The organism is Zhaonella formicivorans (assembly GCF_004353525.1).
Lineage (GTDB): Bacteria > Bacillota > DUOV01 > DUOV01 > Zhaonellaceae > Zhaonella > Zhaonella formicivorans.
The window spans coordinates 3,107,308-3,164,978 of sequence record NZ_CP085524.1 but is presented as its reverse complement, the minus strand read 5'-3'; the positions used below and the strand labels follow the sequence as shown (position 1 = coordinate 3,164,978).

The following is a 57,671-nucleotide window of genomic DNA, read 5'->3' as shown; positions in this document are numbered from 1 at the left end:
AAGCAAATGTCAATAAACAAGCTTGTGAGACAGAGCATTAATCTAATGGAAGGATTTGCCACCATGCCTTTTCAAATCGCCCAGCAGCTTTGGGGGGACGAATCTTCCAATACAGGCAGAATCATTAAACAAACCGCCTACATGTCAGAACAGGTCGCTGCCATGCCTTTTAGGTTTGCCCGCGAAATTTTTTCGGAACAACCTTCCGATGCCAACAGTTATAAATTTACCGCCCAGAAAAAAATACAGGAACAGGAGGGAGCAGAAAGTTGACTGCTCCCTATGAATTTCGTCGCGAAGTAGCCGATGGGAAAACCCACGGGCCTGGAATCGTTTCGGAAGCCCCTACCAGCAGCCGCTATGGGCCTAATTATGACGCACACCGGAAAAGTTAGCCGGTGTCTTTTTACGCTTTACCATTTGTAAGATAGCCAGGGAAAAGTTGATTCCCAGCATATACAGAGTCGCCGTGTCCAGATGTAAAGAAGCTGAACGGTCAAAAAGAATGTTATAATTGGCGGCTTTTTGCTCTCCGGACCAACAGACGGCAACTAAAGGAATTTTAGGAAGAGCCGGCACCTTGTAAGAGGCATTGCCCAAATCCATTTTAGCTCCCCCTAAAGCCAAACAGGCATCCTCCAGCAAAGCCATGTCGTTACCTATAACATTTGCTAACGGCTGCAGCGCCTCCCGGATAAAAGGAGCATTGTGCAGCATTCCGCCAGGCAGTTCCTTGAAGGTCAGCCAGCCCCTCAGGTAAGAGGGGCCGCAAGCGCCGCTTAAATACTGCAGAATTATAATCCGATCGCTTAAAGCCGGAGCCTTGTCACCTGCTAAAGCTTGGAAACATCCTTCAGGAAAAGAAACCCGGTATGGCTTATTAAAATAGGTTATAGTAAAATTATTACTGCTACGGTCAAAATCCGCCAAACTCAGCTCTGCCATTTTAACGGGGTTGGCAGCAGCAAATTTTGCTAAGGTTTCTTCCCACGCAGGCAAATAATTCCCCGGCACCTCCATCTTCAACCCATCCTTTCTGCTATCTTGAAAATCAGCATCCTGAGCAAGTGCTACAGTTTCCACCGCTGCAGCCGCCGGCAGAACCTCCCCCCGGCTTTGAATATAGGAAGCCGGTAAAAAGTTGGTTGACGTTTGAACTGCTGCATTTAGTACACCTGGCTCGATCTTTTTCACTGAGGCGCAAAAACAAGGAAAATCTGTGCCCACAATCTTTACATACGTAATCATAGGTTGGCATGTTTTTTCCCCTCCTCTTCGGCAACTCAACTTGCGTTTTTTAATTTAATAAACTCCTCTTCTGAAAGGACTTCGCTGACCAAAACCCGTGTGCTTTCAGCCAGCTTAATTTCGTAAGGATCTTTTAATAATATGCCATCTTTAAACAACACCCTAACCACCGGACGGGTGGTTAACCCCTTAGGGGTGTCCACCACGACGCCGATTTCCCCGGTATTTAACCTGACCAGTGTTCCCACCGGATAAGCGGCTATATGGCTCAAAAAGACTTTGACCAGGTCATAATCAAACATGCTTCCCCCTGCACCGGCCAGCAGCTCATAAGCCTCGTGAGGAAGATAACCTTTGCGGTAGACCCGATCGGCTGTCAAAGCGTCATAGACATCGGCAATTCCAACTATTCTTGAATAAAGATGGATATCGTCTCCCCGTAAACCCTGGGGATAGCCGCTGCCATCAAACTTCTCATGATGTTCCAAGGCAACTTTAGCCGAAAAAGAACTTATTTCCGGCTGTTTACTTAAAATATTATAACCAAATTCCGAATGGCGCTGGATTACCCGGTACTCCTCAGAATTGAGGGGACCCGGTTTATTTAAAATAGCATCAGGGACCAAAACCTTGCCTACATCATGCATAATGGCCCCCATGCCCAGATGAACCAGTTGCGCCTCGCTCAAATTCAAGGCCATCCCTGTGATCACCGCTAATACACACACATTTACTGAATGACCGAAAGTATAAGAGTCCATGGTGCGTATATCTACCAGGTTAACCATTAACTTTTTGTTACTGAGCAGGTCCTTGATAATATTCTGCACGGTAGCCACCAACTTTGGGCCCCTAATGAGCAAACTCCTCCCGGAATTAACCTCACGTTTGATGCTGCACAGCATATCTTTTACTGTTTTTATCGCCTCAACCCTGGTTTTCTCGGAAATGACATCTTCTACTTCGACATCAGGCAGCAGCCCGTCCTCAACATAAACGGACGCGATATCAAAAAGCCGCAGCTGCTCAATAAAGCGGTCTTTTAAAACAACTCCCGCGTTAAGTAAAATATAACCGTCGCTAGAATATACAGCGCGGGCCACTTTCATCCCGGGTTTCAGCGATTCAATCCCTATTTTCCGCACTATTCAGGCTCCTCATTAAAAAAATGCTAAAACCGCAGTTGCCTGCGGCATCATTTTATTCGCTCATCAGCGGAGTAGAAAAAAGGCAAAAAAGAACATTTTAATCGTAACAAAAAAACTTATGTTAGTCAATATTTCCCAGTCCGGCGTTACAAAGCTTAAAACCGTTCATCTTGAAGCAAAATAATATTTGAGCATAAATTTATTTACCAAAGGGCTGAAAAGATGAAATTAAAACCGGTCATTCCTTTTGAACCTATACTTTCAGAGGAAATTCCCGACGGCCCCCAGTGGGTAGCACAGGTAAAATGGGACGGTGTCCGGGTACTTGCATATTACGATGGGCTGGAGGTATTGCTGTTCAACCGCAAACTCCATGAGCGAACTATGCAATTTCCTGAGCTCACCCAGCTTAAAAGTTACTGCTCCGCCTCATCAGTTGTGCTTGACGGAGAGGTAATAGCTTTACAGAATGGAAAGCCATCGTTTCATCAAGTAATGAAGCGCGATGGAGTTCGAAATCCAAAAAATGTGGAACGAGCAAAAAAAACAACCCCCGTTATATACATGTTATTTGATATTCTCTATTGCAACGAAAAATGGGTTAATGAACAGCCATTGCGCGAAAGGCAAGAGCTTTTAGCGGAAGTTATTACCCCCGGCGAAAATGTACAGCTGGTAGAAAACTTCAGTGATGCCTGTAGCTTGTTTGCCGCAATTCAAACACAAGGTTTGGAAGGAATTGTGTGCAAAGACCTTAACAGTACTTATGCCTTTGGCAAAAAAGATGGTCGCTGGCAGAAAGTAAAAAATTATAAAGATTTGACGGCTGTGGTAGGAGGAGTGACTCTACGGGGAGCAACTGTCAACGCAGTATTGCTAGGGATATATGACAACAAAGGCCAGCTATGGTACATCGGACATGCTGGTACCGGAAAGCTTACTTCCGCCGATTGGAAAGCTTTGACTGAAAAAATAAAACCGTTAGTAGTTCCAAAACGTCCATTTATTAATAAGCCTGAGCGGGTTGAAAGAGCTATTTGGTTGAAACCGGTAATAACTGCCAAGATACAATTTTTGGAATGGACCGAAGGCCATACCCTTAGACAACCCAGTATCCAAGGGTTTGTTGAGGTGCCCCCGGAGGAATGTATTGTGGAAAGCCCCTTTTTGTAAAAAACGGAGTTTTTAGTCAATAGACGAAACTGCGGTTATCTTCTTCCCCTACCAGCCCGGCTATGGTATATAAACGTTGAATCGGATCCCAACGGAATTCTTTCAGCAGGCGGAAACCCACAATTTCGCCGGTGGACCGGACATGAAGCCGGGGACCGGTACACTGCCAGGTTCTGTCGCCTACCTTGATATGTTCTTCGTCGTGGTAGAAGATGGGCAGATCATGGGCGATCAACTGTTTAACCCTGGATTCCACTGCCTCCAGATCGATCTCGGGTTTTTGCCTGAATTCCAGGACAAAACCATGTTTGACGTCGCTGTGCACCTCAGCTTTGGTTATGCCCATCTCCTGCAAAATCATATCAGTCAGGTCTTCGGCCGTATGGGACATTTTTCTGTATTTAATGGACTCGAACACGATGCTTGTAATCTCTTTAGGTTCCGGACCGAAAACGCCCGGCCTGGTTACAATCACTTCCTCCCCGATTCCGATGAGGATCTCAGCATTCATTTTTAAAAAAGGATAGAGCAGTTCGAAATGCTCAATAACCACCCGCCGGTTTTTCATAATGGCTTTCTTCACAGCTTCCGCCAACTGCCACAGCTGAGTAAAAGCAGACTCAAAACGGACATCCACATGATAGCTGTGGCAGCGAAAATGTCCTGCTTCCGCATCTTGCATCAGTGGCAGCGGGCGGATGTTGATGCCGTTATCATCGTTGGTCAATTCCAGACCGGGAAACATCCCGCGAATCAAAAGGGATTTGCCCGCCCCCGCCTGCCCCACCAGCCCGATCAACTTATCTTCAGGGCTAAGGTAACGCTGGGCGAGATTAGACCCCAAAAGGAGCAAACGCTTTTTCCCGCGGGGGGCAAAGTACTCAGCATGCATCAAATATTCATATACGGGAATGGTCATGGTATCACCTCAGCATCGATAGGTACTGCTAAATCCAGCAGCGGGGCATGCTGCTGAGCCCCGTAGACGTCGGTCTCTCCCACATCCCCGGCAGCCCGCGGTCGTCTGATGGTGCATTTGATGGCGTTAGCAGGGTCGAATTCCACAAATGATATAACATCTGCCAGCGGGACACGGTAAAGCTCCGCAAAAAGCTCGGGAGTAAAAAAACCTGATTTTTTTACCCGCTGGTAGGTGGCACTGTCTTTAAAAATTAAATCAAAAGTCAGCTCGTAAGGCCCGGCGTTTTTACTCCGAATCACCACAGCCAAAGCGCGAATGGAAACTTTTTTCATGGGGCACCTCCCTGATTTAGCCTTCAGTCATTAGTCGTTAGTCCTTAGTTGCATGTATGGCTTTTGCGGAAAAAGCCAGCGGCTAATTGCTGAGAGCTGATAGCTGACGGCTGAAAACTAATGACTGACGACGGCGTTAGCCTGCCGATGACCGGTGACTAAAAGTGCTGGCAATTGATGACCGGTAACTGGCAGCTATTAAAGTTGGCAGCCGGTAATTGATTACTATCTAATATGTTAAATGCACTCCCAAGTTATAGGGAACAATGCGACCGGATCATCGACCTCCAGCAGGTGATGGACGCTGAACTGGTACACCGGACCGGTTTTTAGGTCCGAAGGGGAATAGGGGAAAGCCAGGTTCCCTGCGGTAGAAATCCTCCCCGGATAACCGTAATGCAGCATGGTTGACCTGGCAAAGCTTAGTATGGTGTCGGCCAGTTCCTGAGTTTCAGCCACCACCTCCATGATAATTCCAACTTCATGGGAAGTAATTTGCGGCGTAGGCTCTAGTTCTCCCATCACCCCATCGCGGCCATAAATATGAAAGAGCAGTTGATAACGGGAGGGAGCGACATCTTTAAAGTTATCCGCCAGGCGTTCTTTAACACCGGCAATAATCATATCCAGCTGTTCAATAAAGACCGGGTCCCGCGCACCCGCAATAGACAGAGTACGGTAACCCACCTGTTTCGCCCCTTCTAATTTCAGGGTGTATTTAGGAGCTGGAATAAAACGGCTCCCTTCCACCCGGACCCGGTACTCCGTCTCCTGAAAAAATCGGCAGTCTTTCAGGTCCAGCATTCCGCCAGGACCCGGCAGTAGGTAAGGGTTAGTCTTTTCATACAGGGTATGGGCTGCCACGGAAGAGGTTGTGCACTTCCTGGCAGGGTGTAATGGCTCCACACAAAAGTGAGCCTCCTTCAAAATACCAAGCATACAGTCACTGCCACTGCCCGGGCTGGCAGCAATAGCGGCACACTCCAGGATCTTCCCCATATGCAACGCCAACCCCGGGTCAAACCCCTTTGACACCGGTAAAGCTGCAAAGACGGCCGGGTCATAGGAGCGACCGGCTATAATTACGTCGGCTCCCGCTTCTAATGCCCGGATAAACGGCTCCATTCCCATCTGAGCCACCACATGGACGCTGGCCTCCAGTTCTTCCCTGGTTAAAGGCTTTCCCGGTTCCAGTACCGATATTCTACCGTCAGCCAACGCCTCCTCCAGCATGCTCTTCTCCAGCTCTGCGCTGATGCTGGCCATCCTAAAATGCAGCTTTGCTTCCCGGGCAATTTCCCGCACAATCTCCAGGCACCATTCCAGATGAGGGTCGGCTCCCGCGCCGCCGGCTGAACCTACTATCACCGGAATGCGCTGCTCCAGTCCCGCCTTAAGCATGATCTCCAGGTCCCGTTTCACTGCCTGCCGGTCCGTAAAGGACACTCCTGCCCCCAAGTAATAGGGCCCGGGATCGGTGGACCCTGCGTCTACCGCTATAACATGGGGCTTAAATTCCATACCCCTGGCAAAAGACTCCAGGGGAAAACCGTAGCCTAAAATAGCCGTAGGCGATAAAACCCGAAACTCTTCCATTGGCTCATCTCCCTTGAGCAGCTTTCTTCCTGGCCTGCAGCAGGGCCAAAGTCCGCTGCATCTCGTTGTAAGTGATCATATAGCCCTCATCCACACCCATGCCCGGTTTGGCCAGAATCTGAGTTGGCTGAGTGGCTAAAGCAATATGCACGCACACCTGGGAAGAACGCTCGGTTTCGTTACAAGTCCCGCCCAGGTAAGCCCCTACGCCGTGGGCTTTAGCATAAAGCACTGCTTCAATTATATTATTAATCCCTCCCAGGTCCGGGGTCTTGATCTGCACCATGTGGCAGCTTTTAGCATCTACAAATTCCTTGATATCTTCCAAGGTGTTGCACCATTCATCGGCTACAATCTCTACGGGAATATTTTTAGCCGACATTTCATTCTTTAAGACTTTTAAAGCTTGGATTTGACCTTCTTTGCTTCCGGCATCCATGGGTCCCTCAATCCGCAGCTTAAGCGGCTCAGCAGCCTGAGCCAACTCTCCCAGATATGCGGCCATAGGCCCCGGCTCTTCATTAAACAACATACCGATAGTACCGTAGACATCTATATGGAGGGTAGGAAAATAACCGGGCTGCCCTAACTCAAAAACCCGTTTTCTCAGCCAGCTAACGTATTCCAACAGTTTTTCCCCATTCCTGCCAAGCTTAGTTTCCACATTGTTAATTAACCCATGGGGTAATACCTGGGCCCGTTTCAGGATGCACTTGTCGGCATTCAGGTAGCGCTCATCCCCGGTCTGGGTAAAAATGGGAATAGTTTGTTTCGCCAAGGTAGTGCCGTATTCCTCTGCAATAACTTCCGCCATAGTCTTCCGCTGGGATATAGCCACAGCATCCAGGATAGCTTGGGTAACTCCGTAGCGAATGGCAGTGTGCAGCCGCCGCCCGTCAGACTGGACCAAAGTGTCAAACTCACCTGCTAATTTTTTAAAAGAGGTTATCTCCCTTCCCCGTAATTTAGGAGCTACTTCCCGGTGAATTAGAGGTATATATTCTTCTACCAGAAATAAAGGATCCCTCCCTCCCACACCTGAATACTGCACTGCTGCGCAGTCACCGTAGGCCACCTGTCCGTCTTCCAGAATGAGCATAATGGAGATAGACTCGCCTTTTTGCCTGACAGCAGTAAATCCAGGGGTAACCGGGTCCCCCTTATAGGCAAAGCCATCTCCCTCAGCTCCCAACTTTATGGCCTTCTGGTCGTCAAAGTAAAACCCCGTCACCCCCGCCGAAGCAATCAAATCCACAATCCTCATGCTAAAGACCCCTCTCCCAAGCTTTCACCCTAACTCACTTTTAACTTTTAACTCTTAACATTTAACTTTTAACTCTTAACTGTTTACCGCGGTTTTCCCACAAGCATCCCTTTGCTGATGGCATAGATATCATCAATGACCATCTGGAATGAAGGTTCCCGGCGTTCCGCCCTGCCCCGCTCCGCGATCTTCTCCCGATGGAACTCCTGCACCTCCGCCGGCAATGGTAAGTTGCCAAACTCCAAGAGACGTACGGCCCCATTATTATCCCGTACAGGAAGAATTTTACCGGCATTGTTACGGCTAGGCGCGAAAGGTACATCCAACACGCCGGCCTGGAAAGCACGTACCGCCCCTTGGGCCAGGTCCCCTTCCCCCAGCAACAGTACCCGCTCCAGGATGGAATGTACTTCCTTCCTGATTACCTCTTTTTCATCTGCAAGGCCGGGGGTTTCCTCCAATTTCTGGTCCTTTAACATATTTAAAACCTGTTTTGTGGCCCGGATGCCGGCGGCGTTTGCTTCTTTGGTAGGTATGCCGAAGGCTTCGTGGGGAGTTTTTACAATCACCTTAGTAGCTTTCCCCAAAGCAGCAGTAGCTGCTCCCCAGGCAATGACCCCGAAGGCTTTACTTTCATCTTGAGGAAACCCTCCCATCCACTGATGAAAAACTGTAGTCAAGTTTACATCTCTATAGCCAAAACGTCCCAGATACTCTTCTCCCAATTCAGTTAAGGTTTGCAAGGCTGCAACATCCTGAAGAAGATTCCCGCACTGCCCGTAACCCAAGGTAATGTTTTTTACACCTTGTTCTGCTGCCAGCAGCGCTTCAATAATGCCAATGGAATGGGAGATACAGGGAGGGACCAGGGTGCCGGTCAAAGGACCAAAAGGTTCCCGATTGATTGATACCCCGTTCTCTTCATAGTAGCCGGTTAACCTATCCACATATTGCCACCAGAGAATGCTTTTTTCTATAGGCACATCCTTGGCATAGGGGATGTTGTAGGAGATGCCGCCCCCTTCAAAAGCCGTGAAGCCGCCGGCAAGAGTGATTTCCGCCAGCATTCGGGCGTCAGGGGTCCCATGCCGGACCTGGACCGGGTTCTTCACAGCTTCCACAACTTGCCTGCAAGCAGCCACCCCGTGGTTTACGGCAGGAAATCCGTTCAGCATTGATCTGCCCATGGTGCGGCTTTCTTCAATGCCGGTTTGAGCTTCACTGTAGCGGTTTTGTCTGGTATAGGAGTCAATAGTGGTAGGCAGTAAATCCGCTCCTCCTTCGTCTTCCAGGTAACGGAGCAAATCGATGTGTTCGTTAATCAGCGCCACCCCGGCCCGGGGCTGGGCTAAAGTTATTTTTCTCTCTTTGGCTTCCAGGAGCTTAAGGCTGAATTGTTTGGCAGCAGGCAGTTGCCGGTGGTAAGAGACTGCTTCCTCCAAATCCACCTCTTTTCCTGTAGGCCAGGTCCCCAAAACTTCAGCGCGCCGGGCTAACAACTCTCCTTCCGCCCATTTGCTATTTTTCAGTTCCAAAATTATACCTCCCCAGGTATACCATATATTTTTTCATGATGCGAAGTGCCTTCACGGCATCTATTTCAGCCAACAGTCCCATAGCAGCCATGATGTAACGCTTATCCAGCCAAAGTTCAGGAGAATGTGGTTTCAAGATCTGCGGGGTTGCCGGGTTAAAAAGGGCTTTTTTCAGCACCTCCGCAGGGTGGAAATGGTGCACCAAAACTCCGCCAGTGCCGATCACATGTTTAAACTCCGTTAAATCTTTGCCGTACTGCAGGTAACTGGAGCCAAAAGGAGTATAAACAACCTCCAGGAAACCGGCATGACGTTCCACTGCAACCTCAACTGCCAGTTCGCCTAAGATGGTCTCAAATTGGGCTTCGGTTAAATTTTTTGCCAGGTATCCAGGACAAGAGCTGAGGCTCTCAACATACGCTTCCAAAGCGCTTAACCGGTCTGCTTCCAAGTGTTTAAGACGCTCCCGTCCCATTTCTAAAAGGCCTTTGGCGCTGTAACGCATCCCCAGATCACCTTCAACGGTGCGTTTCGCTTCCGGCTCAGGCAGTCCCTTCCAGGTAATTCCGCTTTTACTTGGGGCGCCTTCCCCAATGGAATGGACGTCGGTAGTGGCGCCGCCCGGATCAATTACAAGCAAATCGCCCCAGCCTGACTCGCCGGCAGCACCTTTGGACAGTAAATGTGCAGCATTTAAAACCGCGGCCGGCGTTGGCATAAGTATGCCGTCAATAAAAGCCTCCGCTTGTTTTAAACCCTTGGCTTCTATAATTTTCTGCAGAAATATTTCCCTGATTTTCCGCCGGGCCGGTTCAATATTGAGCTTATTTAATTCGGGCATGACATTAGCAACTACCGCTGTTTCAAAACCATGCTCGTTTAACACAGCCGCTGCTTGCGCTGCCACCACCTTATTGCCGGCTACCACCACCGGTATTCTTTTAATCAAATGGCAGAGCATTCCGGCATTGTGAAGCAACACCTCTTTGTTACCGCCGTCAGTACCCCCGGCCAGCAAAATGATGTCGGGGTTAAGGAAATTTATCCGCTTAATTTCTTCCATAGTGAGCTGGTGGGCAAAGACATCCAAGACACGGGCTCCTGCTCCAAGGGCTGCCCGTTTGGCGGCCTCAACAGTCAGGTCCTTGACCAGCCCGACAGCCACCATTTTTAACCCGCCGGCAGCACTGCTGCAGGCAACTTTATGCTTAAAAGGAGGGTCACAACCAAGCACTGCCCGGACGTTAGCTAGAGCTTTTTCCAGGCCCAGCATGATGTTGGTGTCAACGGAAGTAGGAGCTAGGCTTGTTGCCTTGATTTCCTCCGCCTCCAGGTCAGCCACCGTAACTTTGGTATACGTGCTGCCAAAATCAACCAGCAAAGCCAACTCCATGGCGTTCACCTCAGCTTAACCCCAAGTCCCGGCGCAGATCAGCAATAGCCTCTTCCGGCAAGGTGCCAGGCGGGTAAACCCTGTCAAATCCCATTGCCAGAAAGGTCTCTTTAACTTTTTCCCAGTCTTGTTTACCCACCACCAGGTTGCCACCAACATAGATAATAATCCGGCCGATGCCTGCTTCCTGGCATTTTTCCCTTAAGCCCCGGCAGTCTATTTCCCCGTGACCATATAGTGAGGACACCCAAATGGCATCAGCAGCAGTTTCAATGGCTGCATTAATGAATTCCTCCTGTTTGGCTAGGACACCGATGTTTACCACTTTAAAACCTGCCTGTGTTAAAGCGTAATCCAGGATGCGGTTGCCGACGGCATGGACGTCAGCACCAATCACCCCTAAAACTACGGTTTTATGCTCTTGCAACGCTCCCCCCTCCTTAGCATCTTCTCTACCCATTTAGGAATCCTATTCGGCCCTATGGACTGATCCAATACTTATTCATATTCGAGGAATAGCTAATAATTCCTTCCAACCCTTGGGTAATTGCTTTATCTGCTTTTGTAATGAATGTTTAAAGACTAACTGGCTACCCATTAGGGCAGCCAGTAAAGGTGTTAATCACTTACTCAGCTATTTTCAATCCCTTCGGCGTAGCTATGGTTTGAACAATGCCCATTAGCAAATCAACCAGCAGCGCCAGGATAGCAGTTGGGACAGCGCCGGCCAACAACAGGTCTTTATCTACCATCATAATTCCCTGCTGAATAAGGTCACCAAGAGTGCCTCCACCGGCAAAAGCGGCCAAGGTGGCTAAAGAAACTGCCTGGACTGCTGCTGTCCTGACCCCAGCCAGCATTACGGGAACAGTTAATGGAATTTGCACTTTCCAAAGAATTTGGTTTTCCGTCATTCCCATGCCCCTCGCCGCCTCAATAACAAAATGATCTACTCCCTTTATGCCAACAAAAGTATTTATAAGGATAGGCAGGACTGCCCGCAGAAACAGAGCTAAGAGAGCAGGGGCAAACCCAATGCCTACCAGTGGAATACCAAGACCTAAGATAACCAAACTAGGTATGGTTTGACCTATATTGCCAATAGTCATAACGGCCCCCTCAAGCAAAACAACCCGCGTTGCCAGGATTGCCAGAGGGATTGCCACTGCCATAGCTAAAACCAATGCCAGTATTGTCAAATCCAAATGCTGCCGTACCATAACCAAAAACTCAGTTTGATGAGTCAAAATATATTTTATCATAGCTTCCCCCCTTTGGCGGCCAGGTTTTCTGAGCTTAAGTTAAAATCGTGTTTCCATTGTTCCATTTTATGCTGCAACTTAATTAGCAGGTAATCTGACAGCAACGCCAGGAGGCAAATAGGTATAGCTCCAGCTACAATCAAATCTGCATCTACGGTAAACATTCCCTGGAAAATTAAATCCCCCAATCCTCCTGCGCCAATATAAGCTGCAATAGTGGCAATGCCAATGGACATGACCGTAATCATCCTTACCCCTGCCATAATTACCGGCAAACCAAGCGGGAGCTGGACTAGGAACAACAGTTCCCGGCGATTCATCCCCATACCTGTAGCCGCTTCAATAATGTTTGGTTCAATTGATTCAATCCCCGAAGCTGTATTACGTATAATCGCTAGTTGAGAATAAAGGATTAGCGCAATTATGGTGGGTTTAAACCCCAGCCCAAAAAAAGGAATTAAAAAAGCAAACAGAGCAAGGCTAGGGATAGTATATAATACACCCGCAACGCCTATAACAAATCCTTTCAAAAACTTTACCCGCGTAAGTATAATCCCTATGGGTACCCCGATTAATACAGAAGCCAATACTGCAACTGCAGAAATTTCAATATGAGCCAGTGTTAGGCTAAGTACATTTCCTGGGTTTTGCAGTATATAGCGCATGACCCGCACCTCCTCAAAACCGCTTCTAAAGGGCTCTATCGACTCTGCCTGGATCCAGATAGGGCTCACCTACGATCTTATATAAACAATTAGAAGTAATTATACCCACCAGATTAGCATGTTCATTGACCACAGCTAAGCATCCGGCATCGTTTCTAAGCATTGTATTTAAGGCTTCCTTCAAAGATTTATCATAAGAAATGGTGCTGATTGGAGCGGTAAGTATCTCTGAAACCTTCTGTCCCGCGGAAACCCGCCCTACTTCTTCTTTATTTACATACCCTTTAACCTTCCCGGCTTCATCTACCACCACGATACTGCGATAGCCCATGGCAAACAATTTTTGTGCATGTTCGATATTATCAGTTGGTTTAAGGGTACTTATTTCCGTAATCATCACATCTTTAATCCTGATAAGGCTTAATTGCTTTAATGTATGATCCGTTCCAACAAAATCCCGCACAAAATCATTGGCCGGATTACGCAAAATTGCCTGAGGGGTATCACATTGCACTATTTTCCCTTTATTCATAATCACGATTCTGTCCGCAAATTTCAAAGCTTCATCCATATCATGAGTGACAAAAACTATTGTTTTATTAACCTCCCTCTATAATCTTTAATTTTCTTTGAAAATCTCGCTTAATCTTAGATTTTCATTTGTACAAAGTCAATCCTCTTGGACAATATGCCTATTTTTGTATATATCTGGATTAACAAGTGTATACCGACAGAATATGCGTCTTTTAAACGTATTTCGGCCATGTAATCCACTTGTTCTCCGGTGGCAAACCTCCCATGTCTCACAGGGTCTGTGCCCCTAAATTCCTTCGTACTGCCTGCCCATGAGGTGGATGTCAGCCTTGCTCCTTTGCTGGGTCAAATGCCCTTATGGATAAATTTCAACCTGACTATTCCGGCTCGCTTTGTCAATGAACGTAATCTTTAATTAAGCAAGGTTTTTTTACATTTCCAGCACCGCTTGATTGCTTGTTACATTGCAGGAGTTTGACTGTCAAGGGGCCGCGATAGCGGCGACGCAGTCTTTACCCTTGACTGGCAAACGGATGAAATGTAACATTGTCAGTTGCGGTGCGCTTTTTAGGCGGCTTCCTGTAATTCTTGCCTTCTTATATCACTCATCATTTTTTGTGGGTCATAAGCTACGCCTTTTCTCAGTAAGGTGTAAAATATCCTTATGAGCTTACAGCATAAGAGTACTAGCGACTGTTTCTTTTTGAGCGGGTTCTGTGGCCTTGTTGTGTAGTACTGGTGTAGTTCTTTAAATTCGTTGTTCTTAGCCACTATGGGCATAATCCCTTGAAATAACAACGATCTTAGCCTTTTTCGCCCTCGTTTGCTAATAGTTGTTTGGCCCTTATGCTTTCCTGAGCTATTTTCTTTCAGGCTTAGTCCCGCCAGCTTCTGTACCTGCTTTGGATGTTCAAACCTTGTAATATCCCCTACTTCAGCTATAAACCCTGCTGCTGCTATGAGGCCTACTCCCTTGATTTTTAGCATTTCTTCAATACCGGGAATCTGCATGGCTAATTCTTCTATTAGAGCCATTGTCCTTTCATATTGCCTCTGCAGCATTTCATATTCTTCTAGTAGTGTGGCAAGTTCATTTTGAGCTGCTCTTAATCCTTCTCGTACTCCTACTGATATCTTTGCTGCCTCAACTAGTTGGCTGGCTCGTCTAACTCCAACAGCTCTGCTGATTTCTTTTCTCCAGCTGGCAACTATGCCTTCGACGCCTTTTTCAAGTACTTTATCCGGTGTTGGAAACTCTTTTAGCGTTACTATTGCTGCTTTGCCTTCCCAATCCCCAAAGACTCTGTTGAACTCCGGGAAATATATGCTTATCCAGCGTTTAACTCTGTTTCGGATGCTGTTAAGCTGCTTCACTAATCTTAAGCGGGTTTCCATTGCATTTCGTAAATCGCTGTAAATTCCTTCGGGAATGTACGGTTCCATGTATCGACCGTCTTTTACCAGCATGGCAATGGTTTTGGGTCCTTTCGGTCATTTTTGGTCGGATTATTATCATCCAATTCTTTGCTTCGCTTTACGTGAAACGGATTCACTAGTACTATTTTCAGCTGGTGATCCTTAAGATGCTGGGCAAAGGTAAACCAATAGTGTCCCGTAGGCTCCATCCCAACCATTACCTGCTGCTTCTGCTGTTGTTTTGCCACACTTTTTACCCACTCAGAAAATGTCTTGAAGCCGTTGTTGTCATTATTGAATTTTAGTAGCTTAGCTAGTTCTACGCCTCTGTAATCGAAAGCTCTGGCGTAATTTGTCTCGCTAGCTACATCTACACCAATGATTAAAGTCTTTTCTGTTATTTGCAAAATTCTTGAGTTCTGGTTATACTTCATATTGAGTACCTCCTCTGTTATTTAAGGGTCGCTAGTTAATCGACACCTCGACACCTCGTATGTTAACAGGAGGTACTTCTTTTTTCAAAGCTCATTTTAATTCATTACAGGAATGCTTCTTTTGTAATTTAAGGAATTCATCCTGCATTTGCTCACGGGTAATAGGGTCCAAAGCACCAAAAGGCTCATCCATAAGCATTATCGGAGGGTCCACTGCCAAAGCTCTTGCAACACCGACTCTTTGCCGCTGCCCGCCGCTGAGCTGTCTGGGATATTTATGCATGGTAACATCAGGATCAAGCCCCACCATGTTCAACAATTCAGCCACCCGATCCATCTGTTTGTTTCTTGTCCATTTCTGCAAGCGCGGTATCAAGGCAATATTATCAGCTACCGTCATGTGCGGCAGCAGGCCGATTTCTTGGATCACATAGCCGATCCGACGGCGCAACTGGATGGGATCCAGCTGGCTTACATCCTTTCCTTCCACCAGGATTCTGCCTTCTGTGGGTTCAATCAGCCTGTTGATCATTTTCATGGTAGTGGTCTTACCACAGCCGGAAGGTCCTATCAAGACAATGAATTCACCCGGCTGAATGTGTAGATTAACATTATCGACAGCTACAGAATTTTGCCCAAATTTCTTAGTGACATTCTCCAATAGGATCATCCCATCACACTCCTGGAATATTAGTTTTCTAACGCTTTGCACGGCACAGGACCCTCAGACCAGTCCACAGCCTTAAATAGTCGTCAGCCGTCAGTCCCCAGCATCGGCTCTCAGCTTTGCCCCGAGTCCTCGGTCGTGGTTTCTGCACACGCCTACGGCTACTTGCCGGTAACCTAATCAGTCACCACTCGCCAGTAACTAGCCGCTGACAGCTTATGGCTGAAAGCAGATGACTGAAGGCTGAACACTAACGACTAATTACTAAAGGCGTGCAGCTTGCTGGGGACATGGCTGGCCCCTGTTTTAATTACTTAATAAACCCTTGTTCCTTTAGGAACTGCTTCGCCACTTCCGCTGGGTCTTTTTTATCGCCGTCAACCTGATAATTAAGTTTGGCCATGGTATTATCATCAAGCTTTCCTGCCAATTTGTTAAGCGTGTCAGCAATTCCAGGGTCCTTCTCCAGCAGGTCACCGCGGACAACCGGCGCTGCAAAATAGGGTGGAAAGTAAGCCAAATCGTCAACCAGGTTTACAAAATCAAAAGCGGGAATCCGTCCATCGGTTGCGAAACCGGAAATGGCATCCACTTTACCTTCTTTTAATGCCTGGTACATAAGGCCCGAGTCCATTCCCTTGGCTTCCTTAAATCTAAAGCCGTATTTTTGCTGCAACCCTTCCAGCCCATCAGCCCTGGGAATAAACTCCTGTGTAGCGCCAATAACCATATTAGTCGCTTTTTCTTTCAGGTCCGAAATCTTTTCAATCCCCAGCTTTTCTGCGTCAGCCCTGCGCATGGTGATGGTGTAGGTGTTATTAAATCCCCATGGTTCAAGCCATTCCAGGTTCCATTTTTCCTTGTAAGCTGCCTTTACTTTGTCGTAAACTGCCTGGGGATCGGTCATCGGAGCCTCTTTTAACAAAGCAGTCAAACCAGTACCTGTGTATTCCACATAAACGTTGATGTCGCCGTTCACTAGTGATTCGTGGACCAACCCGGTACCCCCCAAACGGAGTTTAAGTTCCACAGGATAGCCGGCATCTTGTAACAATAAACCAACCATATTGCCCAGAATAAGCTGCTCCGTAAAGTTCTTGGCCCCAACAATAACTTTTGGTTTCACTGCCGATTTGTCGCCAGCAGTATCACCGGTTTTTGTTCCGGAACTGGCGCAACCGGCTAACAAAGTAATGCTTAATAGTAAAACAATAATTTTTACCCAAAACTTATTCATTGTTTACTCCTCCTTAGTCCTTATATGAACTCATTATCACTATCTTTACTTCAGGGCTAAGATTCCCCCTTTCAAATATCATTTGTAACAGTTTAAGCCCATTAAGCTCCGTTAAATGGTTTATAAAGAAGCCCTGTTAAAGAGCGAACGTCGGAAACTTTGTCCAACTGCCAAACCGTTTCAATGATATGCTCCACCTGGCATGAATTCAGAATATGCCTGGCTAGCCAGCGGAATTTCTTTTCTAAACCCTCAACCCCTAGTGGTGTATCGGGATCACCTAAGGCTGTAACCACTCCCGAACTTACCTTTCGTCCGTCCTTCAGTTTGATGGTAAGCTCGCATTGGCACTTGCCGGGAAATTCGTGGTCATACGCCTTGTCCCAAATTACTTTCACTTTCTCAGCCGTATACAAAATAGATTCATTATTCAGGTTTTCATCCAGCACCTGCCGCGGTCCTACTTCCCCGTCTACCAAGGCGGCGGCTACAGGGTAAGTTATGTTGTACTGAGCTTCTTCGGTGTTATGTGGTATCTGCAACTGTAATCGGGAAGCTTCCCTAAATGTATGTATTACTACTTCCTGAATATCTTGGTAGTGTATGCCGTATTTATCTCGAAGTTGCAATGCCCCGGTTACGGCAGGCTGTGCCCATCGACAGCATGCATAGGGTTTAAAATATAGCCCTAGAATTTCAAACTGGTTGCCAAGACTATCCACCAATCCTTGAAACTCTTTCCTGCTGAAAATGCTGGGAATGCCGGTAAACCCTTCTTTAGTCATTAAAGCTGCCACAGCACCTGACATAGATCCCCAGCCAATACCATCTTTGGTCATGGCCGGATAATCTATACACCGCATCATCTCCACCATAGGTGCATGATATTCGGCCACTCCCAGGGCGTGCATAATTTCCCCTTCCTGCAGCCCCAGGATTTTAGCCACTCCGGCACAGGCTCCTAATGCCCCCCAGGAACCTGTACCATGATATTCGGGGTGATACTCATGCCAAGCCAGCCCTGCCCGGATCGCAACTTCATAAGCTATAACCAGGGCGGCTAAAAATTCTTTACCGGAAACTCCGCTGCTCTCAGCGGCCGCAAGGACTGCCGGTAGCACCACAGCTCCGGGGTGTCCTTTCACTCGCCGGTACCCGTCATCAATATCCAGCGCATTAGCTGTAAATGCATTAGCTAAGATTGCCCCCGGCAGGCTGGATCTGGTTCCAGCCATCAGAACAGTAGCTTCATCTCCGTGCCAGTAGGAACGGCTAATCTTTGCTATGATTTTGGCAACCTTGGTTTGACTGCCGGCAATAATAGCTCCCAATAAATCCAGGGTACAAAGCTTGGCCTGCTGCTGAACTAACGGTGGTAAATCGTCCCACGAAGTCGCCCGGATAAACCGGGCAATGCGCCGGTTATTTCCATCCACAGCTTTTTTCTCCTTCCATAAGTTTGTTCTTGCCTGAGCCGTAATTGTTGCCGGCATTCCGGTCTACACCAAGCTCAGAAAATTTTGTAATACTCTTCTACCGGCCTGGTGTTCCCTTGTAAACTTTTCCGGATGGAACTGAACCCCAAACACGGATTTACCTTTAAGCTGCACTGCCTGAACGCGGCACTTCTTGCTTGAGGATAATATTTCGAATTCCTCCGGCAGTTCTGCTATTTCGCAATAATGATTTTGCCAAACATAAAATTCATTGTCCAAACCATTGAACAGCATGTTGGATTTAGAAAAATATACTTTACAGTAACCCTTTTCCTCATTGCCATAATAGACTCTTCTTACAGAGCCTCCAAAGGCCAAAACCAGGTGCTGCATCCCTCCGCAAATGCCCAAAAAAGGTACGGTAAGGGACTTGAGGAAATCATGCTTACCGCTAAAAATGTCTAAATCAAAAGAATCATAAGAGTCATAATAACCGCCGGAGATGACCGCCTCAATTTCCGGCTTTTCCCTAAGGAGACCGCCATGCAGCTTACTGAAATGCATCACTTCGAAATCTATACCGGCCAAACCCCTGCATACATTGCCAATGACCTCCATCTCCCGTCGGCCTGATTCTATATTGGTAACATAATTATTAATAACAAGTAACAAATTCCCTAATCCCCCTCTGCTATATGTTTCCATATAACTCACAATTTTCCTGTAAGGACTGCCTATAGTTTTATGAAATATCAAACTTCTCTGACTTAGATTCATACAAACCGGGAATCATTGCTTGGACCCTAGAATGTACGTCTGCAGGTATTGGTAGGGGGCGGTGGGATTGTAAAATCTCCGCAGCAATGCGATTGGCCTTCTCCCAGCCGTTAATTGCACCTTCCTGAACCCAGTTGGTAAAGTTTTGCCTGTTGGCAACTTTAGCTAAAAAGGTCTCGCTTCTCATGTGCCGGTAGGTATGCGCATGGGTTAGGTACTCGCCCCCGGGGCCCACCTCAGCAATGACTTCCGTTGCCAAAGTCTGCGGAGTGACTTCGATTCCCCTGGCAGCTCTAAGTACGATGCCTAATATTTCGTTGTCTATAACATACTGGGCATAGCTGGCTGTCATGGCGCTCTCCAAAAGACCTGCCGCATCGTGGATATAATTTGCCCCTGCCAGGGCAACCAGGAGGGCGGTGCCGGCTTTTTCATAGCCCGCCTGCACATCGGGTATTTTAGATTCAGATACGCCTGCGGTAGCATAAATAGGAATTTTATAGTAACGGGCCAGTTGTGCGGCAGCCGCATTCATCATTCCCATTTCGATACTCCCAAAGAGAAATGTTCCAGTACGAATATCCACCGTTGTCGGAACAGCACTGTATAACACAGGCGTGCCCCGGTTAATCAATTGGGTAAGCACGATTCCTGCCAGTGCTTCTACATTTAGCTGCACCAAAGTGCCGGCTAACGTCATAGGTCCGGTGGCTCCTGCCATGGGAGCTGCCGGAGTAGCCAGGGGAACCCCGTAGCCAGCCGCCTCAACCATTAATTTGGTATAATTTTCATCGAATTTAAGCGGGCTCATAACGCAAGTAATCATCGACACCAAAGGTCTCTCTTTCAATCTGTCAGCTCCGCCGGCAATTTCTTCGGCTATCCTGATTACATTGCGCACCCCTTCAACAGTGTAAACCCCGCCCATTACATGTTTTGAGGTATTGCACAGGCTTCGGTAAAAACGGTTAACATCGACCGCTTCCTTGGGCAACTCATTGGGATAAACAGGGCAGACTAAAAAACTGATATTATCCAGGGCATCTACCAGACGGGCAATGTCGGCAATATCTTGCAGAGATGAAGGACGACGCTTTTTGTCCAAATCCAGCACATTAAGGGCAGTTCCACCGGTACCCAAATACACATTCTTATCACTTAAAAGCAGGTCATGTTTTTCTTCCCTTCCACAAAGCATGACTTGTGATGGTGCCGCCGCCAGACATTTTTCCAGCAGCCCCTCAGCAATATATACCCTTTTCTTGTTGTAATCTACCTTTGCACCCCCGTCCTCAAAAATCTCCAACGCCCCGTCATAATGAACCTCAAGGCCCGTATTCTCCATAATTTTGATGGTTGCATTGTGAATTTCTTGAATATCTTTTTCAGAAAGGGGTGCATAACTGCCCCCTGTGACGGCTTTGATTTCCATAGCTTACTTCCTTTCCCTAAGTATTAGTTAATAAAGTTCTTCCCCCTTAATTTCAGGATAAGTGCGGCGTATTTCGGCTTTCAGGGCAGGAGCCACAGGAGTCGGTTTATGTTCCTTTAAAAGTTCCTTAACTATTTTGTGTGCTCTTGCCGCGGTGTCAGGTGAACCGGCATCCTGCCATGCCAGTCGGGTCCTCCTGTCAGAAACTTTGGGGAAGAAAAATTCTTTCCGCACATGCTGTACAGTATGGGGGTCGGCCAGAAAATGCCCACCCGGTCCAATTTCTTTTAAACGGTCATAGGCCAAGGTATCCTCATTGACCTCTACACCGCGCATAACCCGGAATATATTTCCTAAAATTTCATTGTCGATGACCATTTTTTCATAGGAAAATACTTGGCACATCTCCAACAGGCCCACAGCATCATGAATGTAGTTACAGCCGGATAGGGCAACAGTCATGGCAGTTAACGCACTTTCATAGCCTGCTTGAGAGTCATTAATTTTAGAATCTGACATCCCTCCGGTACCGTACATAGGCAGCTCATAGTACTGGGCCATTTGCGCCAATCCGGCATTAATCAGAGCGGATTCAATAGCACCGGCTACATAAAACCCTTGACTCATATCCATAATGCTTGAGGTAGATCCGTACAGAACCGGAGTACCGGGGTTAATAAGCTGGGCCAAAGTGATTCCGGCCAGTGATTCCGCGTTGTTTAAAGCTATGGTGCCCGCAAGGGTGACAGGGGATGTTGCTCCGGCCAACGGTTCGGAAGGAATAGCGAGGGGTAAACCTTTCCGAGCAACCTCCATCATGAAATCGGTGTACAGCCCGTCCATCACCAGGGGACTGACCATAAGAGTAATAAATGACACAAAAGGCCGCTCTTTCAGCTGTTCTGCCCCGCCGGCAATTTCCTCAGCCATGGCAATGGCATCCTTGAGTCCCTTCATTGTATACATGCCACCCATAACATGTTTTGCAGTATTGGTAACAGCCCAGTAAAAACGGTTTATATCAGCAGCTTCATCAGGCACATCGGTCGGATAGGTGTTAATAACGTAAAACGACACGTTTTCCAAGGCATCTACCAACCTGGCAATATCCCTGACATCATGGGTATTAGTTTTTCTTTTTTCCCCTGTTTCCAGGTCAAGGGCATATAAAACGGTGCCGCCCGTCCCCAGATAAGTACAGGTCTTTTCCAGGACCAAATCATATTTTTCTTCCCGGCCGTAGAGAATAACTTGCGAAGGAGCTGTATGGACAGCTTCTTCTACCATACCACGCGGAATTTTGACTATTTCAGCCTCCACAATTGCACCTTTTTCCCTGAAAAGCTGCCTGGCCGATTCACTCTTAACTTTCAATCCCACTTCTTCCAGTATTTCCATGGTTGTTTCATGAATGGACTTGACCTCCGTTTCTTTAAATAAACGGAGCTGTCCGCCGTCAAAGGTTTGATACATAAGAATGACTCCCTTCCTCCATTTACTGTTTATTTGAAATGGTTTTAAATGCTTAACTTTTCCGAAAATTATAACCTAAGCAATTATTTCTACACCGTTATCATTAAAGCAATATTCATGCCATATAAATAAAAAAAGCCTGAACGGTTTTTTTATTGACCGTCCAGGCTTGAAACAGCCTATTTCACAAATCTCAATAAGGATTCATTATTAAATTTGATAAAAATTCGGTCAAGCAATAGGTTATAAAGACGTTATTTGCTTGTAATTACTGGGATTGTCCTGTTATTATTTTTAATAATAAAAATTCAGCAGCAATTATCAATTTTGATATTTAATTCTTTTAGCTTACGATAAAGGCTGGGAACGCTGATGCCCAATTCCAAGGCAATTTTTTCTTTTTCTTTCAGATTCCCACCGTACATGGCGACAGCCTTTGTAATCAGTATCTTTTCAACTTCTCTCAGATTTTTTTTAAGCTGCAGATTTCTGTCATGCAATACTTGTTGAGTATTTACTAAGATCCTGGCCGGCAAGCTTGCCGGCATTATAACCCTGCCTTGCTCGAAATTACAGGCATATTCGATGACATTCTCCAATTCCCGAACATTGCCGGGCCAATTATAGTTTTTTAAGATAGCTAAAGCTTCCGGATGAATGGTTCTGATGGCCTTATGCAGGATCTTATTGAATTTATCAATAAAATAACTTGCCAAGACCGAAATATCTTCTTTTCTCTCCCGTAGAGGAGGTATTTTGAGTGGGATTACATTTAAACGGTAGTAAAGGTCTGCTCTGAATTCTCCATCAGCTACCATTTTCTCCATATCGCGGTTTGTAGCTGCTATTATACGTACATCTACCTTAATTTCTTTATTGCCACCTACCCTTTCAACTGTCCTGTTTTGTAAAACCCGCAACAGCTTAGCCTGCAAATACAGGGGGAGTTCACCCAGCTCATCGAGAAAAACAGTACCACCGTCCGCCAATTCAAATTTTCCTATCTTGCCACCCCTTTTTGCTCCTGTAAAGGCGCCCTCTTCATAGCCGAACAGTTCACTTTCCAACAGCGTATCAGGTATAGCACTGCAATTAATAATCTTAAAAGGCTTATTCCACCTGGGACTTGCCGCATGAATGGCCCTGGCAAAGAGCTCTTTGCCGGTGCCGCTTTCACCTTCAATCAACACGGTCGAATTTCCCTGGGCTATCTGTAACACTTCAGCCTTCAATTTCTTAATGGGCTCGCTCTCACCGACGATCTCCGATAAAGTTGATTGATACTCTGCATCTGCCCATCTTTCCAGCGTTTTCTGAACATCTGCCAAACGGTAAAAGGCTTCAACAGCTCCTGTCAGCACCCCATCAGTTACTACCGGATAACAATAACTGAGCACAGTAGCCTGCTTGGTCCCAATTTGATATGTTACCACCTGCTCTTCGTCTACTTTTTGATTAACTAAAATTTTAGATAAAGGTGACTGGGGCAATAAATAGTTTATATTGGTCCCATTCAGGCTTGCCGAACCTAAACCTAAGATATCAGTAGCGGCGGGATTAATATGGGTTATATGCCCTTGTGCATCAACCCCGATAATTCCCAAATCGATGGAGTTAATGATTGTTTTTAAGAAATCGGAAGTAATTTTAAGTTTTTTGGTACTACGGTTTTCGGCTATTTTACTGGATAGAAGCTCCGCCATTTTAGCAACATATTCCAAGTAAGTACTTTGCTTTTCTACCAGGCGCGCTTTTTGTTCACCGGTAAAGGCCACTAAGTTTATAAGTCCTTCTGAAGCCCCTTCCAGAAGTATGGGCATAAAAAGCCCGGCTTGGATGATGTTACATTGACCGAAAAGGACGCATACCTCACATAGCTGATTTTTTCCGGGATCAATTAATACAAAAGGCTGCCTGCAGGTAATGGCATGCCTGCAAATATGCCCCATGGCCATCTTAGTACCGACTTTAACTTTAGATTCCCCCGTACCGGCTACCCGCAGTAAATCCCGGTCTATTATTTCCACACCCATATCAAGTACGGCACTAATAGCTTCCGCTATATCTTGGACATAGCCTTGAATTTCCTTCAGTTCAGACAATTTTCCCATCCTCTTTTAGCAAAATAACCCAATGATTAATTCATTAATTCGATAAAATCAAGTGCTTTCCTTCCTCCCCTTGTGCTAATACCCGCAACCAGGACGGCAATTGTACGTTAACTTACCTTTTACATTCCATCAGAGCAGACTTAATAAGATTTAAAGACCCCACATCGGGTAAAAACCTGAACTCAATCAGCCGGTTAGCATCTTTAATTAGCCGCAGTGCCTCCTGCAGTCGACCGAAACAGACGACCACAGCTGCTGCACCTTGCAGACGCTCTTGCATTTTTTCGTCAACCTGCCCGGTATAGACAGAAAAGCCCAAATGGCCGATCCCAGCCCGTTGGACAGCCTCCTGAACGCGCCGACCGTACGTTTCTGAATGGCAAAAGATAGCCACTTGACTTTCTGCAGGCAGCTTGGCAATCCGTACCAAGGACTCGACTTGCGGCGCCAAAGCCACCCCCAGTATTTTTCTCGCCTTACTTTGAAAAATCTGATTTATCTCATCGAAATGGGCAAAGGACGTGATGACCAGGTCAAACTGAGCCAAGTTTTGTGGAGATGCTTGTACATTTTTCCGCAAGTCATCAAGCAAAATAGGAACCAGATTGACGCCGCTGCCCAATTTTACTTCCTGCACAAAGTATTCCAGCTGTTCCGGATGGCATTCGACAAAAGCAACCCTGAGTTGAGCAAGCTGTTCTTTTTTCTCCATAGCCCGTACATGGGTTAGAGCTACAAACTCATCGATGCTGAATCCCATGCCCGTTGCCTCTTCAATAGCCAGGTCGATCACCTTGAGCAGCCTCTCTTTAAGGCTTTCCCGTTGTAACACTAAGGCAGAATTGGCTACAAAAGTGCCCCTCCCCTGGCTGGAGGAAAGAATACCTTCATCCTCCAATTCTTTATACGCCATACTTACTGTATTACGGCTTATTTGGAGCACTTGGGCCAGTTCCCGTTCAGGCGGGAGTTTGTCGTTGGCTTTCAGTTTTCCGGTGGCAATCAATTGCTGGATCTGATTTTTTAGCTGGATATAGAGAGGAATTCCGTTTTTGCGGTCTAAGTCAAATTGCATTATTTCACCTTCCGAATACTCTTTTGCGACTTGGACTAATGGATGGGTCCAATATATTGTATTCGGGGCAATTAGAAAAAATCCTTCAGAAGTGCTGGTAAAAATAATACAGCACCATCCCGGCACTACAAAGTATAAATAATGAATAAAATCAAACAATAATTGTAGTAGTTTAATGGATGGTAAGGAGGGACAAAAATGTTATTTACCTTGTTTAAAAATGTTAACCAAAATCAACCGCAATTAAGAGAGTTCGATCCGACAACCCTACAAAGGCTAAAAGAAGGATCTTACCTTGTAAAACTAATTAGCGAAGCCGAAGTGGCGGGGCGAAAGTGCGAATTTTACTCCGGTATTTGCAATGACCAAGAGGTTGCCAAGTTTTTCAAGGAAGAAGCGGAAATGCTACGCAAAGCCAAAAATACATTGCAGGAATATTATGAAAGCATGACAAGGGAGTGAGGCAGATTGCAATTTTCTGATATGGATATGCTGCAAGATTATGAAAAAGACACCAGAATGGCAGCTTTAGCTTATGCTCTGATTCAAACAGAGATCATGGATTCTACATTAAGGACAATTATTGCCAAAGCAGCTAATGAAGCAGCAGCATCACAAAAAAAGGCTGCCGACTTAATAATGGCCCGTGGCGATCGCCCATAGCTTGTAAGTGCAACCAAAAACGTACAAAAGCGGCCTTAGCCGTCTGGTTAAAGCCGCTTTTTCCAGTTTCAAATTATTTCCTACCTATTTTCCGGACCTCTTTCCGGATCAATTATCCTGGAAAAACCCCGCTCGCGGTTTAAATCCTTCAGCTTAACTTCCCTTCTCCTGTCATGGTTGGCATAAAGCTTTTTGTTCTCAGCCATGGCTCACCTATCCTTTCTCACCAAGGCTATGCTTCTTACGAGTCAGGTTGTTGGGAGGTGTTTTGTATGGGTTATCGCTGAGAATATCCTCACTGGCTGTTAGTTGTCTGGAAGCGGGGTCCCTGACCAACTCTCCTTTAAAAGTATCCATCATAGCAGGAGTCTGCAGTTTTTTATCAACATCATTAAATTTATCCAATGTAATAGCCTCCTTTCACCTATGTATAGTATCTCAAGGAAACAGGAAGCTATGCGGATAGCTTGAAATATAAAAAAAGGATGTAGGCGGCTAATGCTTAATTCAATTTAGTTTCGACCATGGCGAGAATCTCATCCCGCAATGCCTGCCCTTTCCGAAGCACATGCTCTTTCTTCTCTCTCATGGTTTGTACAAATTGCTCATCTTTAATTGAACCTAAGTTAATTTGTACATTAAAAATTGCTCCCTGTAAGCCGGCAAAAGCCATCAGGACCGCTACCCCGCCGTCACTTAGAGCGTTGGGGTTGCCTTTGGCAACCGCTGTTTTAGTCAATTGCAATGCTTCAAGGCAGCATTCCGCCACTTCCATGGGCAGGGAAGCTGCCTGCCGCATAGCCTCTTGAATAGCTTGAGTCCGGGCTTTCTTCTCCTCTTCGGTCCCCTTAGGCAACTTGTAAGCTGTCATGACCCGGTTGAAAGCCTCAGTATCCTCATCAACATAAGACATAAGTTTTTCTTTTAATTCCGAAGCCTTGGCCAAAACTGCCTGCAGTTCCTCCTCATCGGCTTTAAACTGTTCCTTGCCTATAGTGAGATTTGCAACCATGCTGACTAATGCTGCGCCTAAAGCCCCGGCCAGGGCCGAAACGCTGCCGCCGCCGGGAGCCGGTGAAGCGGAAGCCAGTTCTTCTATAAATTCATTACATTTTAAGTCTATAAGCATTTCCTAGAACCTCCTTTTAAGGTCAGGGGACACACCCCTATAAATGATTTAGACTTGTTCGGGGAATGTCCCCATGTTCCTCCTTATTCTGTGATCCTTGTCTCCAATACCTGTTCTTTCCGGAATCCTTCCAGCCGGAGATAAAACTCCGCCACTTCGAGCAACGCTTCCATGGGGATGAGACCTACTATTTCACTGCCAATGACATTCACCCCGTACCTGGCTGCTTCGCTTTTAACCAGTTCAAAAACCCGAAAGAGAGGCACTTCTTTGTAGTTGCACATATTGATGGTTACCTGGGCAATATTTCTATCTTCCAACAGCACACCCAGGGCCTTGACGCTTACAAAGCCGCCGCTGGAGCCCCTGATGGCCTTAGCTATTTTTTTGGCTATGTTCACATCATCAGTCCCCAGGTTAATGTTGTAGGCAATTAAAGGTGGCCTGGCGCCTACAGCGGTGGCCCCCGCTTTCCCCATTTCCTGCGGCCCGTAGTCCGGCTGCCTCTCGTGTTGTTTGATCGCTTCTTTCAGTCCTTCATATTGCCCTTTGCGCACATTGGCCAAGTTTTTTCTTTCGGGCCTGGTGGCCGCTTCTTCATACAGGTAGACAGGGATGTTCAACTCCTCTCCCATTCTCTGACCCAATTCCCTGGCTAACCGGATACAATCTTCCATGGTAACGTCCGAGATAGGGATGAAAGGAATGACATCGGTAGCGCCCATTCTGGGGTGTTCTCCCCGGTGTTCTTCCATATTGATTAGCTCAGCGGCTTTTTTAGCTGCCCTGAAGGCCGCCTCTTTAACTCCTTCCGGTTCCCCTATAAAGGTAACTACGGAGCGGTTATGGCTTTCATCCGCTGAATAGTCCAGGAGTTTTACTCCTTCTACGCTTCTTATTTGTGCAATGATCTGCTGAATTACTTCTGTTCTTCTGCCTTCGCTGAAATTGGGCACACATTCTACCAGTGTTGGCATTAATCCTCTCCCCCTATGACAAGCTGTCCGTTTTTAATTATTTTCTCCGCTAAATTTGAACCAAAGCGGTAAGGCAAATACTGATATGTGGGAGCATCAAAAACAACGATGTCAGCTTTTTTCCCTGGCTCAAGGCTGCCTATTTCCTTTGCCCTGCCGATAGCGTGGGCGGCATTGATCGTCATGGCGTTAATGACCTCGGCAGGAGTCATTTTCAAATAAAGGCAAGCGATGGTCATGATAATCTGTAAAGAGTTATTTGGACATGAACCGGGATTAAAGTCGGTGGCTAATGCTACCGGCACTCCTTGTTCTATCATTTTCCTGGCCGGTGCATAATGGTCTTCCCTTAGGTAAAAAGTGGTGCCCGGCAGGAGCACTGCCATCACCTGTTTCTCTGCCATTTGCCTGATGCCTTCATCGGAAATGACCAGGAGGTGGTCCGCTGATACAGCTTCCAGTTCCGCAGCCAGTTCTGCTCCTCCTAGAGGCACAATTTCGTCGGCGTGGATTTTTAATTTAAACCCTTGCTCTTTTGCTGCTTTTAGGATCCTCCGGGACTGTTCCACGGAAAAAACGCCTTGCTCACAAAATACATCGCAAAACTCTGCCAGGTTTTTAGCCGCCACTTCAGGAAGCATTTCTTCGATGACCAGGTCCACAAATTTTTCCGGCTCCCCCTTATATTCCAATGGTACCGCATGGGCCCCCAGGAAGGTGGGGACAAGATCCAGGGGATGCCTTTGATTAATTTCTCTGATGGCTTCCAGGGTTTTAATTTCATCCTCAGTTGTCAAGCCATACCCGCTTTTGGCTTCTGCGGTAGTTGTGCCCTGGGCCAGCATCTGGTCAGCGTATTTCAGTCCTGTTTGTACCAATTCCTCTAAGCTGGCGGCTCTAGTGGCCCGGACGGTGCTAAGGATCCCGCCTCCTTGGGCCAGGATATCCAGGTAAGGCACGCCTTTAAGTTTCAGGTCCCATTCGTTTTCCCTGGAACCGGCAAACACCAGGTGGGTGTGGGGATCAACCAGTCCAGGCAGTACCACTTTCCCTGTAGCATCAATTACTTTTGTTTCCGGAGTTATGTCAAGTTGCTGCAACACTTCTGATGTTGTGCCCACAGCAACAATGGAATCCCCAACCACCGCCAAAACCCCGTCCGTGATTACTTCAATCTGACCTAATTCCTCTTTGATTTTGGGCTTACGCGATGCGCCTTGGGAGGTTACCAGCTGTTTAGCGTTTTTAATGATGAGGTCTGCTTTCATTGGAGCCTGCACCCCTTTTTTTCAGCGCCTTCTCCACCACTTCATCAATCAATTTATCTTGCGGAATATAGGGCAGTGTGATATGGCCTTTGCCTTGATACTTCTTATTGAATTCAATGCTGGTCTCCAGGGAATGCTCATTCCTGGCCCAGGCACGCCTGGCCACGCCGCCCATCACATCCCATAACAATGCTGACTTAATTATTTCATCAACCCGCTTGCTGCCATCCAGCACCAATCCAAAGCCGCCATTGATAGCTTTCCCGATGCCCACTCCACCGCCGTTATGGAGGGCCACCAGGCTCATGCCCCTGGCTGCATTGCCGGCAAAACACTGCACCGCCATATCGGCCATCACATTGCTGCCGTCCTTGATGTTGGCCGTCTCCCTGAATGGAGAATCAGTGCCACTGACGTCATGGTGGTCCCGCCCCAGCATGACGGGGCCGATTTCCCCGTTTCTCACCATTTCATTGAACTTCAGGGCAATCTTCATTCTCCCCTCAGCATCCTGGTAGAGGATCCTGGCCTGGGTACCTACCACCAGTTTGTTTTTCTCCGCATCCCTGATCCAGATATAGTTATCCCTATCCTGACCCCTTCTGGTGGGGTCAATGCATTCCATGGCCGCCCTATCGGTCTTAAGCAGATCCTCATGTTTACCGCTCAAGCAAACCCAGCGGAAAGGTCCGTAGCCGTAATCAAATAACTCGGGGCCCATGATGTCTTCCACATAGGAGGGGAAGATAAAGCCATCTTTTTCATCTACCCCGTTTTTGGAAATTTCTTTCACACCTGCATCAAAAACCGCTTTCATGAAAGAGTTGCCGTAATCAAAGAAATAGGTCCCCTTGGTTACCAGGGTCTTTATCAATTCAAAGTGGCGTCTCAGGCTATTATCCACTAACGCCTTGAATTTCTCACGGTCCGAAGCTAATAGTCTGGTCCTCTCTTCAAAAGTAACACCTTGCGGACAGTATCCGCCTTCATAAGCAGCATGGCAGGACGTCTGGTCGGAAAGCAAATCCACTTTGATGTCATGCTGCACAATGTATTCCAACAGATCCACCACGTTGCCGTAGTAGGCAATGGACATTGGCTCTTTCTTTTCCTGGTATTCCTTTGCTATGCTGCATACTTCCCCGAGATTGGACGATACTTTTTTCACCCACCCCTGGTTGTACCTGGTTATAATTCTCGAGTAGTCAACTTCAGCGATAATACCGACGCCGCCGGCTATCTCGATGGCTTTAGGTTGAGCCCCACTCATGCCGCCCAGGCCTGAGGAGACGAACAGACGGCCTCTCAGGTCTCCGTCCTGGGGTATCCCCAACTTAAGCCTCCCGGCGTTGAGCAGCGTATTGAATGTGCCGTGGACAATGCCCTGAGGTCCAATATACATCCAACCCCCGGCAGTCATCTGCCCGTAGTTGGCCACCCCCATCTCCTCGGCAATTTCCCAGTCATGGGAGTTGTCAAACATGCCGACCATCAGCGCATTGGTTATGATCACCCGGGGAGCATCGGGTTTGGACGGGAACAGGCCCAAGGGGTGACCGGAGGCAACTACCAGGGTCTGGTGCTCAGTCATTACCTCCAGGTACTTTTTAATCAGCCTGTACTGCAGCCAGTTCTGGCAGACACTGCCTGTTTCCCCGTAGGTGACAAGCTCATAAGGGTAAAGGGCAACTTCAAAGTCCAGGTTGTTGTCGATCATCACCTGAAATGCCTTGCCTTCGATACAGTTCCCCCTATATTCATCAATGGGTTTTCCGTAGATCCTGCCTTCCGGGCGGAAGCGGTAAGCATAAATTCTCCCCCGGGTCAACAGTTCCTCTAAAAATTCGGGTGCAAGTTTTTCATGCAACTCTTCCGGCACATAGCGCAGTGCATTCTTCAGAGCAATCTTCGTTTGCGCCGGCGTGAGCCTAAACCCCCGGTTTGGCGCCCTGCGGATCCCTTCAACGAATTTGGGCATTTCCGGCAGTTGGTTATCGAGCTTAATAGTCATGGCCTGCGAGATGTCAAAATTAGTGAGCATTAATTGTCCACCTCCCGTAATTTTGCACATAGCTTAGAAGCCTAGTAAATAGGGCCTATTGTCTCCTCGACTTCTTTCAGGATCGTTCCTTTTTGCAGCAGTTGTTGAGCCTTCTCAATATCCAGCCGCAATTCCCTGTCCTCTTCCAGGCAGGCTACTTCCTTTCTAAGTGCTTGATAGGCAGCTCCTGTGCCCGGAGCTGGTTTCCCTCCTCTCAAGTCAATGCCTTGGGCCGCGCATAAAAGTTCAATGGCCAGCACTGCCCTGGTATTTTCCAGAATGCCTAATGCTTTACGGGCAGCTATAGTGCCCATGCTGACATGGTCTTCCTGGTTGGCAGAACTGGGGATGGAATCTATGCTGGCCGGCGAAGCTAAAACTTTATTCTCTGAAACCAGGGAAGCTGCAGTATATTGGGCAATCATAAAACCTGAGTTTAAACCGCCTTTGGTAGTTAAAAATGCCGGTAGCCCGCCGCTTAAAGTCGGGTTAACCAGGCGTTCAATCCTCCGCTCCGCAATATTGGCAATTTCAGAAAGGGCAATTCCCAGAAAATCCATGGCCAGGGCCACCGGTTGTCCATGGAAGTTTCCTCCGGAAATGACTTCTCCTTCTTCCGGGAAAAGCAACGGGTTATCAGTTACGGAGTTTATTTCCACTTCAATGACTTTTCTCACATATTCCAGGGCATCTCTTGAGGCACCATGAACCTGTGGTATGCAGCGCAGGGCATAGGCATCCTGTACCCTACCATGTTGGGCACCGGAGATAATCTGGCTGCCTGCCAATAGCCTTCTTAAGTTACCCGCCACCTGGCCCTGGCCTTGATGGGGCCTAACCTCATTGATCTTCCTGTCATAAGCTGCAGGTATCCCTTCCAAAGCTTCGCAGGTCATGGCCGCCGCAATATCGGCTGTTTTAGCCAAGCACCAGGCATCATAAATGGCCAGGGTACCAATTGCCGTCATCACCTGGGTGCCGTTGATCAAGGCCAGACCCTCTTTTGCGTTGAGTTTAATCACAGGGATTCCTGCCTTTTCCATGGCAGTTTTGCCAGGCATGCGAATTCCCTGGAAATATGCCTCACCGCGGCCGATCATCACCAGGGCCATATGGGACAAAGGCGCCAAATCCCCGCTGGCCCCTAATGAACCTTTTTCAGGTATGACCGGATGCACGCCCATATTTAACATTTCAACCAAAGTAGCAACTACCTCGGGCCTGATACCCGAGTAACCTTTGGCAAGGGCGTTTGCCCGTAAAAGCATAATGCCCCTGACCACTTCCTCCGGCAGTGGGTTCCCTACTCCCACAGCGTGGCTGATAATCAAATTTTCCTGCAGTTGCTCTATTTCCTCCGGTGCAATATTGACCTGACTGAACTTTCCAAACCCTGTTGTAACCCCGTACACCACTTTCCCCTGTTTAACCAGACTTTCTACCATAGTACGGGAGATTTCCATTTGTTTTACAGCCTCAGCAGATAATGCCACCTGCTTTCTTTGCCTGGCCACGGCAACTACATCCTCAATGGTTAGAGAATTGCCGTCCAGGACCACCGCTGCCTGGGTGCTCTTATCACTTTTCAATCTGGCCAGAGCCATTTCCCCTCCTCCTTCTTAATATATTACCAAAGCAATTCTTTACCATGTTAAACTTATAAATTACCCCTAAAAACAAAGCAAGGTTTCTCACCGGGCTTTCCCGGCAAGAAACCAAGACATATTCCAGATCATTATATGTTCCGGTCATGTTGACGTTTACTGTTCAGGTATACGCCATGAGCCAAATTTTAAGCTGGTTTGGAGCTATGTTTACAATTAAGCCTTGCTTGTGCCTTCTCCAGCACGGCAGCTATTTTCACGCGGGCTTCCTCAGGAAGAGGTTCAGGTTTGTGCACGGCCAGAATTTCTTTGATTTTTCCCCGGGCCCGCTCTGCCATAGTGGTGCTGCCTGCTGCAGCCCAGTTTTCAAAGCAGTTGAAATCCGACAGCTCGGGCTGCCAACTCTCCCGGAAATGCTCCGCAGTATGCGGGTCACCAAGGAAATTACCTCCCGGACCAACCCGTTTTATGGCCTCTACCGCCAGATATTCCCAGTCAGTTTCAATGCCTTTCAGGAGGCGCTTCACACGTCCGATTACCTCATTGGAGATTAGCAGCAGTTCCAACGATCCTGTGCGGCCAAATTCCATGTAAAAGACGTCATGCATCAGGTTACAGCCCTGCAAGGCTCCCATTACGGTGAACATGGTGGATTCCAGGATGGCCTGTTCATCGCAAACTTTAGAGTTGCAGCAGCCGGCATAACCCCAGGACGGCAGCCTGTAGTAGCGGGCTAAGTCGCACATCCCTCCCTGATATAATATGGCTTCCGGCGTCCCATACACGGCTTGCATGGTACGCATATCCATAGGCGAATTACCGTAACCGTAGATAAAAGGTGCCCCGGGGTTTTTTAACTGGTGAATAACCAGCCCGCTTAACGCCTCCGCATTGGCCTGAACTAAAGCTCCGCCCACAGTTACCGGGACGCTGGCCCCTCCTAAACCCCCACAGGCAAAATTGGCGGGAATCCCTTTTTCCGCTGCCAACAGCAGCTTTTCTATGGACTCCACAGGATGCTGCAGCGGGGAAGTCGGTTCAGTATAGATCATAAATAAGGGCTTCCGTTTAAGCTGTTCTTCACCGCCGACGGCAATAGCAGCCATTTCTGCGATATCAGCCAGAGTGTCGCCGTCCTCCGCGATTACCACCTGGGGCTTGACGGAATGCTGCACCATGAGAGCGTACTGCTCCCGGTTAATCATCCTGCGCTCAACGTCGGATAACATGCCCATGGACATAATAAAATCGATGTTCGGCAAATAGTCGCAGATCGTAATAGCTTGAGCTACGTCCTCTTTCCGCCAGCCTCTTCTTTCCCCGGTAAAAGGGTCCAGGTAATTTATCGTATCGGAACCGGTACCGAAATAAACATTGGAACCTTCCAGGTACAGTGCAGGCTCCCCTTTCCTGTTGTACATTGTCACGCGGGACGGGGCAGACTGCAGGGCTTTTTCCACCAGGAACGTGGGGAAGTAGACCCGATTACCGCTGTCCACTGCAGCCCCTGCTTTTTTTAGCAGCTCTACAGCCTCGTCATGGTGAATTACCATGCCGGCCTCTTCCAGTACCCGGCAGCTGGCCAGGTGGATCTTTTGCAGCTGTTCGGCCGTTAAAGTTCTAAAATATAGCCCGTTGCCATGGGCACAACCGTATGTCAAGACGAACTCCCCTTTCCCTAAGCCGAAAATTCATCTTTTTCTACGTCAGCAATGATCTTCTGCAGTTCTGCCCGGACGCTTTCCTTAACCGGCTCAGGCTGATAGCTTGCCAAGATCTCTTTTGCCATGTTTTTAGCATGATCAGCAATGCCCTGGGCCCCTTTTTCTTCCCAGATTTCCCAGAACAAGCGGTTAAACAGCTGCGGAGACCAAATTTCCGTGCGGAAATGGTCAAAAGTATGCTGATGAGCCAAATAATTACCACCCGGGCCAACTTCATCAATACAATCAACAGCCAGTGTAGTTGCATTGATCCTGGTCCCCCGGCCCATATAGCGAACCATATCGATAAAGTCGTTGCACATGGTCAGAAATGCCAGTGAACCCGTTTTGCCCCCTTCCAGGTAACCAACGTCATGCACCAGGTTAGCGCCGGTTAATTGGGCCATCAATAAATTAATGCCTGCTTCAAATCCGGCCTGGGCATCGGGAACGGGAGCATTAACACAACCGGCCTCGGTGAAGTTGGGAATCTGATAATATTGCGAAAGCTGGGTCATAACTGCGTAATTCATGGCATGCTCCGGCGAGCCGTAAAGCGTTGTGGAGTTTTTCATATCCATTGGTGTACCATTGCCGCCGATGATTATGGAAGCGCCTTTTTGTTTTAGTTGGGCTATTACCAGCCCCGAGAGGGCTTCCGCATTCATCTGCACTATACAGCCCGCTTTAGTTACGGGAGTGGTCCCACCTGCCACAACCCCGGAGACATATGTTACGGGGATGCCGTGCTCAATGCAGGCAAACATTCTGCCAATTCCCTCCCTGGTATGGACCAGCGGAGATATGGGCTCGGAATATAGCACTAAAAACGGGTTTTTTCTAAGCTCTTCATGCCCTCCGGCTACCGCAGCAGCCATTTCAATCAGTGCCCGAGTATTCTTTTCATCATGGGTAGTGAATACAATGGGTTTCACTGTATTAGTTACCATAGCCTCAAATTGATGCAGATCGCTGGCTTTGGCGGCGCAATCCGAGGCGATGGCATAACTCATTACAAAATCGAAATTGGGCAGATAATCCATCACCCTGCAGGCCTGTTCCACATCTTTTTTGGTGGATCTCCTTCTTATTCCCGTTTCCAGATCAATGGTATAAGGCAAGTCAGAACCGGTACCAAAATAGACCCGGTTGCTCTCCAAATGCATGACCCTCTGTCCCTTGCGGTTGGCAACCACGATTTTTCTTGGCGCCAACCGGATGCAATCCTCCACCAGCCAGTTGGGTATGCGCACCCTGTTATCCTTGACAATGCAACCGGCATCTTTTAAAAGCTTCAGGGCTTCAGGGTGATCTACCTGAACACCTGTCCTTTCCAATACTTCGAGAGTTGCCAGGTGAATTTCTTCCAGCTGGCTTTCAGATACCCAGCGCAACACAGGTGTTTGCTCAAGATAATTAGAACGTATATTAACCATTTTCGCATCCTCCTTACCAACTGTCCAAACAATAAATAAAAACGCTTTTTGCTATTTTATACTAGCAAAATCCATGCCGAAAAATAAAGCATCAAAACATGATACCAGTCAATATCCCGCAGCATAATTTTTTTGCATTGCGAAATTTGGTCTTGGACCAAATTTATTTTAACTATTCATGCATAAAAGATTTGCCTGCATATTTTTTTTGCAGATAAATCCGCGAACTATATACAAAAAATAAAAAAATCTTTTTCGCAATTACTTTTTGCAGGCAGATTTTGAAAAGATCTAAAGATCTTTTCAGACCGTCGACAAACTATTATCAGCCAGCATGTATTATGGAGCGGGACTGGTTTCCCCAGCCGTCGGCAGCGGAGCTGAAGGTCAACGGCGTAGGAGCCTATTAATTGGGGACATTCCTCAGCTAAAGCGAACAACATGCATAAGAGGTGTGTCCCCTGACCGCTGCTCGAAATAATACATGCTGGCTTTGTCTACAAGCTGGATCTTTTGATTTTTACTACGAATTTATCCCGAGTTTTCGTATTCTATACTGTAAATTTTGTCTTACAATACCTAAAGAATCAGCCGCCTTTGTAATATTCCAGTTATGCTTTTCCAAAGCATCTAAAATAACCTGTTTCTCTACTTGCGTTAATACTTCCGCTAAAGTACCTTTTGGCAAAGCTTTGGCAGCACTCCTTTGGCTTAGTAATTTCGTTTTTAAATATAACGGCAAATGGTCTACCGTAATTACCTGTTCCCCGTCGAGCATATTCACAGCACTTTCGATAACATGCTCCAGCTCCCGGACATTGCCTGGCCACTGGTAATTTTGCAGGACATTTCTCAACTCCGGAGAAATCTTTACCTTACCCAGGCCGTAAATTTTTTGGTACTTATTAAGGAAATGGTTTAACAGGACTTCAATATCCTCTACCCGTTCTTTTAATGAAGGGATATATAAAGAGATAACTGCCAATCTGTAGAAAAGGTCCTTGCGCAGTTGTCCTTTTCGAATACATTCCCAAGGATCCACATTAGTTGAACTAACAATCCGGCAGCCAACAGGGATCTCGGCGCTTCCTCCCAGCCGGCGCACACGTCTTTCCTGCAGGACCCGCAAAAGTTTTGCCTGTAAAGGAGGGCTCATCGAGTTAAGTTCATCAAGAAAAAGAGTCCCCTTGCCTGCTTGTTCAAACAGTCCGGGACTGTCGACGGCGCCGGTAAAAGCGCCTTTTACAGTTCCAAAAAGCATGCTTTCCAAAAGGGTTTCCGGTATAGCAGCGCAGTTAATGGCAACAAAAAGTTCCGAACTGCGGTTAGAATAATTATGTATCCCTTGTACCAGCAGTTCCTTGCCAGTACCTGTTTCACCATAAACCAGGACAGAACAGTCGGCCTCAGCAGCTTTTTTCGCAGAAGCAATCAAGTTATGCATGGAAGAACTGGCGTAGATAATTGAGTCAAAAGTATATCTGGTCCCATTTTTTCTGATTGTTTCCCTGCAGTCCTGCTGGATTTGTTCCTGCAGCTGCATGGTTTGAGCTAGTAATTCCTTGATCTTGGTGATATCCCTACAAACGGAATAAACTGCCACGATCTCGTCACCGACATAAACCGGGAAAGCGCTGGCAACAATTGTTATCTCCTTTCCGTCGCTGGTAAAGTACGTTCTACGTGTTTCGGGTATAGCTTTACCTGTTTTAATCACCTGTAAATGTTCACTATTTTCCTCTCCCACCTCGTAAACTTCGCCAAGGTGCTTACCGATAACTTTTTCAGGTGAAAGATCTTCAAGCTTGGCCAGCTCATTGTTATAGAAAATAATCTTTCCTGCCCGATCTGTAACTATTATTCCTTCATGAATGGAATTCAGAACATCTTGCAATATTTTAATTAACAGCTCTTGGGACTCCATGCGACTCTCTCCGTTTGCTCATGTTTCAGATAATACATATCTTTGATTTTTTCTATATTTCCCGCTAATTTTCCTGCTGTTTTATTAGACAGGGTGTTTCACTTCAAAACTAAAACAACAAAATGAAAACGACTCTACATACAACTGTAAAGCCGTTTCAAAATATCTTTTATTTCGATGTTTTAGCTCCCACATTACTCAAATTTTATCGGATACACCGCATCTTCCAAACCAAGCTCCCTCTTTTTTGCCACACCGATAGAACCGTCTTCATTCCATCCCATTAAGGAATAGAACTCCTGCAGCATGGGTTCCAGGTGAATAACAGAACCTTTGCAGGGGCCATCAGGTATCGGCTCAGTCAAAAACTTCCGGGGCAGTGTATCGTCTTTGCCGGTGGCTCCAAACCGGAAATTTAGCAACCTTTCGGCGTTAACTATCCGTTCACCTATTTTTAGCAGTTGTTCCCCTGTATATTTTTCTCCCGTGAACGCCGATAAGATTTTTGCCGCCTCAGTCAGGTCAAAGTCCAGCATCATCCCAAATTCCGGGATCTTGCAGATACCCAACGCATCGACAGCAGCGTTGGCACACATGCATTGCCTTACCATTGCAGGCTTGCCTTCCTCAGAAAGCCTGTCGGCGGCCTTAGCTGTACCATAAGCCTCTAATGCCTGTTCAGGAGTATAGGCGTATTCCGGCTTGGCATAGACGAAACCAAAATCCGCCCCTCTGCTGGACACCGCATAACCAAGCCCGGCCCCCTTAAACCCCCTGGGGTCCATGATAGTCATGCTCAAGCCCTTAACATGATAGGCGTAGTTTTCCGCGCCTCTGCCGATAATCCCGGCAGCCTTCTTCATCCCCTGCGCCAGCACGTCCCCAAGCCAGGTGCTGCGGTTAGCAATTTGATGCAAAAGCGCCTCCATAGCGTCAACGTTGCCCCAAGTGAGCTCCAAACCCCCAGTATCCTCTTTAGTTAATATACCGCGTTCATAGAGGTCCATAGCAAAGGCCACGATATTCCCGGTACCCAGACTGTCAATTCCGTATTCATCACATACATTGCAGAGATAAATGCTTGCCAGGCCGTCGGAATTCCCGCATTTCGGTCCCCAGGACGACAGCGGTTCATATTCCCCCCGGTCGCCCACGAAGCCGCTGTACCTGCCTTCGTTAATCCGGACAAAAGCACGGCAGTGGACCGGACAATTATAGCATGCATGGTGTTTAATCACCAGGTCCCTGTAATGGGTACCGCAGGCGGTCTTTATCCCTTCAAAAGTTACCTGGTTGTAATTCTTTGTACCCGATGCACCCTGCTCATCAGTCCAGATTAAATCCGAAGAACCGATTGTCGTCCATGTCTCCCAGCAAGGCAAAGCCTTCAATTTTGTCACATATTCTTTAACCGCTCCGGCTGCCTCCTCCGACACATACCTGCTGAAGGGCCCGGTCTTTTTTGCCACCACTGCCTTTAAATTTTTCGAACCCATTACAGCTCCCATGCCCGTCCTGCCGCCGGCATGTCCTATATCGGTCATTACACAACCAAGCGCCGAAAGCTTTTCCCCGGCAGGACCAATCAAAATAATCTTGGCCAATTCATCCTGCACAATTTCTTTAAGCTTCTGACGCGCTTCTTGCGTTTTAAGGCCCCATAAAGAAACCGCATCCTCAATGCTTATGACATCGTCTTTGATATTTATAAAGACCGGTTTTTGCGCTTTACCTGTGATTATGAGGGCCAAAATGCCACAGGCCTTCAGCTCGGCAGCAAAGTGTCCGCCACCGTTTGAGGTCCCGATAAAACCTGTCAGAGGGGAACGGGCAGTCAAATGCAGCCTGCTTGTGGTAATCATGCGGGTACCGCTTAACAGACCCGTGGAAAGTACAAGGATATTTTCCGGAGCCAGCGGTTCCACAGCAGGGTCAAGGTATTTCAATAAAATATAATCTGCAAGACCCCGTCCTCCCAGATATGATTGCAAAATTTCCTCCGGACAAGGCTTTCTTGTTATTTCCCTCGTAGTCAGGTTTACTAGCACCAGATCTCCTGCAAGACCTTTAAGCATTGCTTTTCTTCCTTTCCGTAGTTCGATAGTCCCCAGTTGCCAGCATCGGCTTGCAGCCACGTCCATAATCCTTGGTCGTTAGTCCTTAGTTGCATGTATGGGTGTCCCCTGACCTAGTAATTATGAAGCCAACGGCTAATGCTGAGAGCTGAGACTTTTAGCTGAAAGCTGAAAACTAAGGACTGACGACTGCACCAGCCAATTGGTAACTTGCTTACAATTCAGCCATAGTAATGGCCTTGCCGCTGCATGTGCCTGCACATATCCCGCAGCCCCAACAAAGTTCAGGGTTAAAAGATATCTCATTCCCGTCAAAAGTAAAGGCTCCGAAATAACACCTTTTGGCACACAACCCGCACAGCCGGCATTTTTCCCGATCAAATTCGGCCACATAGCGCGACTTGGGCCATTTCCCCTTGGTGCCCAGCTTTTTTGCCGCCCTGAACGGATAACAGCAACAGCCACAACAGTTGCACACCACACTGGGCCCTTTTTCCCGCCAATCAGGCGGCCCTCCGGTATGCATCAGCCCCTCCCTGTCCAGCTTGCGCACCAGCTCTTTTGCTTCTTCCTTGGTCAATTCCCTGCCTCCGGTACGGTCGCTGATCAGCTCCGGTGCAAAATACAAACAGATTTCCCGGGAATGGTCACAATTATCGGCCAGCATCTTGCAATCGCATGGTAAAACTCTGATGGTGGAAGCTCTGTCAATCATTTCTTCCACTTCATGCAAAAGAAAAATCCATTCGTTATGGCAGGCATCGTATTCCGGCTCGGCTGCAATAACCTTTTTAAAGTTGTCGTTTCTTTTTAAGTACTCTGCAAAACACCACTCATCAAGTTTTTTCCGAATCTTTTTGGGTATGACATAGAAATTTCCGAACAGGCAGAAATTGTTTAACCTCTTGTAGAATGTGCCTGCGCTGTAATATACAGTACTGTCCTTGCTTTCTTTGTTTAAAATATAGCGGAGATAGGCCTCTTCCAAAATGCCGCGGGTCTCTTCTTCAGATGTTGATAACCGGAAGGCAATATCTCTGCAAGTTAAGCTTTCCTTACCCATAGCGACCACAAGTTTCATTTCCTGCTCTGTGGCAAAAAAATATAAATAGGGCCATATAAATTGGGGAGCTTCAAAAATTTTACCAAAGTCTTCTAAGAGTTGCATGACATGCGCCCTCCCAGTATTTTGCCGTCAGCGGCAAAAGCTTTAGAAAATATGGCCCTGAACCCCTTAGGCACCTGCACGGTACAAAGGAAAGTCAGGGCCACTCATTGTCCCCAAAAACTATTTAATTAATCCGTTCTTTGTTAGAAACTCTTTTGCAACTTCTTCTACACTCTTCTTGTCAACATCGACTGCCTTGTTCAGTTCCATGATAGTGTCGTTATCTAATAGACTGCTCAGCTTTTTCATCTGTTCCGGAATTTCCGGGTAAGCGTCAATAATTTCTTTTCTAAAGAGAGGTGCAGCGTTATATACCGGGAAAGCTTTTTTATCATCTTCCAGCATCACCAGACCATATGCTTTAACCCTGGCATCGGTTGTGAAAGCCAATCCCATCTCGGCTTGATTGTTTTTCAGAGCTTCATAACCTATGTTCAGAGCGGCATTGTAGTATAGGTCCTTTGGATGCTTATAACCGTACACTTTCTCAAAATAGGACAGACCGTCAGGCCTTTCCTCCCACTCCTGAGAACCAACGAGCCTGATTTTTTCGCCTTTCTTGATCTGTCCGACTAAATCAGAAACTTTCTTCAGGTTATACTTGTCAGCGATGTCTTTCCTCACCATAATTCCATAGGTATCGTTAAGAGGAGCGCGGTCCAGCCAGATAATGTTATTTTTTGCATCCCACTCCTTCACCAGGTTATAGCATTCCTCTTCATCAAAACTGGGTTCATGCTGCATCACGTTGATTAATACAGTTCCTGTATACTCCCAGTAAGCGCCGATCTGATTGGATTCCAAAGCAGGCCGAATGACTGCCAGCTCGCCCAGCCCGATCTTGTTTTCCACAGGGTAACCAAGAGCTTTCAGATACTCATACGTCATGGTCCCTAAAAGCAGCGCTTCCGTAAAAGTTTTGGACCCGACAACAATAGTCGGTTTGTTTTCATCATTAGCAGCTTTATCGCCGCCAGCTGATTGTCCGCTTCCTCCGCAAGCGGTGGCTCCTACCAGTAAGGCAAGCATAAGAACCATAACAACAACATACTTTAATATTCTTTTCATTACCCGTTCTCCTTTCCATATGGATTTAAATATCCTTTATCCTGCAGCTATCGGCAAAACTCGAAACCGCCTTCTCCCCTCCCTTCCAAGTTTCTTTTAGAGTAATGGGAACAATCCCTTTACGACTCATATCCTGGCGGGGTAATTTTATACTCAACATAGCCCAGCAGCCTGTCCAGGGTAATAGCCAGTATTGCCCCCAGTCCGGCGCCCACCAGTAGAAATTCGGCCCAGAACATGGTCAACCCGCTCAAGATCAAGTCCCCCAGTCCACCGCCGCCAATATAGGCAGCCAGTGTACCGGTACTTACCACATACACCGCTGAAGTCCTGATACCAGCCAGAATGACAGGCATTGCCAAGGGCAATTCAACTTCGTATAAAACTTTTTTCTCCGACATGCCCATGCCCAAAGCAGCTTCTTTAACATCAGGGTTTACACCGGCTAAACCGGCAATGGTATTCCTGGCAATGGGTAGCAAACCCTGAACGGTAAGCGCGACAATTGTAGGCTTTAAACCCATGCCCAAAACCGGCATGGCAAGAGCAACAATGGCTAAACCCGGGAAAGTCTGCAACAGGTTGAGGATATTTAAAATAACAATTCCGTATTTTTTGTATTTCGGTCGAGTAAGAAATACGCCGGTGGGAACTGAAATGGCTATGGCTATAATCATGGTGATTATTACCATCCAAATATGTATAGCCAATGCCTCCGGCGCCCTATTAAAAAGAGCTTCTTGCAAACGCCCCCAGTTCACTTATTCTCCCCCTTCCTGCACGAATGCTTCCTTATATCGGCAAGGGTGATTATGCCGGCCGGCTCGTCTCTGTCCACAACACCAAGATATTCCGTGTCCAGCTCCAGCATCAGCGACAAAGCATCCCGCAATAGAGTCGTTGTCTGAACAAAGGCTTCCTTTCTGGCCGCAGCCTTCTGTTTTATAGTCTCCGGAGATACGATTTCTCCGCTGCTATCCATTTCATCACCTGTGATAAATCCAACCAACCTGCCGGATGCATCCCTTATGAAACAAATTTCCGCCTTCTTATCCTTCATTTTTTGCCGGGCATTAGCCAGTTCATTTTCATCGACAATACACCATTGTTGCCGGACCAAATCCTCTACCTGAAAAAGGCTCAACTTTTTTACCACCCGGTCATAACCGATAAAATCGCTGACAAAATCATTGGCAGGTTTGGTTAAAATTTCATAAGGAGTGCCGTATTGAACCAATTTCCCCTTATTAAAAATAGCAATCCTGTCGCCCATTTTAATTGCCTCATTGATGTCATGGGTGACAAAGCATATAGTCTTTTTCATTTCCTTTTGCAAACGCAGGAATTCATCTTGAAGGTAATTCCTGGCGATAGGGTCAACGGCGCCAAAGGGTTCATCCATCAACATTATAGGCGGGTCAGCGGCCATAGCTCTGGCCACACCAACCCTCTGCATCTGTCCGCCGGAAAGCTGGGAAGGATACTTATTCCTGGTTACTTCCGGGTCCAACCCGATGAGCAGCAGTAATTCATCTACCCGCTGTTTAATCCTTTCCTTGGGCCAGCCGTACAAACGGGGTACTATAGCAATGTTTTCGGCAACCGTTCGGTGCGGGAGCAAGCCAATCTGCTGAATTACGTAACCAATGCCCATTCTAAGCTTATCCGGTTCACAGTCTTTTACGTCTTTATTATTAATCAGGATTGTCCCCGAGCTGGGTTCAATCATCCTGTTGATCATGCGCAGGGTAGTGCTTTTACCACACCCGGACGGTCCGACAAAAACACAAGTTTCACCTTTCTCCACTTTCAGGGAGAGGTTATCGACAGCAGCGAATTCCTGTCCCTTATAGAATTTCGTAACTTCCTTTAACTCGATCATGGTCATTCCCCCTTACCAGCGTATGCCCTGTAGTAATTTAACCACCATTATTATCCGCGTTTCACCTTGAGACCCCTGGGTACCATTCTCTTTTCAAACCCCCCCAAAATGCTGTCCAAAGCAATAGCAATAAAAGCAATAAGTAAAGCACCTACAACAATCATCTCCACATTGAACCTGGTCAGTCCTTCCGCTATCAACCGTCCTAAATTTCTTTCTCCAATGTAGGTAGCAATAGCGGCTATACCTGTGGTCATTACTACCGTTATCCTAAAACCCGCAAAAATAACCGGCGCCGCCAGCGGAAGCTGTATTTCCCAAAGAATTTTCCAGGAATTCATTCCCATGCCTCTGGCTGCTTCGATCACATTTTTATCTACAATCTTGATGCCCTGATAGACATTTCTCACCAAAGGCATCATGGCATATAACACGAGGGCAACTAAAGCGGAACGCCTGCCCAAACCCAGGAAAGGAATTGTTATCATTATCGCAAAGAGAGATAGACTGGGGATACAGAAGATAGTGTTGGCAATGCCAAGCACCGTTTTAGCCCATCTCTCGTTTTTGGTAATCAAGACACCGACGGGAACCCAAAGCAGGAGAGACAGGAGGATCGACCAAAAGACAAGTGTAAAATGGGTACCGGCATATTCCAAAATGGTTGAAAGGTGTCCATTGATAAATTTTAGATAATTCAAAGTTCCACCGCCCTTTGCTTTAAAGTGGATATTTTTAGTTTTTGCTTATATTCGGCAAGTACAGAATGAATCCTTTTTTTAACCTGTGATGTAATAAAAATTCTTATGGTTCGGAATTGTGAGATTACATGTTTAATGAACAACAAAAAAGCGGCTCAACAGCTTGTTGAATCCGCTTTGTACATCTGCTAAGTTCCCTTTTTACAGAAGTCCTCTCCATAACCAATTGCATTAGCCTGCTAAATTATACTGCTTGCAATTTTCCACTAAGCTGGTTAGCAAAAATTTGTTGCGCGATTATTTCCCCAATAGCTTTTCCAAGCAGAGGTGGAACGGCATTTCCTACTTGCTCATATTGTTCGGTTAAGCTACCCAAGAATCTAAAACGGTCTGGAAAAGACTGGATTCTGGCAGCCTCTCTAACTGTCAGAGTTCTTTCCTGTGTGGGATGGAAAAAAGACCCCCAATGAGGATCACATTTAGTTAAAATTGTGGAGCATATGCCGTTAGGGTCTAACCGACCATACCTTTTGGTGTGATCGCTTCTTCTAGCTTTTTTTAGACCTGCCGGAAGTAAGTCAAAAGGTATATCTCGCCAGCTTCCACCTTGAGGAATGTATTTAAGCCTTTCTAAATTAATTTTACCTAAAGTTGGGGCTCTATGGTTGTACAGAATTTTGGAATTCTCCCGAAGCAATTTTTGATATTCAGACTTTGGTGGAGTATCATATTGCATTTCATCTGCACCTCCACCGTTTTCAATTACTGGTAAATCTGAAATTGCATCCCAAACAGTTGTGTAGTCTAAAAGTTGAGGGCCAAAAAGGCTCTCTTTTGATTCTATTTTAAAACAAAGGTTTTTCCCCCCAGTGAAATTAGCAACTCCCTGGGCAAAATGAGTCGGATAAGGAAATAGACATTCAGCATTTTTCAATCTGGTTCCAATAAAAAAGGTCCTCCATCTCATCTGTGGAACCCCATAGTGAGCAGCAAATAAAATCATGTGTCTTACTTTATATCCTAATTTGTTTAATGACTTATATATGGCCTTTACTACAGTTCCTTTTTCTAAGGATACTATACCAGGAACATTTTCTATGAGAATATATTTCGGCTTTAAGGTTTCGGCAACACGCAGGAAATGAACAAATAAATGGTTCCTTTCGTCCTCCATAGTTCTTACAGGAGCATTAATTGAAAAACCTTGACACGGTGGTCCACCTGCCAGTAAGTCTAAATCACCCGGCTTCACCTGACAAAATTCAAGGACCTGTTTATTTGACAGATTTCTAATATCTTCGGTACAAACGTATGTATTGGGATGATTGTATTTGTAAGTTTGAGTATAAGTCTGATGAATATCACTGGCGAAGTTAATCTGAAAACCCGCTTGAGCTAATCCTTCAGATAGACCTCCGGCTCCGCAAAATAGGTCAGCTGCTATGAGTTTAGCCATAAACTCACCTCAAATTAGATTTTCCAAACATCTATTTACTGAATATAGTGCAAACTTGTTGTTTTACTGCTTCATCAAGAGAGGATCCGGGTATTTTTCCGCCAGAAATAAAATTCAATGCAAAATCTTCCAGATTAACCCGAATTATTCTACACCTGGTTAAGTTTCGGATTTTGCCGAAATCAACCGGTTCATCCAACGAATATGTTAAAACGCTTAATACTCCTTTGTTCGGTGTACTAACAGGTATAATATCGCCTATAATGTCTTCAAATCTGGAATATACTACATCTGGTACAATGAAATACATCCCTTTTGTAGCCAAGTGCGAATCAGCGTACACTTGACCTTTTCTAATAATCTGAGGTATTAAACGTTTGTGGACATTGGCCCAGTTCATTCCATGCGCGGAATCAGGTATTTCAACGCAAGGATTGGTTTCCAGATTTTTGTAAGCTTCCCAAGTTGCTCTATAATTGTTAGTTATATCTATACTTTGGACCTCCACCCCGGCAACCTCTGTTGGGTTCCCGTCCACAATTTTTACTAAAACCCAATCCATGCTAAGCTTATTTCGACTAGAACCAACCTGAATTTCTCTTCCTGAATTCTGTCCAAACGCAATAACAAATTCGTTCGGTGTTTCTTTTACCAATTCGAGAGACTTCACCTCATTTACTAAGTACAGAGGAACATAGCCAAAAGCATCAAGACTTACATCTTTGAGGGTTTTATAATTTTCTGCATACAGACGTTTAGGGCAAATTATTATTTCATCATTTCCGCTGACAACTGAACATACCCCATAAATTACAGATTTATCATGATTATGCTTTGTACATCGGCTTCCTACAAAAGGGCATACGCCTCTGTTCCAGTAATTTCTGCATATCGGTGTCAAATCGTCGGGAGCAAACCCAAATATTTCACATAAATCTTGCTTTTTTGCTCTTGGCATTATATCTCATCCTCAATTTATGAAACAACCAAAATTTCGCTATTAACTATATTGTACTTAGACATAACATAACATTTTCCTGCTACAATTTTAACATGAGCCTGGAAAACTGGTACGGTTTTACGGGGAGTCAGGGGAAATAACCCCCTTCTTACACCAGCAATTTTCTTCCGTTTTTCCCCAAAAGATCGCTCCATTCAATGCTAATCGAGTAGGAGGGGGTGATTAACCCCCGTCCTCTCACACCACCGTACGTACCGTTCGGTATACGGCGGTTCACCAAGCTTGACGAATTTGATGATAACGTTCGGTTATACTCTTTAGGCCCTGGCTATGCCAATAGGCATTGTTCACTTTGAGTTTTAACTTATCCTCCAGGAAGGATTTAATGCTCTCGAGCACCCGCTCTCCGGCTCGCTTGCTTCGGACGTAGATGTTACAATCATCGGCGTAACGTACGAATCTGTGTCCGCGTCTTTCCAACTCCCGGTCTAGGTCATGAAGTAGTATGTTAGCCAATAATGGACTTAAAGGGCCTCCTTGAGGTGTACCTTCGTCGGTACTCATTACTACTCCGTTGACCATTACTCCGGCTTGAAGGTAGCGGCGGATGAGTTTCAATACCCGCTTATCCTTGACTTTGCGGGCCACTCGCGCCATTAGGATGTCGTGGTTTACGCGGTCAAAGAATTTCTCCAAATCCATATCCACTACCCAGGTATATCCTTCCTCAACGTACTTCCTTGCCTGTCTGACCGCGTCATGTCCCCTCCGTCCGGGTCTGAATCCGTGACTGAATGGTGAAAATTCCGGGTCAAAGATAGGTGTAAGTACTTGTAGAAGTGCCTGCTGGATTAGGCGATCTATGACGGTCGGGATACCTAGTAGCCTTGTTCCGCCGCTGGGTTTCGGGATTTCGACCCGACGTACCGGTTGGGGCTGATAGGTTCCCTTGAGGAGTTCTTCTCTGATTCTGACCCAGTGCTCCCGTACGTAATCACGGAGGTCGTTTACCGTGACGTGGTCGATACCTGGAGCACCTTTGTTCTCCTCTACCCGCCGTAGAGCAAGCAACATATTCTGCCTGTCTACCACTTTCTCCATCAGGCCGTTACCATCTCTTCCGTGGGATGTGTTCCTGGGTTGTGCCGGAGATACACTCGGCCCTCCGTGGGTCCCCTGCGTATTCACCGCTTCCTCCCCATGGCAGGCCCCATATGGGGTTTTCTGCTGTCTTTGCATATCTCTCGAACGTACCAAGTCAATCCCTCGCTTCGTGTTCGGCCCTTCACCAGTGTGACGTCTATACTGGCTACTATGGCCTCTGCTGACTTCTGCCGGTTCAGCCAGGCCTCGCAACCTGGGTTATCGGTGTTACCAATATTACCGGCAGACCTCCCCGGGTAAGAGCGCTGTCTTTTCCTCCATCTACCCGCCACATTTACTCTCGGCAGCCTTTGGTAGCAAGGACTTTGCTTTGTAGTGCAAGCTCATCCAACTGCCGCTAGCCTCTTATGTGGTTTCTGTTCGTCGGGCCGGAGGTTTGCCGCCGACTTCCTTCAGATTCCACCTCACGGTGGACACCCTTGTCTTAAGCTACGGCTACTGCTACCTTCACCGTTCGGGACTTTCACCTTATAGACAGCGCCCATGCCGGGCGCACACTGAAAAGCTGTTGACCAGATAGGGTCAACAGCTTCATATCTTAGACAGAAACTACTTCTTTTACTTCCGGCACTTCAGATTTAACTACGCGCTCCACGCCGTTTTTCAAAGTCATTAACGCCATGGGACAGCTGCCGCAAGCGCCTTTTAATTTAACCTTGACTACTCCATCACCAGTAACATCTACTAATTCTACGTCGCCGCCGTCTGCCTGAAGGCTGGGGCGAATTTTGTCAAGCGCTGCTTGTACTTTTTCCTTCAAAACTGTTCACTCCCTTGTTCTTCATATGGTTCATTATAACACAGTTCTCATATTTTATGTTAGGAAAATTTGGACATCCTAGGTTTAATTAAGGAATTTTTCCTCTCCTTTAGCAGGTTTGAACTTGCCTATATTTAACATGCTTGCGGGTAGTATTCATTATTCATCTCAAAACCTTCAATAAAACATGGCCCAACAAAACCTCAAAGGCCTATTTATAGACACTAAGCGGAGCTAATGGCGCTGTGCCAAAAGCGTTACAGGACAAGGAGCGAGAGACACAGGCAAATAAATTTTACCCCAAAAAAGGGCGAGAAAAGGGGGCTTGTCGGCGTAAAAAGAGAGACTGGGTAAAAATCCACCCCAGCCTCAGCATGTGATAAAAAAGCAATAACAGGCACCTCCGTTATGGTAAAATTGTAGTTGAAAAGACACCAATTTTATCCTCGGGAGGTTGCCTGTCATGGCTATTATACCACAACTGAAACTGTTTGCGTGGAACGAAATTGAAACGCTGGGGGACATGGAACGACTCCGGCTGGTATTGGAACACATGCCGGATGAAGACCTGATGAAAGCTTTGGAAAGAAAGCGTGGTAAGGGGCGTAATGACTACCCGGTCAGAGCCGTGTGGAACTTCCTCTTAGCCGGCATCGTCTTTCAACATTCCTCCATCGAGAGCTTGCGCCGAGAACTTAAACGCAACGCCCAGCTGCGGGACATGTGTGGGTTTGCGGGGGAAGTACCTCCCGCCTGGGTCTACACCCGGTTTATGAAAACGCTATTCGCACACACATCCATGGTGGATGACTTGTTCGAGAACCTGGTGCAGCAGATTAGGGAAGTGCTTCCTGACTCTGGTCGACACCTGGCCATGGACAGCAAAGCCATCTCCTCGTTTGCCAAGGGAAAGAATCGGAACGAGGCCGCGGATGGGCGGCGGGATACGGATGCCGACTACGGGAGAAAAGAATACCGCGGCGTAGACAAAGACGGCAAACCATGGGAGAAGATCGTCAAATGGTTTGGCTACAAGCTACACCTGGTAGTTGATGCGACCTATGAACTGCCCGTGGCGTTTAAGGTAACGAAAGCATCGGCAGCGGATATAAGTGAAGGGCATGCCCTGCTGAACCAGATGCAGGAAAGACAGTCGGAAATCCTCGAGGTAGCCGAAACCCTCGCAGCAGACCGCGGCTATGACGACACGAAGTTTATCATCAAGTGCTGGGATGAGTACAAGATTAAGCCGGTCATCGACATTCGGAACATGTGGAAGGATCCAGACCGAACACGAGTGTTGGAAGGCAGAGAGAATGTGGTTTACGACTATAAAGGCACCGTATACTGCGTATGTCCACAAACGGGGAAGCAGCGGGAGATGACAAACGGCGGCTTTGAAAAAGGCCGTAACACATTGAAGAAGCTTTGCCCCGCCAAGCATATGGGCATCGAGTGTGCAGGTCAGGCACAATGCCCGGTAAAGCAAGGGATCCGGATCCCGCTGGCGATGGATCGTCGGATCTTTACACCGATTGACCGTGCCAGCTACAAGTGGGAGAAAGAGTACGACAAACGGACGGCGGTGGAGCGAGTGAACAGCCGTTTGGACGTGTCCTTTGGCTTCGAACTGCACACTATTCGCGGCATGGCGAAAATGAAGGTGCGGTGCGGGCTGGCATTATGCGTCATGCTGGTGATGGCACTGGGGCGGATCAAGGAGAAGCAGGTCGCGAAGATGCGCAGCCTGGTGGCGGCGTAAAGCAGCAACCAACCCAAATATCATATCTGGCGCAACCACTGAGTGAGTAGTCCGCCCATTTGACTGCCTATTAATGATACACCAGGAAACTTATGGGAGAAACAATTCCGGAACGCTTTAAATGGTTGAACCTTAGGCAAAATGACGAGCGTTCCGTCGCTAAAACGCTACCTGAAACAGACTTAAACAGGTGCAGCGCAAAAAGCTCAAGCAGAACTAAAATTGACTAAATCGGTTGGACCATATAGAATAAAATTTATAAATAACGGAAAATTTGTCAAAAACAAGTACACAAAACTATTGACCTAAAGCAGCCGAGTTCTGGTACTCCTGAGCCACATTCATCTAAAATGCGGGAAGAATGTGGCCTAGTTCCTTTTTACTTTCCAAATAACCACCCATGCCTGGAAGGCACAACCAATCATGAAAATTAGCTAAGTTATTGCAAAGGTTGGATTTTTTGCTACATTGAAATTATCAGGGACAAAGGTTGATTTTATTTTGATGGTATAACCTCGTTAAATAACCTAACTTGATTGCTTTTGAGCACAGCCAATTGTCGCCCCTTGTTCTTAAGGACTTGGGAACAGCACGGGTACTAAAATCTTTATTTCTCGAGCAATCATCCCTGAAATTCTTTGGAGCAGGAGTGAGTTACATGCAAGACATCCTGGAAATATGTTGTGGTCTTGATGTCCACAAAGAAACGGTTGTAGCCTGCCTATTAAAAGGCAATGTTGACGGGGAACCGGTTAAAACCATCCGCACCTTTTCCACCCTTCTTGCCGGGCTAGATGAAATGAAAGTTTGGCTAGAAAATGAGAACTGTCGGCATGTTGCAATGGAAAGCACCGGCATCTATTGGCAGCCTGTATATAACGTGTTGGAAGAAGCCTTTGACGGCAGTATGGTTTTGATTGTTGCCAATGCCCGGCATATGAAAAATGTACCCGGTAAAAAGACCGACATGAAGGACGCCGAATGGATAGCTACCCTTTTGCGTGCCGGATTATTAGAAGGAAGTTTTGTTCCCTCCAAACCAATCCGGGAACTCCGTAATCTGACCCGGTACCGCAAAAGTATCATCGAGGAAATTACGTCACAGAAAAACCGGATCGAAAAACACTTACAAAGCTGCGGCTTTAAGCTCTCTACCTTCCTGACCGATATCTTCGGCGTATCGGGCCGGGCGATTATGGATCATCTTAGCCACCATGGGAAAATATCCGCCCGGGAAGTAGAGAATTTTGTAAAGGGGCGTGCTAAGAATAAGCTCCATGAGATCAAACAGGCTGTCAATGGCAAAATGGATGTTCATCAAAGAGAGTTTCTAAAGCTATTGTTAGGTTGGCTAGATCAGCATTACGAGCATCTCCGTCAAGTAGAGCAAAACTTAGAAGAAAAACTGGCTCAGTATCAAAGACAACTAGAGCAACTAGACGGCATACCGGGCATTGATAAAACTGCAGCAGCAGCCATTTTGGCGGAAATCGGAATTGATATGAGTCGTTTTAAAACCGCTGAACATATCTGTTCCTGGGCGGGCTTAAGCCCCGGTAACAATGAAAGTGCAGGAAAAAAAAAGTCCACTCGTACCACCAACGGTAACACCTATTTAAAACGGATCCTATGTGAAGTTGCTTGGTGCATCACCCGAATACGTCAAAGCTACTTATCATCCTGGTATTGGAAAATCAAACAACGCCGTGGCGCCAAAAAAGCTCTTGTTGCATTAGCCAGAAAAGTTCTCGTAATAATATACAACCTGTTAAAAAATGATGCTGATTACGATGAAACATCCTTTGAAAAAGCCAAACAAAAACAGGAAAAGTTCCGAGTTAAAAGGATTATTGCTGAAGCTAAGAAACTAGGTCTGGAGGTGATAGAACCCCACGAGGTTGCTTAACAGCTACAATGGTTTTTCCAAAAGAATTAATTTCACTGATGCAAGATCTGCATTGGCTAGTTAATTATTACCTTTTTACGGGTTATCCTGGTTGCCATATGCAGTTGTTAAAGAATATTTCAAATTTATTTTCGTACTAAAATGCGGGAAGAATGTGGCCTAGTTCCTTTTTACTTTCCAAATAACGGGGAGCAAACATGAGCGATCATTTTAAAGTCTTATATATGACTTATTATAAAAAAGTGTATACATCTTGTTATATGATCCTGAGAAACCATGAATTGGCAGAAGAAGTAACCCAGGAAACTTTTACGACAGCATACGAGAAAATATATACCCTAAAAGATCCCGCAAAATTCAGTTCATGGATTATTTCAATAGCAACCAATAAAGCCATTTCATTATACCGGAGAAACCAAAAGATAGTACCAATAGATGAAGAAGCAGTACTAGATTATTTTGAACAAAATAACTGGAACTCAAATGACCTTTCGGATGTCTTAGTTATTAATGAGCAAATTGATGCCGTAAAAGAGGCCGTGACTCAATTGCCTCCCAAGTTAAAAGAAGTCATAATACTAAAATACTACATGAAACTCCAGGACCAGGAAATTAGTAAACAGATAGGGAAACCAGTGGGAACGGTGAAATCTTCCTTGTACAGGGCTAAAAAACTTTTAGCTAAAATGCTTTCTTTTCAGAATGATAAGAGCTGTAATATGAATTATGGGTGTGGTGATAATGAGGAAAAATAGCGATCAGATGGATAGAATAATTGCCGCAGCTTTAAAGGAATTAGAAGTGGAAGCAGAACAAGGTATGCCTGATGTTAACGTGGCCTGGGCAAATTTTGAAAAAAGAGTGCAGGTTAGAGAATCCAAGCATAAAACAGACCATAAAAAAAATCGTAAAAGGCTAGCGTTAGTTGTGGCTGCAGCGATTATTATACTCTTTTCCATTCAGAATCAAAAAGTTACTGCTTTTAAAAATGAAATATATGAATGGATTGGAAAAGATGAAAATAATATTACTATTATTACTGAACAAGAGAATGTTACCGCGGAAAATGGTAGGTATACGGGTCTGACTTTTGAGGAAGCCCAGGGAATGACTATTTTCCACCTCGTTAAACCAACCTATTTACCTTCCGACTTTGAAAATAGCCCTGAAATAGAGGTAATAATAAATAATTATCCTTTAGCCCTTGTAAAAATGACCTATACAGGGGCCGACAACAAATTTCTGTCTTTAGTACAGGAAAATTCCGCCGGTGAGGAGAAAAGGAACACTTTTGTTCCGGAAAATGTTGAGGTTGAGAATATTAAATTAGATAATAAAAATATTACTTTGCTAAAAATCGATAATTCCCTTTCTGCTAAATGGACTTATAACGGAATTAAGTACACATTGTCAGCCAATTTTATTGAACAGGAGATTCTGTTAGAAATAATAAAAAATTTAAAGTGAAAAAAACCCGGGGCACAAAAAACGTTTTATTTATTACCTTGTCTTCTATAAAGATTTTTCTTGGAATTATTATAACTAAAGCAAAAAAATAATTAATTGTTTAATGTTCAAATTGTTCTATAACGCAACTCCTCTAAAACAGACTATATGTTTATCGGTTAAATTGAATAATATCTAATAACATAAAGACATAAAAAATGTTGTAATCGGTGTGATGTTAATATTGTAGAACCAGGAATGCTTAAAAACTAAAATAGCGTAAAGGAAGCCGCTAGGGCTTCCTTTTTTAATCGATAATTTTAATGGGGCTATAAGAGTATCTCGTTTCACCAGCTGCTTGGTGAGTGCCGGTTACCCTGTATGTACCCGGGCTTTTTGGGTAAGATTCCCTGAGTTGCAGGGACATAGCAGTATCATAACGTGACCACGATTTAACTTTAACCCAATAGCTGCCGTTCCATTTTTGCAGTTCCATGTAAAGCGACTGGCTTGTGGGGTAAGTAAGTTCAGACGAGACGCCGCAAATAATACTGGAAGAAGTTGCGTCAATCAAAGCATCATAGGCCATGAACACTGAAGAACTTTCCGGCGCGACTATTAAATTGTCCTCTTCCGCTGCCAATGCCACTTGGGTACACAGCATTAAAACCAAAAGAGTAATACTTAATACTACTACCTTTTTCATAAATCAATTCCCCCTTAAATTTTAATTCGATATCAAGACTAATAACTTTAAAAAAAGTTCTATTTTTTGCCAAAAAAAATAAAACTTTTTGGGCTTTAGTTTGTCTTATATGTGCAGGAGTAAATTTTCAGATGATTAAGGGGGGTGGTTCTGTTGATTGTGTGAAAAATTATGATTTAAATTAATATAATTTTTCAAGAGGGGGACTATGAATGGATTTAACTAAGAAAATATCACTTATATTAAGTGTTGCTATTCTGATGGGTTTAATATTTGTAGTACCAGCAAGTTTTGCCAAGAATGTTGATAACCCTGAAATTGTGTTTACAGCAAAAGAAATTAAAGATAAGGACAAACTCTTTGAGCGAGCACAAAAAGGAATTACAGATATTAATGCACCATTTAGACATGAGAGCAAAGTAGTTAATGTTAAAACAAAAAAAGAAGGCAAAGTTGATATTTTTTCCACTACACAAAAGCTAGAAGAGAAAAAATATGCTGATGGTAAGACGGTGACAACCTATGCAACTACAAATTTTGCAGCAGTGGCTGAACTTCCTAGTAAATACGATTATGACTATGATGGTTCTTATGGGGTAAAAGCGTATAACACCATTTACTGGCAAAAGAGTACAGACCCTAATGGGCTTGCAATGGTTAAACTGTATAAAGCCGAAGGCGGCTGGCAAATTTTAGATTCACAGCTGTCACTAAGCGATAGAGAAGTTATATTAGCCAGTTCCGGTAACGGCGGCTGGGGGTGGATAGAACAGGTTCATCCGGTTTACCCTGCTATAAATACATTTAGTTATACGACCCCTTCTGATTGGGACTTCGTCTTAGCTGATATAAATACCCAAATGGGATGCATACAAAATGTTACTATTCATAGAGGAACCTCTTCCTGGGATTTCTCATTTATGAATTCTTACTGATGATTTAAGGGGGAATACAAGTTTATGACTTGTATTCCTTTTTTCACTAATAAAATATAATTATAATAGAAAGATAGTGTTAACTAACTTATGAAAAATGCAGTTTAAGGAGTATATGGGACAGACTAAACCCAAAATGTCACCTGAAAAACGAGATAGCCCAGAAGAACAGTAAAACAAAACACCTCCAACCTCTATGAAGAGCATAACAATGCGGATTCAAAGCCTGTCAAGAGGTCATTGCCTTCGAAGAAAGGCATTTGACAGTCTTTGAACCGCATGTTTAAGGGCAGATAAGAGGTTGAAGGATTAAGGGTGCTACCGCCTGTTCTATGGTGTTTGCTGTGACAGGATAAGCTGCTGTGATAATTCAATAAGCTTCTGCCATTTAGCAGGCATGTTTGGGATAGACTCAAGTTCCGGAATAGAGTTTAGTGGCTGCCAGTAAGTATAGGAGTGTGGGCGCAGGAAGTTGTAATAGGCTACAAAAAGTGACACATGGGTATTTGAGCCTTCCCCACTACCATAGCCGTTTGTCACCTGATAGGAGAATTTAAAGGTCCTGTTAAGGCGTTCAATAATTTGCTTAAGCCAGCGATATTCTTCCGAAACAGGATCATCATTGGTGAGTCCGAATACCTGCGTAAGGTTAAAATCCATGTCTTTAAGCATGAACTGCTGCTGTGCACCGTTGTAGGCAGAGTAGCCATCAGCAACAAACTTTAGGGCTTGAGCGGGGAAATCTTTAAACTTAGCAAAAGCCATACGCATAGCCAGGATACAAGGACCTACATCCCTTGTATCAGATACACAATAGCCCAAGATAGATTTTTTGAGTGCATCCATAATAAACCAGACATAATGCTTGATGCCTCTGACCTTAACGTAGGTTTCATCAGCAGCCAGGTAGTTTGTGGGTTTGTAATCAAAATTATCAACGTAAGGTTTAACCAAAGCGGCAGCAGTTTTGGCATATTTACTGACCATAACATGAGAGATTTTAACGCCGTGGATCTCCCAAAGGGCCCTGGAAGTAGCCCGTGTGGACAGCCCAAGGTTTACAAGATAGGTCAGGCAAAGACCAAGAATGTGAGGAGAAAAGTGACGAAAAGTAAAATTGACTGATCCTTTAGGCATACTGTTTAAATCGACCTTAAAAAAGTCGACAGTGAACTCGCGGTAGATGTAGTGTAGCTTAAATTTATGCTTATCTTTCTTGTATTCTTCCAGGTCTTCCGGAGAAAGGTTTTTAAGGGACTGAAGATAAAAAGGACATTTCTTGTTCGTACACTTGTGGATATTAAATTGCTTGCGCTCCTTCTTTTTCTCAAGGATTCTGCCACAATAAGGGCAAGTAAGTGCACCGATTTTAAAGTCCTTCTTATCTTTGTTGAACCTTAGCCCGCAGACTTTGCATAAAAGCTGACCACGGCCTCCTGTATTGTCGTAGAGGTATGTATGAGGGGCGCCGCAACGGTGGCAAACAACATCGGGAGAAACAGGGTTTTTCCCACGGGACTTAACAGGTTTAAGCTCTTTACCATGCTTAGACTTGTAATCGTTAAGCAGCTGCTTGTAGTCAAGTTTTTCAGGCTGTTTAATAATGGGGAGCCTGTCCACAGTAAGCTTACGATACTTCGGGCTGGTGATATCCTGTTTAGGAGTTTTTAAGGGAATATTTTTAACGATAAACAAAAGTAACTGGCGAATTTGTTTAAGTAAAAATTGATTGTATAGTATCAAAAATGGTATAATTGAGTTCAACAATAACACTCTCCTTTTGGTGGATTGTTGTTTTGAACGACT

General features: G+C 45.9%; 50 protein-coding genes and 3 pseudogenes. 9 read left to right on the top strand and 44 right to left on the bottom strand.

Annotated elements, in window-relative coordinates:
• Nucleotides 1–6: 6 nt before the first annotated feature.
• Nucleotides 7–273, top strand: coding sequence for a hypothetical protein (locus EYS13_RS15470; protein WP_227764478.1), 267 nt, complete (start codon nt 7–9; stop codon nt 271–273).
• A 93-nt stretch (nt 274–366) separates the two neighbouring features.
• Here the strand turns inward: EYS13_RS15470 and EYS13_RS15465 are convergent, their stop codons facing one another.
• From EYS13_RS15465 to EYS13_RS15455, 3 genes are all read right to left on the bottom strand, one after another.
• On the bottom strand, nt 367–945 hold the full coding sequence (locus EYS13_RS15465) for a DUF3786 domain-containing protein (protein WP_227767991.1): 579 nt from the start codon (nt 943–945) through the stop codon (nt 367–369).
• A gap of 106 nt (nt 946–1,051) precedes the next feature.
• Complete coding sequence (locus EYS13_RS15460; RefSeq protein ID WP_227764477.1) at nt 1,052–1,258, bottom strand: FmdB family zinc ribbon protein; 207 nt, start codon at nt 1,256–1,258, stop codon at nt 1,052–1,054.
• A gap of 25 nt (nt 1,259–1,283) precedes the next feature.
• A complete protein-coding gene (locus EYS13_RS15455) occupies nt 1,284–2,393 on the bottom strand; it encodes an HD-GYP domain-containing protein (protein ID WP_227764476.1) in 1,110 nt (369 codons plus the stop codon).
• A 225-nt stretch (nt 2,394–2,618) separates the two neighbouring features.
• Between EYS13_RS15455 and EYS13_RS15450 the strand changes: the two genes are divergently transcribed.
• Nucleotides 2,619–3,569 carry an ATP-dependent DNA ligase gene (locus EYS13_RS15450; protein WP_227764475.1) on the top strand — a complete coding sequence of 317 codons (951 nt, stop codon included), beginning with the start codon at nt 2,619–2,621 and terminating at the stop codon, nt 3,567–3,569.
• A gap of 16 nt (nt 3,570–3,585) precedes the next feature.
• Here EYS13_RS15450 and EYS13_RS15445 read toward each other — a convergent pair whose 3' ends face one another.
• The 19 genes and pseudogenes from EYS13_RS15445 to EYS13_RS15350 form a co-directional block, all read right to left on the bottom strand.
• A complete protein-coding gene (locus EYS13_RS15445; protein ID WP_227764474.1) occupies nt 3,586–4,488 on the bottom strand; it encodes an alanine-tRNA synthetase second additional domain-containing protein in 903 nt (300 codons plus the stop codon).
• Entirely contained in the window at nt 4,485–4,823 is a 339-nt protein-coding gene (locus tag EYS13_RS15440) for a DUF4387 domain-containing protein (RefSeq protein ID WP_227764473.1), read from the bottom strand. The genes EYS13_RS15445 and EYS13_RS15440 overlap by 4 nt, the downstream gene beginning before the upstream one ends.
• 237 nt (nt 4,824–5,060) lie before the next feature.
• Nucleotides 5,061–6,419, bottom strand: coding sequence for an acyclic terpene utilization AtuA family protein (locus EYS13_RS15435; RefSeq protein WP_227764469.1), 1,359 nt, complete (start codon nt 6,417–6,419; stop codon nt 5,061–5,063).
• A 4-nt stretch (nt 6,420–6,423) separates the two neighbouring features.
• Nucleotides 6,424–7,683, bottom strand: a complete 1,260-nt coding sequence (locus EYS13_RS15430; protein ID WP_227764467.1) for a methylaspartate ammonia-lyase — start codon at nt 7,681–7,683, stop codon at nt 6,424–6,426.
• Nucleotides 7,684–7,766: 83 nt separating this feature from the next.
• On the bottom strand, nt 7,767–9,218 hold the full coding sequence (locus EYS13_RS15425) for a methylaspartate mutase subunit E (RefSeq protein WP_227764466.1): 1,452 nt from the start codon (nt 9,216–9,218) through the stop codon (nt 7,767–7,769).
• Complete coding sequence (glmL, locus tag EYS13_RS15420; protein ID WP_227764463.1) at nt 9,202–10,611, bottom strand: methylaspartate mutase accessory protein GlmL; 1,410 nt, start codon at nt 10,609–10,611, stop codon at nt 9,202–9,204. Before glmL ends, EYS13_RS15425 begins: the two co-directional genes overlap by 17 nt.
• 10 nt (nt 10,612–10,621) lie before the next feature.
• Complete coding sequence (glmS, locus tag EYS13_RS15415; protein WP_227764461.1) at nt 10,622–11,038, bottom strand: methylaspartate mutase subunit S; 417 nt, start codon at nt 11,036–11,038, stop codon at nt 10,622–10,624.
• 199 nt (nt 11,039–11,237) lie between these two features.
• Nucleotides 11,238–11,873, bottom strand: a complete 636-nt coding sequence (locus tag EYS13_RS15410) for an ABC transporter permease (RefSeq protein ID WP_227764459.1) — start codon at nt 11,871–11,873, stop codon at nt 11,238–11,240.
• Nucleotides 11,870–12,538: an ABC transporter permease gene (locus EYS13_RS15405; RefSeq protein ID WP_227764457.1), complete on the bottom strand. Its 669-nt coding sequence runs from the start codon at nt 12,536–12,538 to the stop codon at nt 11,870–11,872. The genes EYS13_RS15410 and EYS13_RS15405 overlap by 4 nt, the downstream gene beginning before the upstream one ends.
• A 25-nt stretch (nt 12,539–12,563) precedes the next feature.
• Nucleotides 12,564–13,097, bottom strand: coding sequence for a CBS domain-containing protein (locus tag EYS13_RS15400; protein WP_340641273.1), 534 nt, complete (start codon nt 13,095–13,097; stop codon nt 12,564–12,566).
• Nucleotides 13,098–13,639: 542 nt separating this feature from the next.
• Nucleotides 13,640–14,922 (bottom strand): annotated as a pseudogene (locus EYS13_RS15390) (IS110 family RNA-guided transposase).
• Between the two features lie 115 nt (nt 14,923–15,037).
• Nucleotides 15,038–15,592: pseudogene (locus EYS13_RS15385) on the bottom strand (ATP-binding cassette domain-containing protein); the annotation flags it as partial.
• Between the two features lie 307 nt (nt 15,593–15,899).
• A complete protein-coding gene (locus EYS13_RS15380; protein WP_227764456.1) occupies nt 15,900–16,826 on the bottom strand; it encodes an ABC transporter substrate-binding protein in 927 nt (308 codons plus the stop codon).
• A gap of 101 nt (nt 16,827–16,927) precedes the next feature.
• Nucleotides 16,928–18,319, bottom strand: a complete 1,392-nt coding sequence (locus EYS13_RS15375; RefSeq protein ID WP_227764455.1) for an MmgE/PrpD family protein — start codon at nt 18,317–18,319, stop codon at nt 16,928–16,930.
• A 6-nt stretch (nt 18,320–18,325) separates the two neighbouring features.
• A complete protein-coding gene (locus EYS13_RS15370) occupies nt 18,326–18,934 on the bottom strand; it encodes a glutamine amidotransferase-related protein (protein ID WP_227764453.1) in 609 nt (202 codons plus the stop codon).
• A gap of 70 nt (nt 18,935–19,004) precedes the next feature.
• On the bottom strand, nt 19,005–20,471 hold the full coding sequence (locus EYS13_RS15365) for a trimethylamine methyltransferase family protein (RefSeq protein ID WP_227764450.1): 1,467 nt from the start codon (nt 20,469–20,471) through the stop codon (nt 19,005–19,007).
• Between the two features lie 27 nt (nt 20,472–20,498).
• Nucleotides 20,499–21,944, bottom strand: coding sequence for a trimethylamine methyltransferase family protein (locus EYS13_RS15360; protein WP_227764448.1), 1,446 nt, complete (start codon nt 21,942–21,944; stop codon nt 20,499–20,501).
• A gap of 308 nt (nt 21,945–22,252) precedes the next feature.
• Nucleotides 22,253–24,046 (bottom strand): sigma-54 interaction domain-containing protein, encoded by a 1,794-nt coding sequence (locus tag EYS13_RS15355; protein WP_227764447.1) that lies wholly within the window; start codon nt 24,044–24,046, stop codon nt 22,253–22,255.
• 121 nt (nt 24,047–24,167) lie between these two features.
• Nucleotides 24,168–25,130: a GntR family transcriptional regulator gene (locus EYS13_RS15350; RefSeq protein WP_227764436.1), complete on the bottom strand. Its 963-nt coding sequence runs from the start codon at nt 25,128–25,130 to the stop codon at nt 24,168–24,170.
• 198 nt (nt 25,131–25,328) lie between these two features.
• On the opposite strand from EYS13_RS15350, the gene EYS13_RS15345 reads away from it, so the two are divergent.
• Both EYS13_RS15345 and EYS13_RS15340 read left to right on the top strand, forming a co-directional pair.
• A complete protein-coding gene (locus EYS13_RS15345; RefSeq protein ID WP_227764434.1) occupies nt 25,329–25,592 on the top strand; it encodes a hypothetical protein in 264 nt (87 codons plus the stop codon).
• A 6-nt stretch (nt 25,593–25,598) separates the two neighbouring features.
• Nucleotides 25,599–25,793, top strand: a complete 195-nt coding sequence (locus tag EYS13_RS15340) for a hypothetical protein (protein ID WP_227764431.1) — start codon at nt 25,599–25,601, stop codon at nt 25,791–25,793.
• Nucleotides 25,794–25,873: 80 nt separating this feature from the next.
• Here EYS13_RS15340 and EYS13_RS16330 read toward each other — a convergent pair whose 3' ends face one another.
• From EYS13_RS16330 to EYS13_RS15245, 20 genes and pseudogenes are all read right to left on the bottom strand, one after another.
• Nucleotides 25,874–25,999: a hypothetical protein gene (locus EYS13_RS16330; RefSeq protein WP_265332391.1), complete on the bottom strand. Its 126-nt coding sequence runs from the start codon at nt 25,997–25,999 to the stop codon at nt 25,874–25,876.
• A 7-nt stretch (nt 26,000–26,006) separates the two neighbouring features.
• Entirely contained in the window at nt 26,007–26,198 is a 192-nt protein-coding gene (locus EYS13_RS15335) for a hypothetical protein (RefSeq protein WP_227764429.1), read from the bottom strand.
• A gap of 97 nt (nt 26,199–26,295) precedes the next feature.
• Entirely contained in the window at nt 26,296–26,922 is a 627-nt protein-coding gene (locus tag EYS13_RS15330; RefSeq protein WP_227764427.1) for a cyclodeaminase/cyclohydrolase family protein, read from the bottom strand.
• An 83-nt stretch (nt 26,923–27,005) separates the two neighbouring features.
• The gene (gene ftcD / locus EYS13_RS15325) at nt 27,006–27,899 is read right to left on the bottom strand and encodes a glutamate formimidoyltransferase (RefSeq protein ID WP_227764426.1); all 894 of its coding nucleotides are present in this window, start codon (nt 27,897–27,899) and stop codon (nt 27,006–27,008) included.
• The gene (gene hutI, locus EYS13_RS15320) at nt 27,899–29,167 is read right to left on the bottom strand and encodes an imidazolonepropionase (protein ID WP_227764424.1); all 1,269 of its coding nucleotides are present in this window, start codon (nt 29,165–29,167) and stop codon (nt 27,899–27,901) included. Before hutI ends, ftcD begins: the two co-directional genes overlap by 1 nt.
• On the bottom strand, nt 29,145–31,208 hold the full coding sequence (gene hutU / locus EYS13_RS15315; RefSeq protein WP_227764422.1) for a urocanate hydratase: 2,064 nt from the start codon (nt 31,206–31,208) through the stop codon (nt 29,145–29,147). The genes hutI and hutU overlap by 23 nt, the downstream gene beginning before the upstream one ends.
• Before the next feature lie 41 nt (nt 31,209–31,249).
• Nucleotides 31,250–32,812, bottom strand: a complete 1,563-nt coding sequence (gene hutH / locus EYS13_RS15310) for a histidine ammonia-lyase (RefSeq protein ID WP_227764420.1) — start codon at nt 32,810–32,812, stop codon at nt 31,250–31,252.
• 188 nt (nt 32,813–33,000) lie between these two features.
• Nucleotides 33,001–34,473, bottom strand: a complete 1,473-nt coding sequence (locus EYS13_RS15305; protein WP_227764418.1) for a trimethylamine methyltransferase family protein — start codon at nt 34,471–34,473, stop codon at nt 33,001–33,003.
• A 17-nt stretch (nt 34,474–34,490) separates the two neighbouring features.
• A complete protein-coding gene (locus EYS13_RS15300) occupies nt 34,491–35,951 on the bottom strand; it encodes a trimethylamine methyltransferase family protein (RefSeq protein ID WP_227764416.1) in 1,461 nt (486 codons plus the stop codon).
• Between the two features lie 523 nt (nt 35,952–36,474).
• Nucleotides 36,475–37,875 (bottom strand): sigma-54 interaction domain-containing protein, encoded by a 1,401-nt coding sequence (locus tag EYS13_RS15295; RefSeq protein WP_227764414.1) that lies wholly within the window; start codon nt 37,873–37,875, stop codon nt 36,475–36,477.
• A gap of 194 nt (nt 37,876–38,069) precedes the next feature.
• Nucleotides 38,070–39,950, bottom strand: a complete 1,881-nt coding sequence (locus EYS13_RS15290; protein ID WP_227764413.1) for an aldehyde ferredoxin oxidoreductase family protein — start codon at nt 39,948–39,950, stop codon at nt 38,070–38,072.
• Nucleotides 39,951–40,164: 214 nt separating this feature from the next.
• A complete protein-coding gene (locus EYS13_RS15285) occupies nt 40,165–41,118 on the bottom strand; it encodes a 4Fe-4S binding protein (RefSeq protein WP_227764410.1) in 954 nt (317 codons plus the stop codon).
• A 120-nt stretch (nt 41,119–41,238) separates the two neighbouring features.
• Nucleotides 41,239–42,186, bottom strand: a complete 948-nt coding sequence (locus EYS13_RS15280) for an ABC transporter substrate-binding protein (protein WP_227764408.1) — start codon at nt 42,184–42,186, stop codon at nt 41,239–41,241.
• 119 nt (nt 42,187–42,305) lie between these two features.
• Entirely contained in the window at nt 42,306–42,947 is a 642-nt protein-coding gene (locus tag EYS13_RS15275) for an ABC transporter permease (RefSeq protein WP_227764405.1), read from the bottom strand.
• Nucleotides 42,944–44,068, bottom strand: coding sequence for an ABC transporter ATP-binding protein (locus tag EYS13_RS15270; RefSeq protein ID WP_227764403.1), 1,125 nt, complete (start codon nt 44,066–44,068; stop codon nt 42,944–42,946). The genes EYS13_RS15275 and EYS13_RS15270 overlap by 4 nt, the downstream gene beginning before the upstream one ends.
• Before the next feature lie 50 nt (nt 44,069–44,118).
• Nucleotides 44,119–44,769, bottom strand: coding sequence for an ABC transporter permease (locus tag EYS13_RS15265; protein WP_227764401.1), 651 nt, complete (start codon nt 44,767–44,769; stop codon nt 44,119–44,121).
• A gap of 244 nt (nt 44,770–45,013) precedes the next feature.
• Nucleotides 45,014–46,225: a DNA cytosine methyltransferase gene (locus EYS13_RS15260; RefSeq protein ID WP_227764400.1), complete on the bottom strand. Its 1,212-nt coding sequence runs from the start codon at nt 46,223–46,225 to the stop codon at nt 45,014–45,016.
• 31 nt (nt 46,226–46,256) lie between these two features.
• Nucleotides 46,257–47,183: a NotI family restriction endonuclease gene (locus tag EYS13_RS15255; RefSeq protein ID WP_227764398.1), complete on the bottom strand. Its 927-nt coding sequence runs from the start codon at nt 47,181–47,183 to the stop codon at nt 46,257–46,259.
• 348 nt (nt 47,184–47,531) lie between these two features.
• A pseudogene (ltrA, locus tag EYS13_RS15250) lies at nt 47,532–48,287 on the bottom strand (group II intron reverse transcriptase/maturase); the annotation flags it as partial.
• A gap of 601 nt (nt 48,288–48,888) precedes the next feature.
• Nucleotides 48,889–49,110, bottom strand: coding sequence for a NifU family protein (locus EYS13_RS15245; RefSeq protein ID WP_227764397.1), 222 nt, complete (start codon nt 49,108–49,110; stop codon nt 48,889–48,891).
• Between the two features lie 463 nt (nt 49,111–49,573).
• Here EYS13_RS15245 and EYS13_RS15240 point away from each other — a divergent pair, with 463 nt between their 5' ends.
• The 4 genes from EYS13_RS15240 to EYS13_RS15225 all read left to right on the top strand — a co-directional run bounded on the left by EYS13_RS15240 (nt 49,574) and on the right by EYS13_RS15225 (nt 54,245).
• Nucleotides 49,574–50,872: a transposase gene (locus EYS13_RS15240; protein ID WP_227764394.1), complete on the top strand. Its 1,299-nt coding sequence runs from the start codon at nt 49,574–49,576 to the stop codon at nt 50,870–50,872.
• A 658-nt stretch (nt 50,873–51,530) separates the two neighbouring features.
• Nucleotides 51,531–52,778 carry an IS110 family RNA-guided transposase gene (locus tag EYS13_RS15235; RefSeq protein ID WP_227764392.1) on the top strand — a complete coding sequence of 416 codons (1,248 nt, stop codon included), beginning with the start codon at nt 51,531–51,533 and terminating at the stop codon, nt 52,776–52,778.
• Between the two features lie 197 nt (nt 52,779–52,975).
• Nucleotides 52,976–53,533, top strand: coding sequence for an RNA polymerase sigma factor (locus EYS13_RS15230; RefSeq protein WP_227764390.1), 558 nt, complete (start codon nt 52,976–52,978; stop codon nt 53,531–53,533).
• Entirely contained in the window at nt 53,520–54,245 is a 726-nt protein-coding gene (locus tag EYS13_RS15225; protein ID WP_227764388.1) for a DUF4367 domain-containing protein, read from the top strand. The genes EYS13_RS15230 and EYS13_RS15225 overlap by 14 nt, the downstream gene beginning before the upstream one ends.
• A gap of 286 nt (nt 54,246–54,531) precedes the next feature.
• Here EYS13_RS15225 and EYS13_RS15220 read toward each other — a convergent pair whose 3' ends face one another.
• Nucleotides 54,532–54,930: a hypothetical protein gene (locus tag EYS13_RS15220; RefSeq protein ID WP_227764384.1), complete on the bottom strand. Its 399-nt coding sequence runs from the start codon at nt 54,928–54,930 to the stop codon at nt 54,532–54,534.
• A gap of 212 nt (nt 54,931–55,142) precedes the next feature.
• Here EYS13_RS15220 and EYS13_RS15215 point away from each other — a divergent pair, with 212 nt between their 5' ends.
• Nucleotides 55,143–55,865 carry a hypothetical protein gene (locus EYS13_RS15215; RefSeq protein ID WP_227764382.1) on the top strand — a complete coding sequence of 241 codons (723 nt, stop codon included), beginning with the start codon at nt 55,143–55,145 and terminating at the stop codon, nt 55,863–55,865.
• A gap of 330 nt (nt 55,866–56,195) precedes the next feature.
• Here EYS13_RS15215 and EYS13_RS15210 read toward each other — a convergent pair whose 3' ends face one another.
• Nucleotides 56,196–57,629, bottom strand: a complete 1,434-nt coding sequence (locus EYS13_RS15210) for a DDE-type integrase/transposase/recombinase (RefSeq protein ID WP_227764379.1) — start codon at nt 57,627–57,629, stop codon at nt 56,196–56,198.
• Nucleotides 57,630–57,671 lie beyond the last annotated feature (42 nt).

Bases quoted from the DNA above. Each gene is read 5' to 3' on its own strand.
- EYS13_RS15290 (WP_227764413.1), bottom strand. From the start codon at position 39,950: ATGCTTAAAGGTCTTGCAGGAGATCTGGTGCTAGTAAACCTGACTACG.
- EYS13_RS15460 (WP_227764477.1), bottom strand. From the start codon at position 1,258: ATGCCAACCTATGATTACGTATGTAAAGATTGTGGGCACAGATTTTCC.
- EYS13_RS15350 (WP_227764436.1), bottom strand. From the start codon at position 25,130: ATGCAATTTGACTTAGACCGCAAAAACGGAATTCCTCTCTATATCCAG.
- EYS13_RS15345 (WP_227764434.1), top strand. From the start codon at position 25,329: ATGTTATTTACCTTGTTTAAAAATGTTAACCAAAATCAACCGCAATTA.
- EYS13_RS15225 (WP_227764388.1), top strand. From the start codon at position 53,520: ATGAGGAAAAATAGCGATCAGATGGATAGAATAATTGCCGCAGCTTTA.
- EYS13_RS16330 (WP_265332391.1), bottom strand. From the start codon at position 25,999: ATGGCTGAGAACAAAAAGCTTTATGCCAACCATGACAGGAGAAGGGAA.
- EYS13_RS15270 (WP_227764403.1), bottom strand. From the start codon at position 44,068: ATGATCGAGTTAAAGGAAGTTACGAAATTCTATAAGGGACAGGAATTC.
- glmL (WP_227764463.1), bottom strand. From the start codon at position 10,611: ATGGAGTTGGCTTTGCTGGTTGATTTTGGCAGCACGTATACCAAAGTT.
- EYS13_RS15365 (WP_227764450.1), bottom strand. From the start codon at position 20,471: ATGGAAATCAAAGCCGTCACAGGGGGCAGTTATGCACCCCTTTCTGAA.
- EYS13_RS15405 (WP_227764457.1), bottom strand. From the start codon at position 12,538: ATGCGCTATATACTGCAAAACCCAGGAAATGTACTTAGCCTAACACTG.
- EYS13_RS15280 (WP_227764408.1), bottom strand. From the start codon at position 42,186: ATGAAAAGAATATTAAAGTATGTTGTTGTTATGGTTCTTATGCTTGCC.
- EYS13_RS15430 (WP_227764467.1), bottom strand. From the start codon at position 7,683: ATGAGGATTGTGGATTTGATTGCTTCGGCGGGGGTGACGGGGTTTTAC.
- EYS13_RS15470 (WP_227764478.1), top strand. From the start codon at position 7: ATGTCAATAAACAAGCTTGTGAGACAGAGCATTAATCTAATGGAAGGA.
- EYS13_RS15465 (WP_227767991.1), bottom strand. From the start codon at position 945: ATGGCAGAGCTGAGTTTGGCGGATTTTGACCGTAGCAGTAATAATTTT.
- EYS13_RS15450 (WP_227764475.1), top strand. From the start codon at position 2,619: ATGAAATTAAAACCGGTCATTCCTTTTGAACCTATACTTTCAGAGGAA.
- EYS13_RS15255 (WP_227764398.1), bottom strand. From the start codon at position 47,183: ATGCCAAGAGCAAAAAAGCAAGATTTATGTGAAATATTTGGGTTTGCT.
- EYS13_RS15300 (WP_227764416.1), bottom strand. From the start codon at position 35,951: ATGGTTAATATACGTTCTAATTATCTTGAGCAAACACCTGTGTTGCGC.
- EYS13_RS15375 (WP_227764455.1), bottom strand. From the start codon at position 18,319: ATGCCGGCAACAATTACGGCTCAGGCAAGAACAAACTTATGGAAGGAG.
- hutH (WP_227764420.1), bottom strand. From the start codon at position 32,812: ATGGCTCTGGCCAGATTGAAAAGTGATAAGAGCACCCAGGCAGCGGTG.
- EYS13_RS15330 (WP_227764427.1), bottom strand. From the start codon at position 26,922: ATGCTTATAGACTTAAAATGTAATGAATTTATAGAAGAACTGGCTTCC.
- EYS13_RS15295 (WP_227764414.1), bottom strand. From the start codon at position 37,875: ATGGAGTCCCAAGAGCTGTTAATTAAAATATTGCAAGATGTTCTGAAT.
- EYS13_RS15440 (WP_227764473.1), bottom strand. From the start codon at position 4,823: ATGAAAAAAGTTTCCATTCGCGCTTTGGCTGTGGTGATTCGGAGTAAA.
- hutU (WP_227764422.1), bottom strand. From the start codon at position 31,208: ATGCTCACTAATTTTGACATCTCGCAGGCCATGACTATTAAGCTCGAT.
- EYS13_RS15235 (WP_227764392.1), top strand. From the start codon at position 51,531: ATGCAAGACATCCTGGAAATATGTTGTGGTCTTGATGTCCACAAAGAA.
- EYS13_RS15215 (WP_227764382.1), top strand. From the start codon at position 55,143: ATGGATTTAACTAAGAAAATATCACTTATATTAAGTGTTGCTATTCTG.
- EYS13_RS15410 (WP_227764459.1), bottom strand. From the start codon at position 11,873: ATGATAAAATATATTTTGACTCATCAAACTGAGTTTTTGGTTATGGTA.
- EYS13_RS15445 (WP_227764474.1), bottom strand. From the start codon at position 4,488: ATGACCATTCCCGTATATGAATATTTGATGCATGCTGAGTACTTTGCC.
- EYS13_RS15435 (WP_227764469.1), bottom strand. From the start codon at position 6,419: ATGGAAGAGTTTCGGGTTTTATCGCCTACGGCTATTTTAGGCTACGGT.
- EYS13_RS15260 (WP_227764400.1), bottom strand. From the start codon at position 46,225: ATGGCTAAACTCATAGCAGCTGACCTATTTTGCGGAGCCGGAGGTCTA.
- EYS13_RS15240 (WP_227764394.1), top strand. From the start codon at position 49,574: ATGGCTATTATACCACAACTGAAACTGTTTGCGTGGAACGAAATTGAA.
- ftcD (WP_227764426.1), bottom strand. From the start codon at position 27,899: ATGCCAACACTGGTAGAATGTGTGCCCAATTTCAGCGAAGGCAGAAGA.
- EYS13_RS15380 (WP_227764456.1), bottom strand. From the start codon at position 16,826: ATGAATAAGTTTTGGGTAAAAATTATTGTTTTACTATTAAGCATTACT.
- hutI (WP_227764424.1), bottom strand. From the start codon at position 29,167: ATGAAAGCAGACCTCATCATTAAAAACGCTAAACAGCTGGTAACCTCC.
- EYS13_RS15220 (WP_227764384.1), bottom strand. From the start codon at position 54,930: ATGAAAAAGGTAGTAGTATTAAGTATTACTCTTTTGGTTTTAATGCTG.
- EYS13_RS15360 (WP_227764448.1), bottom strand. From the start codon at position 21,944: ATGTATCAAACCTTTGACGGCGGACAGCTCCGTTTATTTAAAGAAACG.
- EYS13_RS15230 (WP_227764390.1), top strand. From the start codon at position 52,976: ATGAGCGATCATTTTAAAGTCTTATATATGACTTATTATAAAAAAGTG.
- EYS13_RS15285 (WP_227764410.1), bottom strand. From the start codon at position 41,118: ATGCAACTCTTAGAAGACTTTGGTAAAATTTTTGAAGCTCCCCAATTT.